Here is a 40,428-nt window from a genome sequence, read left to right on the forward strand (position 1 = left end):
CTCGTAAATCCGTTCACGAGCCACTTCAAACCGGCCTTAAGGCGATCGACGCGCTAGTGCCGATCGGTCGCGGACAGCGCGAGCTCATCATCGGCGACCGCCAAACAGGAAAAACCACCGTTGCTGTTGATACCATCATCAATCAAAAGGGCCAAGACGTCATCTGCATATATGTAGCAATCGGTCAGAAACAATCCACCGTCGCACAAGTCGTTAAAAAGCTTGAAGAATACGGCGCGATGGATTATACGATCGTAGTTGCAGCCGGTGCTAGCGAGGCAGCCGCGCTTCAGTATTTGGCTCCGTATTCGGGCTGCACCATGGGTGAGTATTTCAGAGATAATTCCCGCCACGCGCTTATCATATATGATGATTTAAGCAAGCATGCGGTCGCATATCGCGAGATGTCGCTTATCTTGCGCCGTCCGCCAGGACGTGAGGCGTATCCTGGCGACGTATTTTATCTACACTCCCGTTTGCTTGAGCGTGCTAGTAAGCTAAGCGACGCACTCGGCGCAGGCAGCCTAACGGCGCTTCCTATTATCGAGACGCAAGCAGGTGATGTTTCGGCATATATCCCTACAAACGTCATCTCTATCACCGACGGTCAAATTTTCCTAGAATCTGGTCTATTTAACTCGGGAATTCGTCCTGCGATCAACGTAGGCCTTTCGGTTAGCCGCGTCGGCGGTTCCGCGCAGATTAAAGCGATCAAAAAGGTCTCAGGAACCTTGCGCCTAGATCTTGCCCAGTACCGTGAGCTTCAGGCGTTTGCGCAGTTTGCGAGCGATTTGGACGAGAGCAGCCGTAAGCAGCTGGATCGCGGACAAAGAATGGTTGAAATTTTAAAGCAACCTCCTTACTCGCCGCTTCCGGTCGAAAATCAAGTGGTCATCATCTTCGCGGGAAGCCGCGGATTTTTGGATGACATACCTGCAAGCTCGATCGGTAAATTTGAAGCCGAGCTCTATCCGTATATTGAGGCGAAATATCCTGAAATTTTTGAAGAGATCAGAAGCAAAAAGACCATCGAGAAGGATTTGGAAGAAAATTTAATCAAGGCTCTAAATGACTTTAAAGCGACCTTTGCCGCTTAAAAGGGCTAAATTATGGCAAATTTAAAAGATATAAAGCTACAGATCAAGAGCGTTAAAAATACGGAGAAGACCACCAAAGCTATGAAGCTGGTCTCCAACGTCAAGCTCAAAAACACCAAAGAGGCGGCGATGCGCTCGCGAGCTTATGCGGTGAAGATTAACGAGGTCTTAGGTGAAATTTCTGCGCGCGTTAAAAACTACGTAGGTAATAATTCAGGCAACGACGAAAAACTTAGAATTTTTGATACCACTCGAGAGGTAAAGGTGGTTGATCTGCTGTTTATCACCGCAGATAAAGGACTTTGTGGCGGTTTTAATATCAATACCATCAAAAAGATCAAAGCTTTGATCGAGGAGCTTAAAGCTAAAAAGATCAAGGTTCGCCTTCGTGCCGTCGGCAAAAAGGGGATAGAGTATTTTGATTTTCAAGGCATTGAGCTTTTGGAGCGATATATCGGCGTGAGCTCATCTCCATCGTCCGAGAAAGCTAACGAAATCGTGCAAGCCGCGGTTAAGGATTTTAACGAAGGTAAAACTGACGAAGTTATACTTATCCATAACGGCTATTTGAATATGATTACCCAAGAGATGCGGGTAAATACGTTGGTGCCAATCGGTGAGCCTGCGATTAATGAGGACGCTTTAAAAACATCTACATTGGAAGTAGAGGTTGAAAGTCCTGAGGATGAAGAAACATTGATGTTAAATTTAATCCAGAGCTATCTTAGCTACAGCATGTATTACGCGCTGATCGACTCTTTGGCCGCGGAGCACTGCTCGAGAATGAACGCTATGGAGAATGCGACAAATAACGCCAAAGAACGCGTATCGCAGTTAAATTTAGCATACAACAAAGCCAGACAAGGCTCTATCACGACTGAGCTTATCGAGATCATAAGCGGCGTCGAATCAATGAAATGAAAGGAAAACGGATGAAAGGAATAATTTCTCAGGTAATGGGTCCCGTGGTCGATGTCGATTTCAAGGACTACTTGCCGAAGATTAATGAAGCTATCGAGGTTAAATTTGATGTCGAAGGCGCTCATCGCAGGCTGATCCTAGAGGTAGCTGCACACCTTGGAGACAATCGCGTCCGCACGATCGCTATGGATATGAGCGATGGACTGAGGCGAGGACTTGAGGCTACGGCTCTTGGCGCGCCTATTACGGTGCCAGTGGGCGAGAAGGTTTTGGGCAGAATTTTTAATGTCACGGGCGATCTGATCGACGAAGGCGAGGATGAAAAATTTGAAACCCGCTGGTCGATCCACAGAGATCCGCCTAGCTTTGAAAATCAAAGCACGAAGAGTGAAATTTTTGAAACCGGCATTAAGGTAGTCGATCTGCTAGCCCCTTACGCGAAGGGCGGCAAGGTAGGCTTATTCGGCGGTGCTGGCGTCGGCAAGACCGTCATCATCATGGAGTTAATCCACAACGTCGCTTTCAAACATAGCGGCTACTCCGTATTTGCGGGTGTCGGCGAGCGAACGAGAGAGGGAAACGACCTTTATAACGAGATGAAAGAATCGGGAGTTCTGGATAAGGTCGCCTTGACCTACGGTCAGATGAACGAGCCGCCGGGGGCGAGAAATCGCATCGCGCTAACCGGTCTTACGATGGCCGAGTATTTCCGCGACGAGCTTGGGCTTGACGTTTTGATGTTTATTGACAATATCTTCCGCTTCTCGCAGTCGGGTTCGGAGATGTCTGCGCTTTTAGGACGAATTCCATCTGCGGTCGGCTATCAGCCTACGCTTGCTAGCGAAATGGGTAAATTACAAGAGCGCATTACTTCTACTAAGAAGGGTTCTATCACCTCCGTTCAGGCCGTTTATGTGCCTGCGGACGACCTTACCGACCCGGCTCCTGCGACCGTTTTCGCGCACCTTGATGCGACGACCGTTTTAAACAGAGCGATCGCTGAGAAAGGAATTTATCCTGCCGTCGATCCGCTTGATTCGACCTCAAGAATGCTTGATCCGCAAATTATCGGCGAGGAGCATTACAAGGTCGCTCGCGGCGTCCAGGCAGTGCTTCAAAAATACAAAGATTTGCAAGACATTATCGCGATTTTGGGTATGGACGAGCTTAGCGAAGAGGATAAACTCGTAGTCGAGCGCGCTAGAAAGATCGAGCGCTACCTATCTCAGCCGTTTTTCGTCGCCGAGGTATTTACCGGAAGCCCCGGCAAATATATCTCGCTAGAGGAGACTATCGCCGGATTTAAGGGAATTTTAGAGGGCAAATACGACGATCTGCCGGAAAATGCCTTTTACATGGTAGGAAATATCGACGAGGTAGTGGCAAAAGCTGAAAAGATGAAAGCATAGGAATTTTAAGATGAAAGAATTTTTGCTTTTAGATATCGTTACGCCCGAAGGAATGGTCTTTTCGGGCGAAGTTAAATCAGTCCAGCTGCCAGGTATTACCGGCGAGCTAGGCGTTTTGCCCGGGCATGCGAGCCTACTAACGGGACTTAAAGACAAAAGCGAAGGCGGAGTCGTCGAGATCGTGGATAGAGATGGCAAAAAGCAGCTTGTTTTGGTAAATGACGGATTCTTGGAAGTCGATGAAGAAAAAACCACTATCTTAGCTACTCAAGCCGTAGCTATCGGCGGCGATAGCGAGAATGCGGTCGCGAAGTCTTTGCAGCGAGCCAAAGATCTGCTTGCATCAATAAGCTCGGATGCGGCAAATTCTGCGGCGATTATGGCTAGAGTAGACGAATTCGCAAGGCAAAGTTAAGTATGTTAGATCTAATTTTAAGTTATTTTACGAGAAGCACGTTTATTACGATATTTGTGCTTTCTTGGTTATCCATCTATTTTATCGTCACTTTTACGATTTTGATCTCCAGATTTGTAGGGCTTAGTGCGTGGCAACACCGCGAAGCAAAGGCACTCGAATCCTTGCTGATGGGCGGTAGGATTTCGCTTTCGGGCTCTATTTTTCAAAAAGTAAATACCGATAAAATTTCAAAAGAAGCCTTGGAAATTTATAAAGGCAAGGCCGAACGCGACTCCACTAGCGGACTTACTTGGCTATCTATCGTCGCCTCTACTTCGCCGTTTATTGGGCTATTCGGTACGGTTGTTAGCATACTTCACACATTTTCCAAGCTCGGCGGTGGAAATTCAGGCATCGATACTATCGCTCCTGCGATCAGCGAGGCGCTAGTTGCCACAGGATGTGGAATTTTTGTAGCGATCCCCGCATACACCTTCAGCTTACTTATAAAACGCAAAGCATACGAAGTTATGAGTATTATAAATCGTACAGCGGATATTTTGCTATTTAAAGCAAACACTGGAAAAGCTATTTAATGTATAATTTCGACGAAAATCCAGAGTTAAATATCACTCCGCTCGTCGATATTATGCTTGTTTTGCTAGCGATTTTAATGGTCGCGCAAACGGCGATTATCTACGATGAAAAGATCGAACTGCCTAGTGGCTCAAAAGCACAGGTTTCGGAAAATACCGCGGAATTCTTGCTTGTGCGTATCGGCGAAGATCGCAAGGTTTATATCGACAAAAGCTCGATGAGCCTAACTGAATTCCCGGATAATCTCGTACTGCTTAAAGGCACCGGCAAGTATAGCTTGGAAAAGCCTGTCTATATCCAAGCCGATAAAAGACTCGTTTACGACGATGTAATGTTTGTTTTAAAAAGCCTAAAGCAGGCGGGTTTTACAAAAGTCGCACTTCAAACAAATGGCTAATTATTCAAATTTTACGGGGGTTAAATACGATAATTTTAAATCGTTTTTAATCGCCCTTTTTGCCTATCTACTGGTGATTTTTGTTCTTTTATATCAAATTTCAAAGCCGCAGGAAAAATTTAAAAAATATACTGACAATCCCAACGATTATATGGATGTTACTTTTGATTTCGAAATAGATGATAAACTTCCGTCCGCGCCTGAAATCGCTAAAGAAACAAAGCAAGGCGAGTTTGACAATAAGAATGTGAAGGACGTGCCGGAGGATAAAATTAAGACTACGGCGCAAGTAGTTCCGCCACCTCCGGTGCAGGCAAAGCCGAAAGAGCCCGAAAAGCCGAAGGAAGAGCCGAAGCCGGAACCTAAAAAGGACGAGCCTAAAGCTGAGCCCAAAAAAGAAGAGCCCAAGCCTGAGCCTAAGTTGGAAGATAAACCTTCCGAAAAAGTAGTAGAGAAAAAAGAGGAAGCTAAGCCGGAGCCGAAAAAAGAGGAAAAACCGAGCTTGAGCGATCTTTTTTCGGATACGACTAAGGACAATAAGAAGCTTGAGGAGAGCGCTAAAGCTAGCGACGCTGTTCAGAGTAACAAAAAGTCCGATAAAGAAACCGCCACCTCTAGTGCTAAGGATAAAGCGGCATCTAAAAATGCTGTGGTCAAATCCGATAAGCTTGGCGGCAGGACGCAAAGGACGGGCGAGTATAACGCTTATTACGGTGCTATCGAGAAGAAGCTTCAAGTTCTATGGAGCAGATATGTGGCGACCGCGAAGGACGACGCAAGGATTAAGATAGTCTTTAGCGCAGATGGGCGAGTAGCGGATTATACTATTATAGAGCTGGGGCGAGAGACGGAATTTAACCAGAAGTTGCGAGATTTTTTAGATAATCTATCGACTCAGAGTTTCCCGAAATCTCCCGACGGAGCGTCGCACGAGATTGATACTAGGATGTCCGACGTAATGAAGACAAATTAGAATTTGTAAGGAGAAAAAGTGAAGAAACTTTTTTGTATTTTTGCCTTTTGCTGTATGCTTTTTGCAGAAGATGTGGATTCTGCTAAAAATTCTACCTCTTCAAATTTAAACATCGAAATTCAAAATTCCTATAAAATAAAATTTATTATAATGATGTTAAAAAGCAGCTGGGTTATTTGTGGCAGTCGCAAAAAATAACCCCTGCTGAAGGCAGTGTGCTACTCAACGTAAATTTAAGTGCTGGTGGGGAAGTTATTGATTATAGCACAGATTATTTGGAGGGGGATGAAATATTCCGCAAAAAACTTAAGAACTTTTTGGTGAGGCTTTCGAAACAACGCTTTGCAAAAGCGCCAGACAACAAGCCTCGTAAATTTGGGATTTTTTTAAAATATAATGTTAAATCAGATCAAATTAAGGAGAAAAGATGAAAAAACTGCTTATGATTCTTGCATTTTGTAGTAGCATTTTCGCAGCAGATGCGACTATGTCTATCGTAAACGAAGGGGTAAATCTACCTAAAATCGTCGTTCAAGATGCATCGAACCTTGCAAATTCAGAATTTGGCAACAAATTCTTTAAACTTATGGTGGGTGATCTAAAGGTCGGCGCGACTTTTGAAGTCAGCGACGAGTATCTACAAAGCAGCTATGATGCGGGCGCTTCCGATAATCTAGGCTCTAGCGGCGCCGCTCTGATCGTGCGCTACGCGGTAAGTGATAAAAGCTCGCCGATGAGCCTAAAAGCCAAAGTACTTGAGGCGAACAGCGGCAGGGTGATGTACGAGAAGAGCTTTACGCTTTCAAATGCCGAAAAGTATCCGTTTTTAGCACACATGGCGGTATCTGAGATCGTCAAGCAGTTAGGCTACTCAAATGTCGATTGGATGAAGGAGATGATTTTGCTCTCTCGCTACACTTCGACGCGCGAGAGCGAGATTATGGTGGCTGATTATACGCTTACCTATCAGCAGGTGGTGCTTCGTGGCGGATTAAATATCTTCCCTAAATGGGCAAGCGCAGCGCAGAACGAATTTTATTATACCTACTATGTCAATAAAAATACGCCCGCTATCTATAAATTTAATCTATCCAACGGTAGCAAGAGTAAAATTTTTACCGGTCATGGCATGACGATAGCTTCAGATGTAAGCGCCGACGGCAGAAAGCTTCTAATCACCAATGCGCCTAAAGATCAACCCGATATTTATTTATATGATATAGCCTCGGGCAGCGCTAAGCAAATTACCGATTACGCTGGCATTGATGTAAATGGAAATTTTATCGACGGCGATTCGCGCGTGGCTTTTGTGAGCGATCGTCTGGGTTATCCAAACGTATTCGCCACTAGCATAAATGGCGGCAACGTTCAGCAGCTCGTCTATCACGGCAAAAATAATAACTCCATCAGCACAAATGGCAATTACGTTACTTACTCTAGTCGCGACGGCGGGGGCGGATTTAATATATATTTAATCTCAACTCAAACCGATATGATTCGCCAGTTAACGGCTAGCGGCAAAAATATGTTTCCTAGATTTTCTAGCGATGGCGGCAGCATTATGTTTATCAAGCAAGACGGCGGCGGAAGCTCGGTAGGTATTATCAGAGTTAACGAGAATAAAAGTTTCCAATTTCCGTTAAGAGTGGGTAAAATTCAATCGGTTGATTGGTAAAATATTAAAAAATCTCGTGATATAATGACTTCAATTTTTTTTGAAAGGATAGAAAATGAAACATTTAGTTTTATCTTCGATAGCAGTTGCTGCTCTATTATTGAGCGGTTGTTCTAAAAAGACCCCAGAGGCCGATACTACAAGCACAAGTGATGCAGATAGACTAGCTGCTTTGGCATCTCAGATCCAAAGTGAAGTTGGCACTGTTTATTTCGACTTTGATAAATTTAATATTAGAGCCGATCAACAAGGCACAATCAATAATAACGCAGCTCTATTCAATCAGGCAGGCGCAGAGTCCCTAACTGTTAAAGTTGAGGGTAACTGCGATGAGTGGGGTTCTGATGAGTACAACTATGCTCTTGGTCTAAAGAGAGCTACTGCAGCTAAAGACGCATTGGTTGCTCAAGGCGTAAATGAGAGCAGAATTTCCGTAGTAAGCTACGGCGAGAGCAATATGGCTTGCACAGAACATTCTAAAGAGTGCGACGCTCAAAACAGACGCGACGAATTCAAAGTTGGATTCTAATTTGAAATTTAAAAATTTCACGGTGGCGGCTCTTTTGGGAGCTGCCACTTTTTTAAATGCAGAAACTTCTGCATTTGATGCTGGCAATATTGATTCAGGCAGCTCTTACGGACTAACTGAAAACGAGCAGGTATTGCGCGATAACCGCAAGCGTATAAGCGAAATGCAAACTAGTGTAGATAATACACGCGAGAGTGTCGAAGGTTTGCGAAGCGTCCTTGAAGGAACAAATTCTAAAATTTCGAACCTGGAAAACAGGGTGGCGGATCTAGAAATTCGCGCTACCGGCAAAAGCCAAGGCAACAGCGAGCTAGATCAGATGAAACGAGATATCGCAACTATAAAAGCCCAAATCGCTGAAATCAATAAAAAATTAGGTAGCGGCGGCAGCGTAAAAAAAAACGCTGAATTAGACGCAGGTGCTGCCTCAACCCCCGCTAGTACAAAATCAGATTCCGATTTTAAATCAAAAGATCAGGCTTCGGTGTTGAAAGAGGCCGACACTTTATATGCCAAAAAAGACTATTCCGGCGCAAAAGAGCGCTACAATTATTTAGTATCTAAAAATTACAAGCCCGCTAAGGCAAATTACATGCTGGGCGAAATTTCATATTTCTCCGGCTCATACGCAGAAGCGATAAACTATTATAAAAAGAGCATCTCGCACAACGAGAGCCAAGACTACACCCCAAAGCTACTCTATCACACCGCGATCAGCTTCGATAAGATCGGCGATAAAGACAGCGCAAATAAATTCTACAAAGCGTTAAAGGCTTCATACCCGGACTCTAAAGAAGCTAAAGCCGCGCCCACTAGATAACCTAAATTTAAATACAAACTCAAAAATAAAATTTTAAATAGGAGAAAACTATGGCTAACAACCGAGTTATAAAGATGCATTATGAGCTAAAAGACGGCAAAACCGGCGAAATTTTAGAATCAAATTTAAACTCCGACCCGATCGCCTTTCTTAGCGGTAAGGATCAAATCATCCAAAAGCTGGAAGATGAAATTTTAAATCTACAAGCGGGCGAGAGTAAAACTGTTCTCATAAGCCCGGGCGACGGGGTCGGCGAGTATAGAGAGGATGCCGTGCAGATCCTGCCTAAAGAGCAGTTTGCGGGCATCGATCTGGCGGTGGGCATGGAGCTTTTCGGTCAGGCGGAGGACGGCGCGACTACCCGCGTGAGCGTTAAAGCTATTGGCGAGCAGGACGTCACCATCGACTTTAACCATCCATTCGCGGGCAAGGAGCTGGAATTTAACGTAAAAATCGTCGAGAACCGAGAAGCGACGGCGGACGAAATTCTTACCGGCCAGCCGGAGGGTGCTCACAGCTGCGGCTGCGGACATAATCATCACGAGGGGCACGAGTGCTGCGGCGGACACGGACACGATCACGCAGAGGATCACGAGTGTTGCGGAGGTCATGGGCATGCAGACGGCCATGAATGCTGCGGAGGTCACGAACACGAAAAAGATCACGAGTGCTGCGGCGGGCACCACCACGAACATTAGGATTTTTTATGAAATTTGCTTTTATCTTCCCCGGACAGGGCTGCCAAAGCGTAGGCATGGGCATGGAGTTTTACGAGAGCTCCGATCCTGCGCGCGCGCTTTTGGATGAGGCTTCAGACTTTACGGGCATCGATTTTAAAAATTTACTATTTGAGCCTAACGACAAGCTCGACGTTTCGGAATTTACGCAGCCTGCGATTGCATTAAATTCCATGATGGCGCTTGCGGCGCTACAAGAAAGGCTGGATCAAGAAAAGCTTAGCATCGCTCCGCAGTTTTTACTCGGACACTCACTGGGCGAGTTTAGCGCGCTAAGCGCTGCGGGAGGAATAGAGCCGAAGCAGATGCTAAAGCTAGTAAATATTCGCGGCAGGCTTATGCAGAGCGCCTGCGAGGGCAAAGGTGCCGGAATGATGGTGATCTTGGCTCTTGCCGACGAGGCGGTTGAAAAAATTTGCGCGGATGCGACGAGCGCAGGCAAGCAGGTTTGGGCGGCGAATTATAACTGCGACGGGCAGATCGTAGTCGCTGGCAAAAAAGATGATCTCGCAGCGCTTGAAGGCGAGTTTAAAGCCGCGGGCGCAAAGCGCGCAATGCTACTTAATATGAGCGTCGCGAGCCACTGCCCGATGCTAGGGAGTGCTAGCGACGAGCTTTTGGAATTTTTGCGCCCCGCGTTAAAAGAGAGCTTTGCCCCCGTCGTCGCTAATGCCACAGCGCGCGCATACACGACGAAATCCGAAGCGCTAGAGCTGCTGAAAGCCCAGCTTATTGGCCCTGTGCTTTACAAGCAAAGTATCAAAAATTATGAGGGTGAGGCGGACTGCTTCGTCGAGTTCGGCGCGACGGTTTTAAAAGGGATAAACAAAAAGATCACGCAAAAGCCGACTTTCAGCATCACGGATCTTGCGAGCCTAGACGAGTTTCTAAAATTTGCAAAGGAGAATGGATGAAAGTTGCGATCTTAGGCGCCATGCCCGAAGAGATCGAGCCGCTGCTGTCCGCGCTGCGCGAGCGGGGTGTAAGCGTGGAAGCTGTGGAGCACGCGAATAATAAATTCTACGCCGCTAAGTTTAACGGCCACGATCTCGTGATCGCGTATTCGAAGATCGGCAAGGTAAATTCCGCCCTGACCGCTACGGTTATGATCGAGAGATTCGGCGCGCGCGCGCTCATTTTTACGGGTGTCGCGGGGGCTTTGAAGCGCGGCATCAAAATCGGCGAAATTTTATACGCTACCTCGCTCGTGCAGCACGATCTGGACATCACGGCGTTTGGACATCCGTACGGATTCGTGCCAGGAAGTAAAATTTCGGTCCAAACCGACGCGAGGCTAAATTCTATCGCGCAAAGCGTCGCCGAGCAGCTTGGCATCACGCTAAAATCGGGCGTCATCGCTAGCGGCGATCAGTTCGTGGGCGATGAGGAGCGTAAGAGCTGGATCGAGCGGACGTTTGACGCGAGCGCGGTCGAGATGGAGGGAGCGAGCGTAGCGCAGGTGTGCGACGCGCTGGGCGTGCCGTTTTGCGTGCTGCGCGCGATAAGCGACGAGGCGGGACACAAAGCGGAGTTCGATTTTGACGAGTTTATGGTAAAAAGCGCGCAAACGAGCGCAAATTTCGTCCTAAAAATGATCGAAAGGTTATGATAAACCTCTCCAAAAAACTACTTCGCCGCGTCGGACAAACCAACGCCAAATACAAGATGTTCGAGCGCGGCGATAAAATTTTACTAGCTCTTAGCGGCGGCAAAGACAGCATGAGTCTGGCGCACGTGCTGAAGCACTTCCAAAGCGTAAGCCCGCTAGATTGGGAGTTTCGAGCCGTTACCGTCACCTACGGCATCGGCGAGGATCTGCGCGAGATAAGCGCCCATTTTAAAGAGCACGAGATTTCCTACGAGATAATCGATACTAAAATTTTTGAATTCGGCAAGGAAAAGATCCGCGCAAACACCACGTTTTGCAGCTTTTGCTCGCGTATGAGGCGCGGATACATCTACTCCTACGCGCTTGAGCACGGCTTTAATAAGATCGCCATCGCCCACCACCTCGACGACGCTGCGGAGAGCTTTTTTATGAATTTCACCTTTAACGGCGCGCTTCGCACTCTAGCTCCGCGCTATGTCGCCGAAAACGGGCTTGTGATCATCCGCCCGTTCATTCTCACGCGCGAGCGCCAAATCGCCGCCTGTGCTAGAGATAACGAGCTTCCGATAATGCGCGAGGAGGAGGTTTGCCCCGCGAGGCAATACGGCGGCAAGGAACCCACCGCGCGTGCCGCTACGAAGGAGCTTTTGGCGCAGTACGAAAAGACCCATCCGAGGTTTTTTATCAGCCTGCAAGCCGCCTTTGCCAACATCCACGAAGATACCTTTTTCGAGCCTAAATTTTAAAATTTTAAGCGGTTTGCATTCCCTCGCTCAGACGAATTCAAAGCGCGCAGTTCTTGCGATAACATGAGTTTCGTACGCCTAGTTCGATTTTTTGGCTTGAATGAACCTGACGACGCACGCAGAGCAATTATTTTCCCCTGTGCTCGAACAAGCCGCGAACCGCAGCGCGAGCATTAGCCCCACCGCATCTAAGTTGTAACGTGAGCGATTACGCCTCTGCGTCCGACTGCGTGTTATAGTGATTGTACTTCTGCGTCCGAGCCGCGTGTGCGAGTGATTGCACTCTTGTGTCCAAGAAACCGTACGCACGAGTGATTGCGCTCCTGCATCCGAAGCTGTGCGCACGATTGGTTACGCCCTCTGCGCTCGAGAAGCTACGAGCGATAGTAGGTCGTGCGTTGCTTGTATCTGTTTTTGCGAAACAACCGCGACTGTTTTTGGCGCCGCACCTTTCTGTTATATTCAGACGCCACCCGTACTCAAGCGAGCTTAACGGGTGAGCGTTAAGAGGCTTGCAAAGCTCGCGCGAAAGATAGTTGTAAAAATTTTATTCCGAAAAGTATTTTTGAAATTTTACTTCACAAAATTTTAAAATTCTAACCAGACTAAATTTTAAAATTTTAATGAAGTCCGATTCAAAACTCCGACGAAGCCGAATTATGAAATTTTACCCCGCAAAATTTTAAAATTTTATCGGCAGGCTATAGTTTGAAGCACATTTGCAGATCCGATCGCCGTGCGCCGTAAATTTAGACCGCCCGCTCCGTTAAAGATAGTTTTAGAAATTTATTCCGCAAAATGTTTCAAAAATTTTACTTCACAAAATTTCAAAATTTTAACGAAGCCGAATTCAAAATTCCGGCGGAGCCAAATTTTAAAATTTCAACATAACCGAATTTCAAAATTTAGTAAAGCCGAATTCTGAAATTTTATCGTAGCCAAATTTCTGCTCTCGTTTCATAAACGTTACCTTTTGAAATTTATCCGCTCGCACCGGGTTAAATTTCACGCCGCTTTAAAGCTACTCAAAACCTCCGTTGTCGCGCGCGTAGATTAAATTTTAAAATTTCGCGCATGCCGCGGTACTTCTCAAATTTACACACCGCGAAATTTTAACCGATTTTCGCTCCGAAATTTATGCCGCATTAACCGCCGCGGATATATAATAGTGAATGTCATATTTCACAAAGGAGTAAGCATGGCTACAATCCAACCAAGCTATAAGCTTTTCATCGACGGCGAGTTTGTGGGTGCCGAAGGCGGCGCGAGCCTAGATGTTTTTAATCCCGCTACCGGCGAGAAAATTTCAAAGATCGCAGATGCTAGCAAGGCGGACGTCGATAAAGCGGTCGCCGCAGCCCGCAAGGCGTTTGAGAGCTTCCGCCGCACTAGCGTTTATGAGCGCAGCGCGCTGCTAAATAAGATCGCCGACGTCCTAGAGCAAAACGCCGAGTTCATCGCCACCGTAGAGACTATCGACAACGGCAAGCCGATCCGCGAGACGCGCGCGGTCGACGTAGCGTGGTCGATCGAGCATTTCCGCTATTTTGCGGGCGTGATTTTGGGCGAGGAGGGCAGCGCCAATATGCTAAAAGAGCGCTATCTATCCGTCGTCTTGCGCGAGCCGATCGGCGTAGTAGGACAGATCGTGCCGTGGAATTTCCCGTTTTTGATGGGCGCGTGGAAGCTCGCTCCGTTACTTGCCGCGGGCGATACATGCGTGTTTAAGCCAAGCTCCGAAACCAGTCTTAGCATTTTGGAGTTTATCCGCCTAATCGCGCCGCTGCTTCCAAAGGGCGTCATCAACGTCGTAACCGGCAAGGGAAGCAAAGCAGGCGAGTTCGTCCGCACTCACAAAGGGCTCGATAAGCTTGCATTCACCGGCTCTACCGAGGTCGGCAGAGGCATCGCGCTAGCCGCGGCGCAAAAGATCATCCCCGCTACGCTTGAGCTTGGCGGCAAGAGTGCAAATATCATCTTTGATGATTGCGACTTCGACGTTGCGATCGACGGCGTGCAACTGGGTATCCTTTTCAACCAAGGCCAGGTCTGCTGCGCGGGAAGTAGAATTTTTGTGCAGGAGGGCATTTACGATAAATTCGTACCGGCGCTCGTGGAGAAATTTAAGCGCATCAAGGTGGGCGATCCGCTCGATCCGAACACCCAGATGGGATGCCAGATCAACAAAAAGCAAGCCGATAAAATTTTAGAGTACGTAAAAATCGGCGTAGAAGAGGGCGCTAAGATCGCCGTGGGCGGCAAGCGACATAGCGCGGGAGAGGCTTTCGTCGAGCCTACGCTACTCGTGGACGTGCGCAACGACATGCGCGTGGCGCAGGAGGAGATCTTCGGTCCTGTGGGCGTCGTGATTAAATTTAAAGATCAAGACGAGCTCGTCCGCATGGCGAACGACAGCCTCTACGGACTAGGCGGCGCCGTATTTACGCGCGATATCGCAAAGGCGCTCACGGTCGCACGCCTGCTTGAGACGGGTCGCGTGTGGGTCAATACCTACAACCAGATCCACGCCGGCGCGCCGTTTGGCGGCTACAAAGAATCGGGCATCGGTCGCGAAACGCACAAGATGATCCTGGATCACTACACCCAGACCAAAAACATCTACATCGACACGATCTCCAAACCGAGCGGCTTTTACGAGCAGTAAGGCTTAGCGCGGTATCTCGGGCTACGTTTCGGGTGGTTTGCGCCGCCCGAAATTTTATTCTGCTTGACTCGATTGAGTATTTAATTTTAAGATTAATATAGGCTCATCATTTGGTGGTAAATTTTTATTTGCCAACCTTATGCCTTTATAAACATTTATCGTGATTTTAACATTTGGCATGTCTGTAACCTTTGAAAAATTATTTAAGAGCAACTTTATATCATCATCTCTAGTGCCATAAATGTTTACTATGCTCTCATATCTATCGGTAATTTTTCCACAAGACCAAGAACCGCCTAGATGATTTAAATCTCTTATTCCTTCAAATATTATTTCTTCTGCTTTGTCGTTATACTGATTCCGACATTCCCTACCGTCGCAGCCGAATAATATAAATGCGGTGACTATCAAAAAGAAACACTTTGTAAATTTCAGCATTTCATTTTCCTTAATTTGATTTTGTATCTAATTTTACGGTTAATATATTCTTGCTAAATGGTGGCGGAGTTTTGCTGCCCCATTTCCAATATCTCTCATAAACCGATATAGTAATTTTGACATTTGGAATTTGTGCCGCTTCTGCTACATTCTTTAATAAAGTTTCTAAATCATCGTTGCTAGGTCCGTAAAAATTTATGAAGTATTCATAGTTGTCAATAGAACCGCATGTCCAATCTCTATTTTCCTTATCCTTTAAATTATCGGTTATAATAGAAAACGCCTTATTATTGTATTCGTTGCGACATTCATTACCGTCGCAGCCGAATAGAACAATCGCAAAAAATATTGCAACAAGAAATTTCATGGCGAAATTAAAAAATCCGCCTGTTTTCATAGTTTGATAACTACGATAGCAACCCATTTTCGCTCCTCAGATAAAATCCCTGTATTCGATATTTTTATCACTCATTAAAATTTTTAATTTTTCAAAATCCTCTTTTGTTATATAGCTTAAAGGCAAAATAATTGAGCTTAGATTAAATACGATATTTGCCAAATTAAATTTTAGTTTTAGGCAAAGTGTTTCGCCTCCCGGCAGATATGCAAATGTAGCAATATATTTAATCTCATCATATTTTAGAATCCTTTGCCAAAATATATATATCTTACTATCACTTTATCATCGTAGCATGCAATAAATTTAAAGCAATTCGGAATAACCGTCGTATAAAAAAGACCGATTAGCGTTATCCAGCCTACGATAGGCGCATAAGGCTTGTCAAGCATTATAAAAACAATGGCGAGATAAAATTGCAAAATTTTAACTACCGCATAAAAAGGCCCGTAAAAACGCCTAGCCCTTTTTATGATTAGTAGCGGCTCGCCCGGTTTCGTATCGTTCATTTGAAATTCCTTGATTTTTCAAAATTTAATAAACAAATATTTTTAATATTAATGCAAAAAGTCCCAAATAAATGCAAAAATAGGCAATAAATGAGATTACGCAATAAAATACACCTACGAATTTGTGTGCAAAACCTAAATTTTCTTTGGTTTCTTTCACAGACTCAATCAATACATTAAAATCAAAAAAATGCTTTATATAATTACCCTTTGCATAAACGCTATTGAGCAAAATCACGCCAAGTAGCAGAAGCATAAACCAGCCTCTAGCCAGATCATAATAAATGCCCATTTGCCCTCCGTTTATATAAAATATTCAGGCGAATTTTAACTTCACTACGCTTACGCAGCGTTTAAATTTAATCTTGCCAGCGGCTACGGCTAAATTTTAAATTTTCAAACTTGCCGTTTAAAGAGCCATCATCTGCGGGAGTGCGCGCAGGCGGGCGCATGCAATAAATAAACTCGCGCTGTTTTATCGCGGGCCCCGTTCGCATTGGGTCGCGCCAAAGCCCCAAAGCTCATGCGATTGCTAATTTTGCTATCGAGCCGTACGCAAGCCCGCAGCCAAACTCGCGCGGCGAAAATCTAAATTTACGCTATAATCTTGCAAAGCGGAGCGTAGAACTCCTGCTGCGCGTGTGCGGCGAAATTTAAACAAAGGCCCGCAAATTCGGGTTTCTTATCTTTTGCGCGGCTGCGGCGTAACGCTAAATTTAACGGAGGGAGCATGGATAAGGAGCGGTATATTTTTGAGAAATTTAGATCGAAGCTCAACGGCGATGATTGCGCCGTGATCGGCGAGCGAGCGTATTGCAAGGACCTTTTCGTCGAGGGCGTGCACTTTCGCCGCGGCTGGCTGAGCCTGCGCGAGATCGGCGCAAAGGCGATGCTTGTAAACATCTCGGATATGATCGCGACGAATGCGCGCGCCAAATACGCCCTGCTGGGGCTTGCGCTGCCGCGCGAGATCGACGCGCGCGAGATTGACGAGCTGTGCGCGGGCGTGAGCGAAACGGCGCGCGAGTGGGGCATACGGATCATCGGCGGCGACACGATCGGCTCGGATCGCATCGCGCTTAGCGTGAGCCTGATCGGCAAGTGTAAGCACCCCGTGTTTCGCAGCGGCGCGCGCGTGGGCGATCTCATCGCGCATACGGGCGAGCTAGGCAGCGTCGGGCGCGATCTGGCGGTGCTTTTAAGAGATGAAATTTCGCCCGCTAACTCGCAGACGCAAAACCGAAACGATAAAATTTCGTCGGTGCAAGGCTCAAGCGATGAGTCGCAGGGTCTGAACGCCGAGGCTTCGGCGACACAAAATCCTGGCGATGAGGTGCGAAGCCCGGACGATAAAATTTTACCTGCGCATGCTAAGTTACAGAGCCTGGGCGCTGAAACTTCGGCAATGCAAATTTTGGACCTTGAGCCGCAAAGTCTGGACGATAAAATTTTACCTGCGTATGTCAAACCGCAGAGCCTGAACGCCGAAATTTCGGCGCAAAATTCCGTGTCACGAAGCGGAGAGGATCGCAAGAGCCCTATGTCGCAAAGCCTCGCATGCAAAAATTCTACGTCGCAAAGCTCTGCAGGCGAAAATCCTGTGCCGGGTAGCGGCTCATATCGCTTGCGCGAGGATCTGCGCGCAAAAATTTCAAAGAATTCGCGCTTCGTTAGGCCCATTTTGCGCGATAAGTTTTTTTACAAGGCGGCGAAGTTCATCAGCGCGGCGATGGACATTAGCGATGGGCTTGCGCAGGACTTGCCCCGCCTGCTGGAGGCTAGCGGCGTAGGTGCGCGCTGGATCGCCCGCCCTAGCGAGGCTGCGTTGCAAAGCGGCGAGGAGTACGAGATTTTGTTCAGCTTCGCGCCGAAGTTTTTGCCTAAAATCTACGCGATTGCCGCTAAGGCGGGCGTTTCGATCAATATCATCGCCGAGGTTTGCCCGCGCACGCCGCAAAGCTCGATGGAATTTCGTGGCAGCTCGCACCACTTCGCGCCTTGAAATTTGCCGCGACCGTTTTAAATTTTAAGGCGCGTGGCATGGAATTTGAAATTTCGCGGAGCCACGAAATTTTGTGGAGGCGTAGAATTTTATGAAGCCGAGGAATTTGGAATTTGAAATTTCGCCCCTTCACGTAGCCTACACGCAAGCTCGCTATCATACCGCTACACAATTTACAAAGGAGCCGTATGAGGGAGATCGTAAAAAAATTTGTCGCAGGCGACGCGGATATTATATTCGCCAGACTTTCCGTTATCATCGTGCTTGCCGTGATGGGCAACTACAAGTGGTTTGAGTTTGAGGTGGAGGCTTTAAAGCCGCTCTTTTCGCAGACGTGGCTTTCGTTTTTGCCGTCAGCGCTTGGGGATGCCGGCGCGAGCTATTTTTTGGGCGTGGTGGAGACCGTGGGCTATCTCTCGCTCATCGCGGGCTTTTTCAAGCCGAAGGCGGGCATCGTGGGCAATCTCATCGTGATCGTCATGGCGCTGAGCACGCTCAGCCTACTGCCGCAGCTAGGTAAGATCGACGGCTTTATCTTTAAAGACCTTTTCTTGCTAGGCCTTGGCTTGGTGCTGCTAAAATACGACCTGGCGCGCCTTTGCCGCGGAGAAAAAAGCTGCGATTGAGCCGTCAAAACATATTGGCGTCGGTTCCGACGCAACACTAAATGATCGCGTATGGCGAGCTTGAGGCTTTTAATTTGAAGCCTGCTTTGCTAGCGGTTGCGTGCTTGAGCTTGCTTGCGTAGTGCCGTTTAAGATACGGCCGCGCGCTAAAATTTTATGACGTGTGGTTGAAATTTATCGAGCTGCAGTAATTAAATTTTGCCAACGCTCAAACCCAAATTTATAAAATTTAAATCGACCTATCAGATTGTGCCAAAAATTAAACCACGTTAAATTTGACGGCGAAAGCTTAATCCTAAGCTCAAAGCATTAGATTTAGATCCAGCCAAATTCGCATTTGATTAAGCGAAACGAAAAGCGCAAAGTTATATCATTTCTTAGAAATTCTGCAATTTTTTCGAAAGGATGAGATATGAAGCACTTTTCACTCTCAAAGGCCGTTTTTATGGCGGCGAGTTTGGCCCTGCTCGGGCTAACGGTTGCGAATGCGCAGGAGAAATTTTCCCCGGTTATCGTCATTCACGGCGGTACCAGCGGACTTGATCTAACCAAGGAGGAATTTAAAATCCGCGAGGAACCGATGAACCGGGCGCTTTTGGCGGGTCAAGCCGTACTTGAGAAGGGCGGTAGCGCGATGGATGCCGTTACGGCGGCCATTATGGTACTTGAGGACGATCCGAATTTCAACGCGGGCAAGGGCGCGGTATTTACCGCCGACGGATTTAACGAGCTTGATGCCTCGATCATGGACGGCTCGACCAAAAAAGCGGGCGCGGTCGCGATGGCACGGCATATCAAAAACCCTATCCTAGGCGCTAGGCTCGTGATGGATAAGACGTGGCACACGCTAGTTGCGGGCGAGGGAGCCGACAAGCTCGCCAAAGAAAACGGTCTAGAGATGGTGGATCAGAAGTATTTTTTCACGCAGTTTAGATACGACGCGCTGCAAAAAGCTAAAGAAAAACAAAAGCTGCTACTTGATAGCGAAAAGGTAAAAAAGACGTCGTTAAATTTGCACGAGCGCCCGTATCTTGGCACCGTGGGCGCGATCGCGCTGGATAAAAATGGCAACCTAGCCGCAGCGACCAGCACTGGTGGCATGACCAATAAAATGACCGGCCGCATCGGCGATAGCCCGATAATCGGCTCGGGAACCTACGCAGATAACGACTCTGTGGCGGTTTCGTGCACCGGCACGGGCGACATCTACATGCGCGTAAACGCCGCGCACGAGGTCTCGGCTCTATATAAATACAAAACCTCCGACGTGCAAAAGGCCGCCGAAGAAGCGGTAAAAGAGGTCAAAGCGCTCGGCGGTAGCGGCGGCATCATCTCGATCGACAAGCACGGACACACGGGCTTTGCGTGGACGAAAGATAAGCTAGGCATGTATCACGGCGAAGCAAGGCTTGGAGACAAGCCGATCGTCTACTGGCCGCTAGGCGAGAAATAAACGTAAATTTAGCCCCTTTGCGGGGCTAAATTTAAATCAAATAGCGAGGATAAATACGCTTTTTATTGCACGTTTATCAAATTTAGCGCCCTCATCGATCAAGCGCTTCGGCGAGGCAAATTCGGTTAAATTTTACTTTCAGCACCTCGGCAAAGCGCAAATTTTCTACTTTTTTAAAATTGGCTCTCTTTAAGGAGTATTAATTTCCGTTGAGCCTTAAATTTTACCGAAATCCATATTTTTTGATACCAAGGCGCTTAAATTTCAGGTAGAATATCGCTACATAAAATCAAGGCGGTAAAATGAGAAAATTTATAGTCGTTCGCGGACATGCGGGCTCTGGTAAAACGACTTTCGCAAAAGAGAAAATCAAAGAATTTAAAAACGAATATCCGCAGGCGCAAATTTATCATTTGGAAAACGATATGTTTCTAACCGATGAGGCGGGGGTTTATACTTGGTCGCCGAAGCTTTTGGAGGATGCGAAGCGCAAGGTCGCACGCGAGATAAAACAGGCGTATAAATTTGCCCTAGAAAACAAAGATAAAGACGTTCTTATCGTGCTTAGCAACGTGAGCGCGCGCACCAAAGAGCTGTTAAGCCTAAAAGAGCAAGCCGCCCAAAATGGATTTATTTTCGAGTGCTTTAGAATGCAAAATTTCTTCGCTTCCGAGCACGGCGTCGATGAAGATACCGTGATAGCGATGTTTATCAAGGTCGCAAACAACAAAATAGAGGGCGAAATTTTGATCCCGCCCGTTAATCCTATGAGCGAAAACGTAACGCAAAAGATCAAAGACGCGGCGGCTCTAAACAGGCGCGATCTGCCCTTTGATGTGGCGCAAAATACCTACGTAACGAAAAAATATATCGCCGCCACGCAGGATAAAAGGCTCTGGAGTGCGCGTCAAAGCGAGCTTTATCCCGAGCTTCGCACCTATAAATACTCAAAACGCGTCTTTTTCAAAGCCGATTGGGATAAGGCGCTACTTGAGATGCGCGGACTCATAATGGACGATAATTTAAATATCATCGTGCGTCCGTTTAAAAAGGTCTATAACTATTCGGAATTTACCTCGCGCAAAAGCCTTTATCCTATCGACATCACAGACGATACGCCCGTGCTTGCCGTGCGAAAGGTAAACGGCTTTTTGGGGTGTTGCACCTACGTAGATGCCCACGAAAGCGACGCGAGCTTTAACCGCCGCGTCATCTACTCCACGACAGGATCGACCGATAGTAGATTTGCACAGATGGCGCGCGAGCACTGCTGCAAATTTGAAGAGATTTTCAAACGCTATCCAAATAAAACTTTTTTATTTGAGATCACCGACGAGAGCGATCCGCACATCGTAGAAGAGGAGCTAGGCGAGACCCTTATCGGACTTATCGACGTTAAAACCGGCGCGCAAGCAAGCGAATTCGAGCTGGATAAGATCGCTGCAAGCACTGCCGGAGCGCTAAAAAGACCTTTTTATAAAGAGGGCGAGCAGTATCTAAAAGCGAGCTTTGCGGAGCTTAAAAATATAGTCAAAGAGGCGAAATTTGAGGGATTTATGGTGTATATCCCAAGCCAAAACGGTTTTTGCTTTAAGATGAAAACGCCTTATTATCTCGTGAATAAATTTTTCGCTCGCAGTAAAAACGAGGCGCTTTCCGGCAAACTCGATAAAACCAAGCTTGATGAGGAATTTCACCCCTTGATCGATCATATCAAAGCAAACGAGCGAGAATTCAAATCCCTTGACGAGCAGGGCAAACTAGGATTTATAAAAGAATTTTTAGAAAAAATTTAAAGATTATCGTGCGAATATTTGGCGCCGCGCAAATTTGCGTAAAGCGTAAATTTGATATAGCGATTAAAGCTTAAAGGAAAAATGATGATATTTTTTACCTCCGATTTGCATTTTTATCACGGCAATATTATGAAATACTGCCCTAAATTTAGGGATTTTAACGACGTAGCTGAGATGAATGAAAGGCTAATAGAGCTCTGGAATGCCGTAGTGAGGCCCGAGGATACGGTTTATGATCTGGGCGATTTTGCATTTTGTAATAAATTAAAGGATCTAAAAAGCGTCGCGCGCAGGCTAAACGGCTCGCATGTGCTGATTTTAGGCAACCACGATACGCTCATTAGCCAAAAGAAAGAAGCGCTGCTACGTGAGCTAAAAGACGACGGAAATCCTATCTTTAGCGATATCCTGCACTACAAGGAGCTAAATTTTGACGGCGGCGCGGGCGCGATGAAGGACGGCAAAACGGGTATCAGCATCTGTATGTTTCACTATCCCGTAGAGGAGCACAACCGCGCCTCGCGAGGCTCTTTTATGCTTCATGGACACTTGCACGACCGCGCTTCTAGCCTAGAGGGTCGCATACTAAACGTAGGCTTTGACTCGCACGGCAAAATTTTAAGCTTAGATGAGATCGTGCAAATTTTAGGGCAAAAGGAGATTGCGGCAAGATATTCGTGATCCGGGCTAAACGCGGACAGCCGCAGCATTGATTTAAGCGTAGCCTGCCGCAATATCTTACAAAAGCACCCGCATAATACCGGGATAGGCAAAGCGCTTGACGGCAGCAGCGGCGGCATCATCTCGATCGATAAGCACGGACACACGGGCTTTGCATGGACGAAAGATAAGCTCGGTATGTATCACGGCGAAGCAAGGCTCGGAGCTAAACCGATCGTTTACTGGCCGCTAGGAGAGAAATGATAGATTTTAGCAAATAGCGCAGAAAGCGAGGACGCTCGGCGAGAAATGATCAAATTTGATCCCGCCTATTTTTACACGGGCGGGGGCGAATTTGGTTAAATTTAATAGCTTATTCAAAAATCCCAGAATTTGATTTTATATGAAAGACGAAGTCAAATTTAAAAGCGATAAAACCTAGCTTCACCGCTCAAATTTTGCCCTTTTGTCTACGCGCAAATTTTAAAATTTGCCGCACGCTTTAAAAGATCGGTGCGTATTTAAAAGACGATTACGCGCCTAAAATAGCTGCTCCAATCGTTTTAATAAAGCTTCGCTTCGGCGTGACGGGGCGGAGCTAAATTTTAAATTTACTCGCGCGTAATCCACGCCGACGCACCGAGCGGCAAGAATGAGAAGCAGGGTATGTTCTCTTTTGGTACCAAAATCCAAAACGATACCGCCTTTTGCACTAGCTATGAATACGGCGTGTATAAAGCAACAGAGCAAGGGCGAACCCAACCGGTGCGCGGACGAAATTTCGCGGAATTTAGTCAATTGTCGCGTGCGATTTTATCTAAGCTGCTGCAAATTTTATCCCTAGCCGCCGTAATTCTGCTCGCGTCCAAATAAAATTTCACGAAATTCCGTAGAATTTTACGCTATGTATTCTGCAAACCGGCGGGCGAAATTTTGTGGGTGCGACCGGATTGCATGCGTAAATTCCGCCGTCAAATTATAATCTAGCGCAAATTTTGCGGACGGAATCGCTAGCTAAATTTAAACCCGCGCGGTTAAGCCTAGCAAGCCCGCTTGCTAAAATTTCGTTCGCGCAGAATTTCATTTGTGTAAAGTTAAAATTCCAGCCGAAACTCCGTCTCTCCAGGCTCGCTTCTGCACGAAATTTTAAGCTCGAGTTCGTCGCAGTATTTTTTCACGATAAAAAGCCCGATGCCAAAGCCGCCGTTGCGCTGATCAAAGCGGGTGTAAAGCTCGAAAATATGCGGCAGATTTTGCCGCGCGATGCCCGCGCCGCTGTTTTTGATCCGAAGCAAATGCTCGCGCAGACTCACCTCTACGCAGCCGAGCTCATCACAATATTTTATCGCATTGCCAAGCAGATTGTCGATGATTTTTCGCAGCTTAAACTCATCCGCGCAAAAGGCTACCGGACGCAGATCGGCGCGTAGATTTATGCGCTTTTGCTCCGCAGAGACGCCGAAATACTCTATGCGGCTTTGCAGCAGCTTGCTTAAATTTACCTCTCGCCCGCTGCCGCTTTTGTTTAAGCTTAGCGCGGTTAGATCCTCAAACAGCGCGTTTATCGTATTTGCGCCCGCCTTGATATTGCCCAGATATTTTTTCGCATCGGTATCGAAAAGCTCGATACTCATCAAAATCACGCTAAGCGGGGTTTTTATCTCGTGCGTCGTGTCGCGAATGAAGCCGTTTAAAAACTCGATCTTTTCGTAAAGCGGGCGCAGCGAAAGGCGGATGATAAAATATGCGATCAGCAAAATAATCGCCAAAACAAACGCGCTCGCGGCTAAAATTTTAAGCTTCAGCGCCGCTAGCTTGCCCTCAAGCGCCTCAGTTTTGATCGCTACGTAGTACTCCGTGCCGTCCTTGGCGGTGAGATTAAACTGCTCGATCCTGTTATTTCCCTCCATATACACGCGCGGCGCGTCGTCCCTCGGCTCGAAATCCCGTGCGATCTCATCGCTACTATTCAGATCCGCAGCGTATGCCTGCATGGCGTCGAAATCGCTCTCGTTTAGGCGCCCGCCGCGCGCGAGCTTAGCCTCTAAGCCGTGCTTGAAATCTCTGATCGCAAAGGCATCGCGATCCGCGATAAAAAACTTCTCCCGCTCGTAAAATACGCTGCTTACCAGCGCCAAAAACAGGACGCTAGTAAGCGTGTAGAGCAAAAAAATCGGTAGAATTTGACGCATTTTGGACACGGCGCGCTCCTAAAGATATTTGTAGCCGAGCTTGGAAGCATTTATGATGCGATCCTTACCCAAAATTTTTCGCAGCCCGGCGATATAAACGCGTAGGCTAAGCTCGCTCGGACTCTCGTCGTAGTCCCACAGCGCGGCGAAAATTTCATCCTTACTAAGGAATTTATCGCGATTTTTCAGAAGCAGAGCAAGAAGCCTCGCCTGCTTCTGCGGCATCGGCACGGCTCTTCCGTTGCGATAAAGCGCGTGCTGAGCCATATCGAAGCTAAAACCTCCGCCGATATTTTCGCGTCTGGCGGTGTTGTGGACGAAGGTGCGCTTTAGTAGATTATCCGCGCGCAGAGCGAGCTCTTTTAGCTCGAAGGGCTTTTTGAGGTAGTCGTCGCAGCCGCTTCTAAAGCCGCTTTCGACGTCTTGCAGAGTGTTTAGCGACGTCGTGAAAATGCACGGTGCGCCGCGCCCGGCCTCGCGCAGCTCGCGAAGTAGCGCAAAGCCGTTGCCGCCGATGATTTTGACGTCGAAGATCCACAGATCGAAGCTCTTTTCGTACGCTAAAGAGAGCGCCTCGTCGTAGCTTTTGGTGCCGCTTACCTCGTGCCCCGCGCCGCGCATGTAGGTGCACATCATATCTAGCAGCATCCCCTCGTCCTCGACGATCAAAACCCTTGCCATAGCCCGCCCCCTTGCGTAGAATTTTTGAAATTATACCCTGTGAAATTCCACGTAAAATTTAATTGCAAAATTTCACGGCAAAATTTTATCATGGCGAAACAGCGCGTCTTAGCTCAAAAGTATGCTTACTAAATTTAGGCTTATAAGATTGCTCGCCATTGCTCGCCTGGTATATTATTCGCGCGGCGCAGCGCAAGAAACTAAAATTTTACGATATAAAATTTTCGCGCCGCGAAATTTTAAAATTTCATGTCCTAAAATTTCGCTGCGCAGAATTTCAAAACCTCGCCTGCGTCGATAAAATTTAGCGAAATTTCATCGGTGCTATGCCGCATAGACTCCAAAGCTAAATTTTAAAATTTCTACACCGCGATTTGATAAAGTAAAATTCCGCGCAAGTGCTGCGCGGAACTAAATGGCTTGCGCGCGGGCAGCTATTGCTGCGTCATAGGGCACACAGCGGCGCCGGCGTTTTGATTGCACGGCATCTCGCCTCTTGGCGGCATTGCCGGACCCGCGCCTCCGCGCATTCCTTCAGGCGGCATATGACCGCACTCGCCGGGTGCCATCTGCGATCTGTGCGGGCCAAACCCGTGAGCGGGCCTTTTAAATTTGCCGAAATTACCGCGATCCTTGAGCTCAATATCCAGCCTATCCGCCTGCTCGACGCTTAGCTTGCCCGCCTGGACGTTATAGTTTTTTCTAAACTCGTCTAGGAATTTCTCGCGATCCTCGACGCTCATAGCGTCCAGCTTCTTTTTAAACTCCGTCTTAAATCCGCGCTTGAGATCCCTTGCCTGTGCTCTTAGCTCGCCTGCGCGTTTATCAATCTCAAACGCCGCTTCGCTTAAGCTCTTGGCGTCGGCACCGGCTACTGAGGCATTGATCTGCTCGGGGCTGCTTGAGCTAAAATCTGCGGCGAACAGCACGCCCACGACTAAAACGCTTGCTAAAACGATCTTTTTCATTCTCTCTCCTTTGTGAAAGTTGACGTGATTGTAGAAAAAAGTCGTGAAGAAAAAGTTAAGCTTCGCAAAAGTCGCAAAGAGGGTTAAATTTTGAAATTTTGCGAGCGCTACCGACAAGTTTGCCTTTGACATACGAGCTTTAAATTTAGGCGTAAATTTTAAATTTACGTGCGCTCGGGCGTGCAAATTCGTTCTTTCGCGAAGCCGCTTTAAGCGCATAGAAATCACGCGTAAGCTCATTTTATAAGCATATGCAAGTAGGCTAAATTTTAAAATTATTTCAAATCGCTATAATTTTTCAAAAATTTAAGGAAGCCGGATGAAAATTTTAAATTTTGCGCGGACGAGCCTTGGCGCAAACATCTATCAGGGCATAGGTTTTGGCATCGCGATGACATTTTGCGGCGGTTTTATCGACGCTTATACCTTCATAAAGCGCGGCGGCACGCTAGTGGCGGGGCAGACGGGCAACGTTACCTTTCTCTCGGTGGATTTGGCGACGCGGAATTTTGACGGAGCGCTTACGAAGGGCGTTACGATGCTTGCTTTTATGGCGGGCGTTTTTGCGGTAAGCATACTGCATACAAAACTTCATAGCGCGTTTTGGCGGCTTGCTACGATAGTGCCGCTGATTACGTTTTGCGCCATCGTGGGATTTTTGCCTGCGGATATGCCAGATATCTATATTGTGCCGCCGCTTGCACTGGGAATGGCGATGCAAACGACGGCGTTTAGCGAGGTCGCCGGCAGAGGCTATAACAATGCCTTTACTACGGGCAATCTCAAAAAGACGATGATCTCTTTGGGCGAATACGTAATGCACCGTAAAAGCGAAGATAAGCGCTCGGTTTTCATATACGCAGCCCTCGTAATCAGTTTCGTTGCGGGCGGCATCGCTTCGGCGCTTTTACAAAAGATCTTGGGTTTATATACGATTTTAATTGCGGCGGTGATTTTGGCGGTAACGGCAGGAATTTACGCCCTTATGCTGATTGAGCGCGAGGATCATCTTTCGTCTTGAATTTGCGAGGTTGATTTTATCGAAAAGATTTGCGGAGCGCGAAAGCTCCGCAAAGTATTTTGTCGAGCGCTTATTTTATAACGCCGCAGACCATTCTAGCGCCGCCGCCGCCGAGCGGCTTCGGATGGTCGCTGTGGTTATCGCCGCCTACGTGAACCATCAGCGAGTGGCCTTTTAGCTCATCTAAGCTCTTGATCTTAGGAGCTAACACCGGATAGACCGCATTGCCCTCTGCATCGACGAAAAGTGCAGGCAGATCGCCCTTGTGACCGCTATCATCCCAAGCAAACGAGTGTTTTTTGGTATCGCTTGGATCCCAGTGGCCGCCCGCTTTCATACCTAGACCCTTCTCATTTGCGCCGCAGTCGGCGTTTTGATGCACGTGAAAGCCGTGCACGCCGCTAGCAAGACCCTTTAAATTTGGGAAAAATGCCACGCCGTAGTTCGTCTCGACCGCTACGACCTCGCCGACGGTTACGTTGCCCTTCTCGCCCAGCTGCTCCATAGCGATGACGAGGTGCTTGCCCGTCTTAGGGTCGAAATTTTGCATATCGCCGTGCTCGTGAGCGATCAAGGCGCTTGCGACTAAAATTGATGAAATTAGAAATTTCTTCATGATAAATCCTTTAAAATGAAATGCGTTTGCAATTCTATCAAAAAATACTTAAAAATAATTTTTTTCAGTTAGATAAATTTCGCTTTTTATCCAAAAGATTTATCGCATAAAATAAAATCAAGCTGGAAATCACGAGCAAAACGCTTAAAATCAGCGCTCGCTCGTTCTCGCCGTCATACACGGCGCCCATGATCGCAAGACCTAGCGTGTCGGTTTTGCCCACTATATTTCCGCCCAGCATCAGCGTGATACCCACTTCGCCGAGCCCGCGCGAGAGCGCTAAAATAAGCGCGGAGCCGAGCGTTTTAAGCGAGCTTGGAAGGATTACGAAGAGGAAAATTTGAGATCTGTTTTTGCCCAAAATTTGCGCGGCTTCGATTAGGCTCTTCGGAAAGAGCTCAAAGCTCGCACACACGGGCTTTACAAACAGCGGCAGCCCCACCAAAAATGCGGCGATTACCAATGAAGAAAAGTTAAAAACGATGTCTAAATTTAACGCAGAGCCGATAAATCCGCTCTTTCCGAAGATGTAAAGAAGCAGAAATCCCGTCGCGATCGGCGGGAAGATAAGCGGAAAAATTACCAAAATTTCGACGATCTTTTTAAATTTGGCTTTGCTGAAAGCTAAAAAATACGCAATTGCTAGCCCTATTGAAATCAGCAGCAAAAAGCTGCAAAATAGGGCTTTCGCGCTTAGTATCAGAGGATGTGCGATCCAAGCGATGTCGCTCATTTAAGGCCGAATTTTGAAAAAATCTCTTTTGAGCGATCCGATTGAAATTCCTTCATCACCTTTTCGCAAAGCGCTTCATCGCCGCACGCGCTAAGCATTGCGATGCCGATATATGCGGGGCTGTAGAGGCTCTCGTCGATGTAGATGATCGAGCCGAACTCATCTTTTTTGGCGACCGCTTCGGTGCTGTTGATAAAGCCCGCCTGCACCTCGCCGTTGATAACGTAAGCGACTACCTGCGGCACGCCCGCGACGGCTAAAATTTTATCTTTTACTCCGTCCATCTTGGCGTTTTGCAAAAACTCGTTCGTTCTGATGCCGTAAATCGCCTTTTTAGGATCGGGCATCGCGATTTTATCGAACTTTTCGATCTCCGAGACGCCCTGTATTTTGATATTTTTCGGCGTCACCAAAACAAGCGTGCCGCGCCCGATACGCTCAAATTTAGTGATATTTAGGTCGCTTTTTTCTAAAAACGCCTCGTCGCCCACGATGAATGAAATTTTATTCTCGCGCGATTGAATGACGAGCTGGCCGAGGTTTGCAAACGATCCCGCCACGTCCATACCCTCTTTTTTCAAATTTTCGATCACGGCCGAGACGGGCTTTTTGTATCCGCCGCCGGCTGCGATTATCAGCTGATCTGCGCAGAACGAAACGCTTGCTGTAAGCGCCAAAATAAAAGCAATTTTTTTCATGAAAATCCTTTTTTGAAATTTTAAGAATTCTACAAAATATACTCTTATTTATTAATAAATCGCGTTTTTACGCCCTATTTTAGACTTCCACGCCTTAAATTTAAAATTTAATATTTAGATAAATTCTATCTTTCCGCCTAGATCGCACACGCCCTGATTCCAAACTGCCGAGCTTACGAGCACGTCCGCGCCGGTAGCTGCAAACTCGGCGCAGTTAGCTTTATTTATGCCGCCCGCAGCGCAAATTTTAATCTGCGGCGCCGTTTCATCTCGCCTCAAAACGCAAGCTCTAAGCTCGCCAGGGCTCATCTTATCGCACATTATCGCATCAGACGCGTATTTTAAGAGCTCGCTAAATTCGCGCTCGCTCGCCACTTCGATCATGATCTTTCGCTCGGGCGCGCGCTCTTTAAATTTAGCGATCTGCGCGCAAAATTCGCTAAAGCTCGCAAACGCACGGATGTGGTTTGAAAAAAACAGGACGCTGTCGTGCAGCCCCAGGCGGTGCATCGTTCCGCCGCCCGCGATCAGCGCATTTACGCAAAGCTCCTTCGCAAAAGGAAAGCTCTTGCGCGTCGCACCCAGCACGCAGCGCGGATTCGCCTCTCGCATCAGCGCAACCATCTCGTGCGCGTAAGTAGAAATTTTGCATGAGTACTCAAACACGATCTGAACGATCTTCCAAGCTTTATGCAAGCTCTCAAAGCTTCCTCGCGCGCTAAAAATTTCACCCCCCGCGCAAAATGCGCTTCCCTCACGCGCTAGATGCTGCGTCTCGCAGCCGAGGCGCGCCGCTACCTCGCGCGCAATCTGCCCGCCGCTAAAGATCAGATCCTGCCTCGTTACGATCGAAAGTCGCGCGGGCGCGCCCAAATCCGCGCAGCCGCGTAAAAGCTCGGTCGTAAGGTCTAAAAACGCGCCGTCGCTAGCGATTAGATCGTCGATTTTACTCTGCGAAATAAACATATCTAGCCTACGAAGTGAATTTTAGCGGGCTCAAAGCGTGAATGCGCCTTTGTGACGCGAGACGGAAAGCCCAAAGGCATAATGCAAAACGCCTCCAAATGCCCAGGCAGATCTAAAATTTCTCTTACGCGCTCCATTGCGTAGATATCGGGCGCTACGCCCAGCCACGTGGTGCCAAGCCCCAAATGGTGCGCCGCTAGCCAAAGATTTTCTGCCGCACAAGCGCAGTCGTAGCGAGCGTAGGGCTGGAATTTTAAGCCGCTTTTGCGCGTGCAGACCACGATCGCAAGCGGCGCATCCTTCGTGCAGCCGCCGTAGGTGCCGACGCTGCTAAGTAGCGTAAGCGTGGTGCGGTCGCGTACTACGTAAAACTCCCATGAGCGCTGGTTGCCCGCGCTAGGGGCTTGCATAGCGGCTTTTAGCACGAGCTCGATCTGATCGTCGCTCGGCATTTTTTCGGTAAAATTCCGCACGCTCGTGCGTGTAAAAATTTCATTCATCGCTGCTCCTTTAAATTAAATTTCTAAATTCCGCTTTTTGCGAGCGGTAAAAAATGGAATTTAGAAGTAGGCTTGCCGCTGCGTTTGCTTGAGCCCTGCTTACACTTTACGCTTATTTAGGCGCTACGCGGCGGCTGATGCGCGCAGATTTGGTTTTGCTTGCCTGAGCACGCCTTTTTTTTGCATCAAAAAGCGCGCGAAACTGCGATAAAATTTCAAATCGCGCTGCTACGAAAATCCGCCGTAAAGAACATCCGCTCAAACTCAGCTTGCTTAAATTTCGCTCACAAGCAAGCTTGCGATCCGCGTATTTAAATTTTAATCCTAGGCTGCTATCTGGCACCTGCTAAAATGACACGCCGTATGCATCAATATGTGCGTGTAGCTCGCGTGGTCCTTAAATTTCATCTCGCACGCAAGCCTGCGCCGATCTTTGCGGATAAAATTTTATCCTTCGCAGCAATGAAATTTCACCTTCGCGCCGAGCAAATTTTATCTTCGTCGTCCGGTAAAATTCCGCTTTCGCCGCTTTTGAATTTTAACCGCATCGCGCGCCGCAAAGCACCAGCTAGCCGTACCGCATGCAAAGCGCGCTCAGATCAAAAGCTCAAAATATCTAAAATTTAACCGCCAAGCACGACTAGGCGGAGCCATGCGCCGAAGCGCTATGAAATTTAAGCGTTAAGCCTGCTCGCCTATCAGCCTGCGCACGACGTAGCTTGTGATGAAAAGCCCGAAGCTCGCGGTCACGCCCATGAAGCTGCCCATCGATTTGACGCGCGGCGGCTCGCTCGAGCAGACGACGTCAAAATCGCCCGCAAAGCCGCGCTTTCGCAGCTCAGATCTGATCTTACGCGCGAGCGGATCGCCTTGCGTCCGCCAGATTGAGCGGATTTCGATTTTAGAGGGATCGAGCCTCTTTGCGCCGCCCATCGAGCTTACGAAGCCCGCGCCCGCCTCGCTACAGCGCAGCGCAAGAGCGATCTTGGCGCTCACGTCGTCTATCGCGTCGATTACGAAATCAAATTGCGCTAGATCAAATTTAGACAAAAATTCCTCATCGATCCTAGCGACGATCGGCGTTATGCCTTTAAATCTGCGCGCGAAAACCTCGCATTTTAGCTCGCCTAGGCACTCGCTTCCAAGCTGGCGGTTTTGATTAGTGATCTCGAAGCGATCGCAATCAATCACGCTTAGATTTACCGCGCCGCTGCGGTATAGCGCCTCTATCGCCGCTCCGCCCACGCCGCCGCAGCCGCAGATTAAAATTTTAGCGCTTTGAAGCCTTGCAAAATCCTCGCCGAAAAGTAGGCGCGAGCGCGAAAAGCGGTCTACTACGACCTCACTCATCGTTTTTCATCCACCTTTCTAGCGCGCTCATCTGTTCGTGCGCGGTTAAATTTAGCTTGATCGGGCTTAGCGTCGCTCGCCCCTCAAAAAGTGCCGAAATGTCGCTGTTTTCGTTCCTGCTCGCATCAAAACTGAGCGTGGATTTGCCGAGCCAATAATACTCCATTCCGCGTGGATTGCGATTTAGCTGCGCGTCGGTGTCGTAGAGCTTCTCGCCGCATGGCGCAACCGTTAGTCCCCTGAAATCTTGCTTTGAGACGGCAGGAACGTTTAAATTTAAAAACTGCTTTGGCGGCAGCGGAAAGCCGTTTTTGAAAATTTTTCCCACCAAATCCACCGTGAGCTCGCATGCGAGGTCAAATCCGTACCGCTGCAGCGAGTCTGCGACGTAAAACTGGCTCACCGCAAGCGCGGGAATACCTTGCAAAACCCCCTCCATCGCGCCTCCGCAGGTGCCAGAATAGGTCACATCCTCCGCGACGTTGGCGCCGTGATTTATGCCGCTTACCACGAGATCGGGCTTGCGGTTATACAGCGCGCGGAGCGCTAAATACACGCAATCTGCGGGCGTAGCATCGTCGAGTTTGAAAAATCCGTCGTCGAGCTTTACAAATCTAAGCGGACGCGTGAGCGTGAGCGAGTGTGAGCATGCCGATTTCTCCGAGCTTGGCGCTACGATGGTGACGTTTGCGATCGATCTTAGTGCGCTTGCGAGCTCCAAAAGCCCGCGCGCTTCGAATCCGTCGTCGTTAGTGATTAAAATTTCTTTCATATTCTCTCTTTAACTAAAATTTCGCGACAGACCTATCGGGGCGAAATTCTATCTGCAAAAATTCTAGCGCTCAATTCTTTACTATGCAAAAATTGCTACTTAGTTTGCGTGGCATAAAATTCCGTCGTGCCAAATTTTTTCACAAAAATTCCATCACGAAACTTAGATCACAAAATTCATAGAAAAATTCCGCCTTTTTGCTACGAAATTTTATCTTTTTACGCTACAAATTTTTATAGCCTGCTATGCAATTTCATTGCCTAAATTTAGTTTTCGAAATTCCTTAAATTTTGCGACCGCACTCCGCAACTCGCCACAAAATTTCGCCTTTTAAATTATCACAGATTTTACACCATAAAATTTTGCTTTCGCACCGATGTAAATCCGCGGCATAAAATTATGCGAGATATTCTACAACCCCGCTTTACGGCATATCTCCTCGCTCACCTGCGAATCAAGTAGGTGCGAGTTCGGATAATCGTAGAAAAATCGGTGCACTTCACGCACTCCGCTTCGCAATAAAGCTCGCGTACTAGGTGCATTGCAGTCATTTTCGGTAATATCCTTAGTTAGCAATTTGAGATATTTTTGCCGATCGGAGCTTTTCAGGCTCGCCCAGCCGGGGCTTAGCGAGTAGGCATAGATCAGATCGCTTCCTTGTGCGCTAATTTCTTCGAGGAAGGCAAACTGCGCGACCTTAACGTGGGGCTTGGTGCCGCCTACGTCTGCTGCGATCTCGCTAGCTGCGGCTTTAGCGACGAGTGCGGGCGAGCCTAGCTTACTAAGCGCCTCAAAACGCGCCGTTACTGCGGGATCCTCGGTGACTTGACGCTTTTGATATTTAGCCGCGCCGCAACCGCCCAGCAACATCGCGAACGCGCCGCATAGCGCTAAAATTTTAAAATTTCTCATCTTAAATCCTTTGTCGGCTTAATTTTAGCACATTTTGCTATAATTAACAAAAATTTAAAAGGCTAAATTTGAAATATTTAATCTCTTGCCTAGAACCCTCGGCGAACCTGCATTTTAAAGAGGTTCTAGCGCATCTTAAAAGGCTTGATCCTGCTTGCGAGATTTGCGGAATTTTCGATGAAAAGTTGGGCGCGCCGATATACAAAAGCAGCGAATTTTCGGCGATGGGTTTTATAGAAATTCTGCCGCTGATTTTAAAGGCTAGGCGCGCGATGGCGCAGATGACGCGGCTTGCGGCGGAGTGCGATCGCGTGCTTTTAATCGACTCGCCCGCGTTTAATCTGCCGCTAGCTCGCGCGATCAAAGAAAGCGGCGCGCGCGCGGAAATTTCATATTATATCCTGCCGCAGGTTTGGGCATGGAAGCCGCACAGAGCGGAGAAGCTGAAGGCATTTTGCGACAATCTACTCTCCATCTGGCCTTTTGAGGCAAAATTTTTCGGCGCGGATTGCAAGGGAGATAAAGGCGCCGTGTCGCAAGAAGCGGAGAGCAAAGACGCTGCGCTACAAGAAGCAAAAGATAAAGACGCTGCGCAGAAAGAGAATGCTGCGCACCCGAGCGAGCAAAGCGCCAAAACCGCAAAGTATTCTTTCGTGGGGCATCCGCTGCTTGATGAGATAAAATTCCAAAAAACAAGTTACGAAAAACAGGGCAAGATCGCCTTTATGCCGGGCTCGCGCAGGGCTGAAATTTCAAGACTGATGCCGATTTTTAGAGCCCTTGCGCCTAAATTTGAAAATAGCGAGCGAGTCTTAATAATCCCGCCGCATCTGATGGATCAAAGAGATGAAATTTACGGGCCTCTAGACGGCTTTAGCATCGTAAACGATACTCCCGCCACGCTTAAGGATTGCGATTTTGCTTTCATCTGCTCGGGTACGGCGACGCTTGAAGCGGCGCTCATCGGCACTCCGTTCGTGCTGTGCTACAAGGCGCGCGCATTTGACGTTTGGCTCGCGCGAAAGCTCGTAAAGCTAAAGCACGTGGGGCTTGCGAATATTATTTTTGATTTTTTGGGCGAAGAGCCGCTGCACGAGGAGCTTTTACAATCCGAAGTAAGCGCGCAAAATCTACTCGCCGCATACGAGCGCTGCGACGCTGCGAAATTTAAACTTGCGAGCAAAAAGCTGCGAGATTATCTAAAGCTCGGCTCCGGCGAAAACGTGGCAAGAATCTTAACGCAGCCCGCGAGCTAAAATTTTAAGGCTAAAGCTTATATAATTTGATAAAAAGAAAGGAAGATTATGACGACAGAACCAATGACGCTTTACGGATATGAAAAGATCACCTCCGAGCTCAAGGAGCTTCAGAGCGTGAAGCTGCCCCACATAGTCCAACAGATCGACATCGCGCGCGGACACGGCGATCTAAAAGAAAATGCCGAGTACCATGCGGCGCGCGAAGAGCAAGCGTTTTTGCTATCGCGCATCGCCGAGCTTAGCGACATCATCTCTCGCTCAAAGATCATCGATCCCTCTACCTACGAACACGACCGCGTAAAATTCGGCTCCACCGTTACCTTTATGGACGTAGAGACCGAGCGGGAGGAGGTTTACACGATCGTAGGGCTTAGCGAAGCGGACATCTCGCGCAAGCTCATCAATATTAATACGCCTCTTGCGCGCCAGCTTTTAGGCAAGGCAGAGGGCGATCAGGTGGTGCTTCAGCTGCCATCAGGCACGCGCGACGTGGAAATTTTAAGCGTCGAATACAAGCCGATAAAATTTGAGAATTAGCGTGAAAAAAGTAGGCATCATCGGCGTTAGCGGCTATACGGGGCTTGAGCTGATTAAGGCTCTACTTTCTCACCCAGGCTTTGAAATTTCATATTTAGGCGCTTCGGCGCAGGGCGAAATAAGCGAAATTTTCCCGCAGCTTCGCGGCGTGTTTGAGATGCACGTAGAAGCCGCGGATGCTCGTGTTGCGGCGCAAAGATGCGATCTTGTTTTCTTGGCGCTGCCGCATGAAAAAGCGATGGAATTTGCTCGCGAAATTTTAAAATTTAAAAGCGTCAAGGTAGTCGATCTATCGGCTGATTACCGCCTAAGCCGCGAGCTTTACGAGAAAAATTACACCACGCATTTAGACCCCCGTAATTTAGCCCACGCCGTTTACGGACTGCCCGAGCTAAATCGCGAGAAGATCCGCGCGGCACGGCTTACGGCAAATCCGGGTTGCTATCCTACCTGCTCTATTTTGGCGCTTGCGCCGTTCGTACGGCTACTAGATCCTAGTATCGGCGTATTTATCGACGCAAAAAGCGGAGTAAGCGGCGCAGGCAAGGCCCTTAAAGCAAGTAGCCATTTCGTAAGCGTGAACGAAAACGCAAATGCCTACTCGCCGATCTCGCATCGCCATGCAGACGAGATCAAAGAGCAGCTACAAATTTTAAAAGGCGGCGAATTTAGCACGCTTTTCGTGCCGAATTTGCTGCCGATTACGCGCGGGATGCTAGTTAGCGCGTTTGGCGTACTGCAAAATAGCGTGGACGCAGAGGCGGTGCTGCGGGAGTTTTACGCAAACGAGCCTTTCGTGCGCGTCCGAAGCGAACCCGTGAGTATAAAAAACGTCGCAGGGACGCACTTTTGCGATATTTTTGTAAAAACTGCGGGCGATAAAATTTGGATCAACTCGGCGATCGATAATCTTTTGCGCGGAGCTTCGTCACAGGCGATCGCAAACGCAAATTTAATGTGCGGATTCGCCGAAGATACGGCGCTACCGCGCATCGCGCACGGAATTTAAACGATGAGCTTTTTGCAAAAGCCGCCACGTGCCGGAGTCTAGATGCAAAATGATCAAATTCAGACGATAAAACCGGGCGCGATCTTTATCGGCGATGCGCATGCGGGCGTAAGCAGGCCGCAATTTTTAAAATTCTTGCGCGCGCTGTGTTCCACGCAAAGCCTGCCGCCTCAAATTTTTATGATGGGCGATATGTTTGATTTTTTGGCAAACACGACCTACGTGCAGCGCTTCTACGAAGAGGAGATCGCGCTAATAAACGAGCTGTCGCGAAAATGCGAAATTTTTTACTTCGAGGGCAACCACGATTTTAATCTGCGCGAAATTTTCCCCCGCGCAAAAGTTTATCCAAACGCCGCGCAGCCTGCTAAATTTATCTGCGAGAGCGGCGAAGCGGTACAGATTGCACACGGCGATCTGTTTTTGCCGCGCCTGACGCAGTTTGCGCTGCTTTCGCTACGAAATAGAGCTTTCTTAAAATTGATGGATCTGCTAGATCGCGCTTTAAAATTTAAAATTTCAAAGATGATCTTAAAATCACAAGAGGGAAAAAATCTATACAAAAAAATGCCAAACTTTAAGGATATAATCGCACCGAAGATCGATTTTTACGCGGAAAATTTAATCATCGAAGGGCACTATCATCAAGATGAAATTTTATATTTCGGCGAGAAAAAATATATAAATTTGTGTTCGTTCGGGGTCGGGAGCAAAATTTACGAGGTCTCAAAAAGCGAAAAATTTATGCTAATTCCAAAAAACTTAAACTTAAATTAGCTATAATTCCTAAATTTTTGCGAGGATGTTTATGATAAAGCTTTGTGTTTTCGACTTTGATTCTACGCTGATGGACGGCGAAACGATAGGTTTTTTCGCCGCTAAAATGGGCACGCAGCGACAAGTTAGCGAAATTACGAAGCGCGCGATGGCGGGAGAGCTTGATTTTTTCGAGAGCCTTAGCGAGCGCGTGGCGCTGATAAAGGGGATGAGGCTTAGCGATGCTAAAGCTATCGCGGAAAGCTTGCCTTTCGTTTGCGGCGCTAGCGAGATCATCGCGTATCTGAAAAATAAAGGCATAAAAGTAATCGTCTTTAGCGGCGGATTTCATCTCGCTACCGACGCCGCGCAGAAAAAACTGGGTTTTGACGCGAGCTTTGCGAACTATCTGCATGAAAAAAACGGAATTTTAACCGGGCTTTTCGGCGGCGAGATGATGTTTGGCTACTCAAAAGGCGTCCTGCTTGCGCAGCTTAAATCGCTGATGGGCCTAAGCGCAAGCGAAGTAATGTGCGTGGGAGACGGCGCGAACGACGTTTCGATGTTTCGCGAGGCGGGGCTTAAAATCGCCTTTTGCGCGAATGAAATTTTAAAAGAACACGCGAGCGTCTGCATTGAAAAAAAGGATTTGAAGGAGATTATGAAATATGTATGATAAAGCCCTAAATTTCAGCCTTTGGTGCGACTTTTTGGAGCGCGATTTTATCGATAAAGATTTCGACGAGCTGATCAAAAAAGGCATAATTAACGGCGCGACTTCCAATCCCGCGATCTTTAAAAACGCAATCCTAAGCTCTCCCGCATACGACTCGGCTAAAGAGGAATTTAGAAAAAAAGAGCCTAAAAAGCTGTATGAAATTTTAGCCACCGCAGACATCAGAAGCGCGGCGGAGAGCCTGCTTAAAAATTTTATCAACGGCGATGACGGCTTTGTGAGCATCGAGGTTGATCCGTGCTTTGCAGACGACGCCGAGGCGATGTATCGCGAGGGTAAGCACCTATACGGCACGATCGGCATGCCAAACGTTATGATAAAAATCCCCGCGACCAAGGCGGGCTACGAAGCGATGCACGATCTACTGAAAAAGGGGATCAGCGTAAACGCGACCTTGGTTTTTTCGCCGGAGCAGACCGAAAAATGTATCGAGGCGATAAAAGAGGGGATCGCAGGCTTTCGTCGCTACTTCCCGAAGGCAAATTTACCAAAAACAGTAATTAGCATCTTCGTTAGCCGCTTCGATAGGTTACTAGATGAAAAAATGGCCGCAGCGGACCTTCCTACCGGTAAAATCGGTATAATGAACGCGGCAAAGTGCTACAATATCATCGCTAAAGAAAATTTAAACTACGTAAAGCCGCTGTTTGCGAGCACGGGGGTAAAAGGAAACGATCTGCCGAAGGACTACTACGTAAGCGAGCTGATGTATCCGAGCTGCGTAAACACAGCGCCGCTTGATACCATAAAGGCTTTTGTAAGCGGCGATCAAAAACCCAAAACGCCACCGAGCGATGCGCAGATAGAGGAATTTTTCGAGCGCGTAGCGGATGCGAAGATCGATATGAAAAAGGCGTATAAAAAGCTACTCGATGACGGGCTAGTAGCCTTTGAAGAGGCATTTAAAGAGATAATAAAAACACTTAAAAAGGAGAAATGATGGCGGGTTCTATAGATTATTCGCAGTATCAAGTTGACGCTTCTACACTGGATTTTAAGCAGCGAGACAGGCTAAATAAATATTTGGAATTTTTGATCCAAAACGGCGGTAGCGACCTTCATATAAAATCGGGCGCGGTTATCAGAGGTCGTATCCACGGCGAGCTGGTAAAATTTAGCAAAACGCCATTTTTGAAAGAAGATGCGATGACACTAGCTAAGGAGCTTCTCATCACGCGCTTTCCGGAGCTTATCGAGAAAAAGAGCGTGGATTTTACCTATAAGCTGAACGAAGATTATCGCTTCCGCGTTAATATTTTTTTTCAGATCGACGGTATCAGCGCGGTTTTCCGAACGATCCCGGTTAAAATTCCGGAAATCGACGAGCTGGGCTTACCGCCTTCGATCAAAGATATTTGCGACACAGCTATGCGCGGTGTCGTGCTGCTTACCGGACCTACAGGAAGCGGAAAGACGACAACGATCGCAAGCATGATCAATCGCATAAATAGACAAAGAACCAGCCACGTCGTTACGATCGAAGACCCCGTCGAGTTCGTATTTAAAGACGATAAATGCATCATCAACCAGCGTGCTATCGGCGAGGACTGCAACAACTTCGCAGATTCGCTTCGCGCCGCGCTACGAGAGGATCCGGACGTAATATTTGTGGGCGAGATGCGCGATTTGGAGACGATCGAGACCGCGCTTCACGCCGCAGAAACGGGCCACTTAGTGTTTTCGACGGTGCACACCATCGATGCGAAAGAGACGGTAAACCGAATCATCGCGATGTTTGAGCAGGCTGAGCAGGAGCGTATCCGAATGACGCTAGCGTCCGTCCTAGAGGCGGTCATCTCTCAGCGCCTTGCCCGTACTATCGAGGGCAAACGTGTGGCCGTCGTTGAAATTTTACGCAAAAACACCCGTATTAAGGATATGATACTTGATGCGCGCGACGATGAAATTCCTGACGCGATTGCCGACGGTCGCAACACCTACGGCATGCAGACCTTCGATCAGCACCTGCTTGATCTTTACAGAGATGGCATCATTACCCGCGAGGAGGCGCTGGATAAGGCCTCTAAGCGAAACGACCTCGATCTGCAGATCAAAAACGTAGATCTTGCCAAAAAAAGGGATTTGGCAGCAGAATCCGGAGAGAGCGCCGAAGAGATGCTTGCGGGCGAAGTCGTACAGCTAAAAGAGATCCGCTGAGTTGCAAATTTTAAAATTCTAAATTCTTGCAATTTAAAATTTTAAAGAATTTTGCTTTGAAATTTTAAAATTTATGCAGGATAATAATATAAGCGCAGATACCCCTCTTCAT

The 40,428-nt window shown here is 47.7% G+C and carries 45 protein-coding genes; 30 read left to right on the forward strand and 15 right to left on the reverse strand.

The window, feature by feature from the left end:
- The 17 genes from atpA to Q0600_RS00410 all read left to right on the forward strand — a co-directional run.
- Positions 1-1,097: F0F1 ATP synthase subunit alpha (atpA, locus tag Q0600_RS00330; protein ID WP_298755539.1), on the forward strand; the 1,097-nt coding region annotated here is incomplete at its 5' end.
- Between the two features lie 12 nt (positions 1,098-1,109).
- A complete protein-coding gene (atpG, locus tag Q0600_RS00335; protein ID WP_297924711.1) occupies positions 1,110-2,018 on the forward strand; it encodes an ATP synthase F1 subunit gamma in 909 nt (302 codons plus the stop codon).
- 11 nt (positions 2,019-2,029) lie between these two features.
- Positions 2,030-3,427, forward strand: coding sequence for a F0F1 ATP synthase subunit beta (gene atpD / locus Q0600_RS00340; RefSeq protein WP_295151010.1), 1,398 nt, complete (start codon positions 2,030-2,032; stop codon positions 3,425-3,427).
- A gap of 10 nt (positions 3,428-3,437) precedes the next feature.
- Positions 3,438-3,842 (forward strand): ATP synthase F1 subunit epsilon, encoded by a 405-nt coding sequence (gene atpC / locus Q0600_RS00345; protein ID WP_298755542.1) that lies wholly within the window; start codon positions 3,438-3,440, stop codon positions 3,840-3,842.
- 2 nt (positions 3,843-3,844) lie between these two features.
- The gene (locus Q0600_RS00350) at positions 3,845-4,420 is read left to right on the forward strand and encodes a MotA/TolQ/ExbB proton channel family protein (RefSeq protein ID WP_177389416.1); all 576 of its coding nucleotides are present in this window, start codon (positions 3,845-3,847) and stop codon (positions 4,418-4,420) included.
- Positions 4,420-4,818, forward strand: coding sequence for a biopolymer transporter ExbD (locus Q0600_RS00355; RefSeq protein WP_298755545.1), 399 nt, complete (start codon positions 4,420-4,422; stop codon positions 4,816-4,818). Before Q0600_RS00350 ends, Q0600_RS00355 begins: the two co-directional genes overlap by 1 nt.
- Positions 4,811-5,791: a TonB C-terminal domain-containing protein gene (locus Q0600_RS00360; protein ID WP_297900617.1), complete on the forward strand. Its 981-nt coding sequence runs from the start codon at positions 4,811-4,813 to the stop codon at positions 5,789-5,791. Before Q0600_RS00355 ends, Q0600_RS00360 begins: the two co-directional genes overlap by 8 nt.
- A gap of 18 nt (positions 5,792-5,809) precedes the next feature.
- Positions 5,810-5,989 (forward strand): hypothetical protein, encoded by a 180-nt coding sequence (locus Q0600_RS00365; RefSeq protein WP_298755549.1) that lies wholly within the window; start codon positions 5,810-5,812, stop codon positions 5,987-5,989.
- A complete protein-coding gene (locus Q0600_RS00370; protein ID WP_298755552.1) occupies positions 5,968-6,222 on the forward strand; it encodes a hypothetical protein in 255 nt (84 codons plus the stop codon). The genes Q0600_RS00365 and Q0600_RS00370 overlap by 22 nt, the downstream gene beginning before the upstream one ends.
- Entirely contained in the window at positions 6,219-7,466 is a 1,248-nt protein-coding gene (gene tolB, locus Q0600_RS00375; RefSeq protein ID WP_298755555.1) for a Tol-Pal system protein TolB, read from the forward strand. Before Q0600_RS00370 ends, tolB begins: the two co-directional genes overlap by 4 nt.
- Positions 7,467-7,521: 55 nt before the next feature.
- Entirely contained in the window at positions 7,522-7,995 is a 474-nt protein-coding gene (locus Q0600_RS00380) for an OmpA family protein (protein WP_177389412.1), read from the forward strand.
- A gap of 1 nt (position 7,996) precedes the next feature.
- Positions 7,997-8,815 carry a tetratricopeptide repeat protein gene (locus Q0600_RS00385; RefSeq protein ID WP_298755558.1) on the forward strand — a complete coding sequence of 273 codons (819 nt, stop codon included), beginning with the start codon at positions 7,997-7,999 and terminating at the stop codon, positions 8,813-8,815.
- Between the two features lie 50 nt (positions 8,816-8,865).
- Entirely contained in the window at positions 8,866-9,513 is a 648-nt protein-coding gene (locus tag Q0600_RS00390) for an FKBP-type peptidyl-prolyl cis-trans isomerase (protein ID WP_298755561.1), read from the forward strand.
- 8 nt (positions 9,514-9,521) lie between these two features.
- Positions 9,522-10,466: an ACP S-malonyltransferase gene (fabD, locus tag Q0600_RS00395; protein ID WP_297915111.1), complete on the forward strand. Its 945-nt coding sequence runs from the start codon at positions 9,522-9,524 to the stop codon at positions 10,464-10,466.
- Positions 10,463-11,161, forward strand: a complete 699-nt coding sequence (locus Q0600_RS00400; RefSeq protein ID WP_298755564.1) for a 5'-methylthioadenosine/adenosylhomocysteine nucleosidase — start codon at positions 10,463-10,465, stop codon at positions 11,159-11,161. Before fabD ends, Q0600_RS00400 begins: the two co-directional genes overlap by 4 nt.
- Positions 11,158-11,907 (forward strand): ATP-binding protein, encoded by a 750-nt coding sequence (locus Q0600_RS00405; RefSeq protein WP_298755567.1) that lies wholly within the window; start codon positions 11,158-11,160, stop codon positions 11,905-11,907. Before Q0600_RS00400 ends, Q0600_RS00405 begins: the two co-directional genes overlap by 4 nt.
- Positions 11,908-13,105: 1,198 nt before the next feature.
- On the forward strand, positions 13,106-14,572 hold the full coding sequence (locus Q0600_RS00410) for an aldehyde dehydrogenase family protein (protein WP_298755570.1): 1,467 nt from the start codon (positions 13,106-13,108) through the stop codon (positions 14,570-14,572).
- A 54-nt stretch (positions 14,573-14,626) separates the two neighbouring features.
- Here the strand turns inward: Q0600_RS00410 and Q0600_RS00415 are convergent, their stop codons facing one another.
- The 4 genes from Q0600_RS00415 to Q0600_RS00430 form a co-directional block, all read right to left on the reverse strand.
- Positions 14,627-15,010 (reverse strand): hypothetical protein, encoded by a 384-nt coding sequence (locus Q0600_RS00415; RefSeq protein ID WP_298755572.1) that lies wholly within the window; start codon positions 15,008-15,010, stop codon positions 14,627-14,629.
- Positions 15,011-15,020: 10 nt separating this feature from the next.
- Positions 15,021-15,434, reverse strand: a complete 414-nt coding sequence (locus Q0600_RS00420) for a hypothetical protein (protein WP_298755575.1) — start codon at positions 15,432-15,434, stop codon at positions 15,021-15,023.
- A gap of 215 nt (positions 15,435-15,649) precedes the next feature.
- Entirely contained in the window at positions 15,650-15,916 is a 267-nt protein-coding gene (locus Q0600_RS00425; RefSeq protein ID WP_298755578.1) for a hypothetical protein, read from the reverse strand.
- A 25-nt stretch (positions 15,917-15,941) separates the two neighbouring features.
- Positions 15,942-16,208: a hypothetical protein gene (locus Q0600_RS00430; RefSeq protein ID WP_298755580.1), complete on the reverse strand. Its 267-nt coding sequence runs from the start codon at positions 16,206-16,208 to the stop codon at positions 15,942-15,944.
- 438 nt (positions 16,209-16,646) lie between these two features.
- Between Q0600_RS00430 and Q0600_RS00435 the strand changes: the two genes are divergently transcribed.
- The 5 genes from Q0600_RS00435 (at position 16,647) to Q0600_RS00455 (ending at position 22,474) form a co-directional block, all read left to right on the forward strand.
- Complete coding sequence (locus Q0600_RS00435; RefSeq protein ID WP_298755582.1) at positions 16,647-17,918, forward strand: thiamine-phosphate kinase; 1,272 nt, start codon at positions 16,647-16,649, stop codon at positions 17,916-17,918.
- Positions 17,919-18,106: 188 nt separating this feature from the next.
- Entirely contained in the window at positions 18,107-18,544 is a 438-nt protein-coding gene (locus Q0600_RS00440) for a DUF417 family protein (protein WP_298755583.1), read from the forward strand.
- A gap of 412 nt (positions 18,545-18,956) precedes the next feature.
- Positions 18,957-19,997 carry an isoaspartyl peptidase/L-asparaginase family protein gene (locus tag Q0600_RS00445; protein ID WP_298755585.1) on the forward strand — a complete coding sequence of 347 codons (1,041 nt, stop codon included), beginning with the start codon at positions 18,957-18,959 and terminating at the stop codon, positions 19,995-19,997.
- A 302-nt stretch (positions 19,998-20,299) separates the two neighbouring features.
- On the forward strand, positions 20,300-21,793 hold the full coding sequence (locus tag Q0600_RS00450) for an RNA ligase (RefSeq protein ID WP_298755587.1): 1,494 nt from the start codon (positions 20,300-20,302) through the stop codon (positions 21,791-21,793).
- Between the two features lie 84 nt (positions 21,794-21,877).
- Positions 21,878-22,474: a metallophosphoesterase gene (locus Q0600_RS00455; protein WP_298755589.1), complete on the forward strand. Its 597-nt coding sequence runs from the start codon at positions 21,878-21,880 to the stop codon at positions 22,472-22,474.
- A 1,073-nt stretch (positions 22,475-23,547) separates the two neighbouring features.
- On the opposite strand, the gene Q0600_RS00460 is transcribed toward Q0600_RS00455, so the two are convergent.
- The 3 genes from Q0600_RS00460 to Q0600_RS00470 form a co-directional block, all read right to left on the reverse strand.
- Positions 23,548-24,645, reverse strand: a complete 1,098-nt coding sequence (locus Q0600_RS00460; RefSeq protein WP_298755632.1) for a HAMP domain-containing sensor histidine kinase — start codon at positions 24,643-24,645, stop codon at positions 23,548-23,550.
- Positions 24,646-24,663: 18 nt separating this feature from the next.
- A complete protein-coding gene (locus tag Q0600_RS00465; protein ID WP_298755591.1) occupies positions 24,664-25,326 on the reverse strand; it encodes a response regulator transcription factor in 663 nt (220 codons plus the stop codon).
- A gap of 434 nt (positions 25,327-25,760) precedes the next feature.
- A complete protein-coding gene (locus Q0600_RS00470; protein WP_298755594.1) occupies positions 25,761-26,294 on the reverse strand; it encodes a DUF1104 domain-containing protein in 534 nt (177 codons plus the stop codon).
- 319 nt (positions 26,295-26,613) lie between these two features.
- Between Q0600_RS00470 and Q0600_RS00475 the strand changes: the two genes are divergently transcribed.
- Positions 26,614-27,315 carry a YoaK family protein gene (locus Q0600_RS00475; RefSeq protein WP_298755597.1) on the forward strand — a complete coding sequence of 234 codons (702 nt, stop codon included), beginning with the start codon at positions 26,614-26,616 and terminating at the stop codon, positions 27,313-27,315.
- A gap of 70 nt (positions 27,316-27,385) precedes the next feature.
- Here the strand turns inward: Q0600_RS00475 and Q0600_RS00480 are convergent, their stop codons facing one another.
- The 8 genes from Q0600_RS00480 to Q0600_RS00515 all read right to left on the reverse strand — a co-directional run bounded on the left by Q0600_RS00480 (position 27,386) and on the right by Q0600_RS00515 (position 33,862).
- Positions 27,386-27,931, reverse strand: coding sequence for a superoxide dismutase family protein (locus tag Q0600_RS00480; protein ID WP_298755600.1), 546 nt, complete (start codon positions 27,929-27,931; stop codon positions 27,386-27,388).
- A 64-nt stretch (positions 27,932-27,995) separates the two neighbouring features.
- Complete coding sequence (locus tag Q0600_RS00485; RefSeq protein WP_298755603.1) at positions 27,996-28,664, reverse strand: ABC transporter permease subunit; 669 nt, start codon at positions 28,662-28,664, stop codon at positions 27,996-27,998.
- Entirely contained in the window at positions 28,661-29,362 is a 702-nt protein-coding gene (modA, locus tag Q0600_RS00490; protein ID WP_298755606.1) for a molybdate ABC transporter substrate-binding protein, read from the reverse strand. The genes Q0600_RS00485 and modA overlap by 4 nt, the downstream gene beginning before the upstream one ends.
- Before the next feature lie 114 nt (positions 29,363-29,476).
- Positions 29,477-30,328, reverse strand: a complete 852-nt coding sequence (gene modD / locus Q0600_RS00495; protein WP_298755608.1) for a ModD protein — start codon at positions 30,326-30,328, stop codon at positions 29,477-29,479.
- Positions 30,329-30,330: 2 nt separating this feature from the next.
- Complete coding sequence (locus tag Q0600_RS00500; protein ID WP_291938251.1) at positions 30,331-30,828, reverse strand: nitroreductase family protein; 498 nt, start codon at positions 30,826-30,828, stop codon at positions 30,331-30,333.
- Between the two features lie 681 nt (positions 30,829-31,509).
- Positions 31,510-32,178, reverse strand: a complete 669-nt coding sequence (locus Q0600_RS00505; protein WP_298755611.1) for a ThiF family adenylyltransferase — start codon at positions 32,176-32,178, stop codon at positions 31,510-31,512.
- Positions 32,171-32,950: a 5'/3'-nucleotidase SurE gene (surE, locus tag Q0600_RS00510; RefSeq protein WP_298755613.1), complete on the reverse strand. Its 780-nt coding sequence runs from the start codon at positions 32,948-32,950 to the stop codon at positions 32,171-32,173. The genes Q0600_RS00505 and surE overlap by 8 nt, the downstream gene beginning before the upstream one ends.
- A gap of 411 nt (positions 32,951-33,361) precedes the next feature.
- On the reverse strand, positions 33,362-33,862 hold the full coding sequence (locus Q0600_RS00515; protein WP_298705263.1) for a hypothetical protein: 501 nt from the start codon (positions 33,860-33,862) through the stop codon (positions 33,362-33,364).
- Between the two features lie 68 nt (positions 33,863-33,930).
- Here Q0600_RS00515 and Q0600_RS00520 point away from each other — a divergent pair, with 68 nt between their 5' ends.
- From Q0600_RS00520 to Q0600_RS00550, 7 genes are read left to right on the forward strand one after another with little or no spacing between them, the layout of a single operon-like run.
- Positions 33,931-35,118, forward strand: a complete 1,188-nt coding sequence (locus Q0600_RS00520; protein WP_298755615.1) for a DUF354 domain-containing protein — start codon at positions 33,931-33,933, stop codon at positions 35,116-35,118.
- Positions 35,119-35,166: 48 nt separating this feature from the next.
- Positions 35,167-35,658 (forward strand): transcription elongation factor GreA, encoded by a 492-nt coding sequence (gene greA / locus Q0600_RS00525; protein ID WP_298755617.1) that lies wholly within the window; start codon positions 35,167-35,169, stop codon positions 35,656-35,658.
- A 1-nt stretch (position 35,659) separates the two neighbouring features.
- On the forward strand, positions 35,660-36,667 hold the full coding sequence (gene argC / locus Q0600_RS00530) for an N-acetyl-gamma-glutamyl-phosphate reductase (protein ID WP_298755619.1): 1,008 nt from the start codon (positions 35,660-35,662) through the stop codon (positions 36,665-36,667).
- Positions 36,668-36,709: 42 nt separating this feature from the next.
- Positions 36,710-37,444: a metallophosphoesterase gene (locus tag Q0600_RS00535; RefSeq protein ID WP_298755620.1), complete on the forward strand. Its 735-nt coding sequence runs from the start codon at positions 36,710-36,712 to the stop codon at positions 37,442-37,444.
- A 31-nt stretch (positions 37,445-37,475) separates the two neighbouring features.
- Positions 37,476-38,099, forward strand: coding sequence for a phosphoserine phosphatase SerB (gene serB / locus Q0600_RS00540; RefSeq protein ID WP_298755623.1), 624 nt, complete (start codon positions 37,476-37,478; stop codon positions 38,097-38,099).
- Complete coding sequence (locus Q0600_RS00545) at positions 38,092-39,099, forward strand: transaldolase (protein WP_298755626.1); 1,008 nt, start codon at positions 38,092-38,094, stop codon at positions 39,097-39,099. Before serB ends, Q0600_RS00545 begins: the two co-directional genes overlap by 8 nt.
- Positions 39,099-40,316, forward strand: coding sequence for a PilT/PilU family type 4a pilus ATPase (locus tag Q0600_RS00550; protein ID WP_298755629.1), 1,218 nt, complete (start codon positions 39,099-39,101; stop codon positions 40,314-40,316). The genes Q0600_RS00545 and Q0600_RS00550 overlap by 1 nt, the downstream gene beginning before the upstream one ends.
- The last annotated feature ends 112 nt before the right edge of the window (positions 40,317-40,428 follow it).

It is taken from the genome of uncultured Campylobacter sp. (assembly GCF_938041645.1).
Taxonomy (GTDB): Bacteria; Campylobacterota; Campylobacteria; order Campylobacterales; family Campylobacteraceae; genus Campylobacter_B.

What these genes read in the sequence shown, in the direction of transcription:
- atpG (WP_297924711.1), top strand. Translation starts at nt 1,110, where the DNA reads ATGGCAAATTTAAAAGATATAAAGCTACAGATCAAGAGCGTTAAAAAT.
- atpD (WP_295151010.1), top strand. Translation starts at nt 2,030, where the DNA reads ATGAAAGGAATAATTTCTCAGGTAATGGGTCCCGTGGTCGATGTCGAT.
- atpC (WP_298755542.1), top strand. Translation starts at nt 3,438, where the DNA reads ATGAAAGAATTTTTGCTTTTAGATATCGTTACGCCCGAAGGAATGGTC.
- Q0600_RS00350 (WP_177389416.1), top strand. Translation starts at nt 3,845, where the DNA reads ATGTTAGATCTAATTTTAAGTTATTTTACGAGAAGCACGTTTATTACG.
- Q0600_RS00355 (WP_298755545.1), top strand. Translation starts at nt 4,420, where the DNA reads ATGTATAATTTCGACGAAAATCCAGAGTTAAATATCACTCCGCTCGTC.
- Q0600_RS00360 (WP_297900617.1), top strand. Translation starts at nt 4,811, where the DNA reads ATGGCTAATTATTCAAATTTTACGGGGGTTAAATACGATAATTTTAAA.
- tolB (WP_298755555.1), top strand. Translation starts at nt 6,219, where the DNA reads ATGAAAAAACTGCTTATGATTCTTGCATTTTGTAGTAGCATTTTCGCA.
- Q0600_RS00380 (WP_177389412.1), top strand. Translation starts at nt 7,522, where the DNA reads ATGAAACATTTAGTTTTATCTTCGATAGCAGTTGCTGCTCTATTATTG.
- Q0600_RS00390 (WP_298755561.1), top strand. Translation starts at nt 8,866, where the DNA reads ATGGCTAACAACCGAGTTATAAAGATGCATTATGAGCTAAAAGACGGC.
- fabD (WP_297915111.1), top strand. Translation starts at nt 9,522, where the DNA reads ATGAAATTTGCTTTTATCTTCCCCGGACAGGGCTGCCAAAGCGTAGGC.
- Q0600_RS00400 (WP_298755564.1), top strand. Translation starts at nt 10,463, where the DNA reads ATGAAAGTTGCGATCTTAGGCGCCATGCCCGAAGAGATCGAGCCGCTG.
- Q0600_RS00405 (WP_298755567.1), top strand. Translation starts at nt 11,158, where the DNA reads ATGATAAACCTCTCCAAAAAACTACTTCGCCGCGTCGGACAAACCAAC.
- Q0600_RS00410 (WP_298755570.1), top strand. Translation starts at nt 13,106, where the DNA reads ATGGCTACAATCCAACCAAGCTATAAGCTTTTCATCGACGGCGAGTTT.
- Q0600_RS00415 (WP_298755572.1), bottom strand. Translation starts at nt 15,010, where the DNA reads ATGCTGAAATTTACAAAGTGTTTCTTTTTGATAGTCACCGCATTTATA.
- Q0600_RS00420 (WP_298755575.1), bottom strand. Translation starts at nt 15,434, where the DNA reads ATGGGTTGCTATCGTAGTTATCAAACTATGAAAACAGGCGGATTTTTT.
- Q0600_RS00425 (WP_298755578.1), bottom strand. Translation starts at nt 15,916, where the DNA reads ATGAACGATACGAAACCGGGCGAGCCGCTACTAATCATAAAAAGGGCT.
- Q0600_RS00430 (WP_298755580.1), bottom strand. Translation starts at nt 16,208, where the DNA reads ATGGGCATTTATTATGATCTGGCTAGAGGCTGGTTTATGCTTCTGCTA.
- Q0600_RS00435 (WP_298755582.1), top strand. Translation starts at nt 16,647, where the DNA reads ATGGATAAGGAGCGGTATATTTTTGAGAAATTTAGATCGAAGCTCAAC.
- Q0600_RS00440 (WP_298755583.1), top strand. Translation starts at nt 18,107, where the DNA reads ATGAGGGAGATCGTAAAAAAATTTGTCGCAGGCGACGCGGATATTATA.
- Q0600_RS00445 (WP_298755585.1), top strand. Translation starts at nt 18,957, where the DNA reads ATGAAGCACTTTTCACTCTCAAAGGCCGTTTTTATGGCGGCGAGTTTG.
- Q0600_RS00450 (WP_298755587.1), top strand. Translation starts at nt 20,300, where the DNA reads ATGAGAAAATTTATAGTCGTTCGCGGACATGCGGGCTCTGGTAAAACG.
- Q0600_RS00455 (WP_298755589.1), top strand. Translation starts at nt 21,878, where the DNA reads ATGATATTTTTTACCTCCGATTTGCATTTTTATCACGGCAATATTATG.
- Q0600_RS00460 (WP_298755632.1), bottom strand. Translation starts at nt 24,645, where the DNA reads ATGCGTCAAATTCTACCGATTTTTTTGCTCTACACGCTTACTAGCGTC.
- Q0600_RS00465 (WP_298755591.1), bottom strand. Translation starts at nt 25,326, where the DNA reads ATGGCAAGGGTTTTGATCGTCGAGGACGAGGGGATGCTGCTAGATATG.
- Q0600_RS00470 (WP_298755594.1), bottom strand. Translation starts at nt 26,294, where the DNA reads ATGAAAAAGATCGTTTTAGCAAGCGTTTTAGTCGTGGGCGTGCTGTTC.
- Q0600_RS00475 (WP_298755597.1), top strand. Translation starts at nt 26,614, where the DNA reads ATGAAAATTTTAAATTTTGCGCGGACGAGCCTTGGCGCAAACATCTAT.
- Q0600_RS00480 (WP_298755600.1), bottom strand. Translation starts at nt 27,931, where the DNA reads ATGAAGAAATTTCTAATTTCATCAATTTTAGTCGCAAGCGCCTTGATC.
- Q0600_RS00485 (WP_298755603.1), bottom strand. Translation starts at nt 28,664, where the DNA reads ATGAGCGACATCGCTTGGATCGCACATCCTCTGATACTAAGCGCGAAA.
- modA (WP_298755606.1), bottom strand. Translation starts at nt 29,362, where the DNA reads ATGAAAAAAATTGCTTTTATTTTGGCGCTTACAGCAAGCGTTTCGTTC.
- modD (WP_298755608.1), bottom strand. Translation starts at nt 30,328, where the DNA reads ATGTTTATTTCGCAGAGTAAAATCGACGATCTAATCGCTAGCGACGGC.
- Q0600_RS00500 (WP_291938251.1), bottom strand. Translation starts at nt 30,828, where the DNA reads ATGAATGAAATTTTTACACGCACGAGCGTGCGGAATTTTACCGAAAAA.
- Q0600_RS00505 (WP_298755611.1), bottom strand. Translation starts at nt 32,178, where the DNA reads ATGAGTGAGGTCGTAGTAGACCGCTTTTCGCGCTCGCGCCTACTTTTC.
- surE (WP_298755613.1), bottom strand. Translation starts at nt 32,950, where the DNA reads ATGAAAGAAATTTTAATCACTAACGACGACGGATTCGAAGCGCGCGGG.
- Q0600_RS00515 (WP_298705263.1), bottom strand. Translation starts at nt 33,862, where the DNA reads ATGAGAAATTTTAAAATTTTAGCGCTATGCGGCGCGTTCGCGATGTTG.
- greA (WP_298755617.1), top strand. Translation starts at nt 35,167, where the DNA reads ATGACGACAGAACCAATGACGCTTTACGGATATGAAAAGATCACCTCC.
- Q0600_RS00535 (WP_298755620.1), top strand. Translation starts at nt 36,710, where the DNA reads ATGCAAAATGATCAAATTCAGACGATAAAACCGGGCGCGATCTTTATC.
- serB (WP_298755623.1), top strand. Translation starts at nt 37,476, where the DNA reads ATGATAAAGCTTTGTGTTTTCGACTTTGATTCTACGCTGATGGACGGC.
- Q0600_RS00545 (WP_298755626.1), top strand. Translation starts at nt 38,092, where the DNA reads ATGTATGATAAAGCCCTAAATTTCAGCCTTTGGTGCGACTTTTTGGAG.
- Q0600_RS00550 (WP_298755629.1), top strand. Translation starts at nt 39,099, where the DNA reads ATGGCGGGTTCTATAGATTATTCGCAGTATCAAGTTGACGCTTCTACA.